Below are 45,272 nucleotides of genomic sequence, written 5' to 3'. Positions count from 1 at the left end.
TTTTGCAGTCGAGGTATCTTTTTTTACATTTGCACAATCTTACGATAGCTTCTAGAAGTAATCATGAAAATCAGCACATAGGCGATGAGGAAGATAGCGCAGATAGACAAGGTCACAGTCAACATCATAGTCGTATCTATTACACCAATCACTTTTAAAATCAGACTAAGCATATGGTAGGCAAAGGCTAGATGTATGAAGGCAAAGAGCAAAGGAAGGAAGAAAACAGTTAAAACCTGTTTGTTGATGGTTTGCTTGATTTGCTTTTGATCTAAACCGACTTTCTGCAAGATAATAAAGCGTTCACGGTCTTCATAGCCTTCAGAAATTTGTTTGTAGTAGATGACAAGAACGGTTCCGACCATAAAGATAATGGATAGGAAAATACCGATAAAGAAGACACCACCAAAGAGGGCACTCATCTGAGCACTAGCATCTGATAAATTACTACCATAAACATAGCTACCTTCCGTGTTTAATTGAGCATTAAATTGATCGAGGTATTTATCATATTCTTCAGCGACCTTGAGTTGTTCTTCTTCACTGGCATTTACATTTATGCCACCGTAAAACTGATTATAGATAGCCGAATCTGGGAATTGATCCAAAAAGGCTTGTAAATCAGGTACAACAAGGTAATTGTAATCAGCAGTCAAAATATTAAACTGATTTGGGACATGGTTGACAATGAAATCTTTATTAAATTCTTCTTTTACAGAAAATTGATGATCATTCAGAGTTAGAGTTTTCTGTTCTTTAACTCCCTCATTCTTTGCAAAGAGTCCGACCTCATTTCCTGATAGAGACAGTTTTTGACCAGTCATATTTTCATAATCTTTTTGGTCAAATACCATGAAAACTGTTGTGGGTTGGACACGATTTTGTCCTTTTTCAAAAAGGGTTAACTTATTTCCTTCTTGGGCCGCAACACCAAAGTAAGTGTAACGAATCACTTCTTTTTCTTTAATCTTATAACCTTTGTCACTTGCAAACTGGCTCAAGAGTTTGTCCAAATCTTCTTTTTCAACATTTTGTCCTGAAACCCCAAAATCATGAGGATTTAGAACTTTTTTAAAGCTTTCTGAAGCATTAAAAATACTAGTAGCTGCTGACATGGTTACCAAGACCATTGTTGACAAGATAGCAATAGTTGCTAGCCCAACCGCATTTTTCTTCATACGGAAAATCAAATTAGACACTGAGATAAGGTTATTTGGTTGGTAATAGTATTGTTTGTTTTTCTTTAAAATTTGTAGGAAAACGGTAATCCCTGCATTAAACAAGAGATAGGTTCCAATTATAACCAGCAAAACAGCTAAGAAGAAGGTTGTTAAGGCTGTAAGAGGATCTTTTACAGTAAGGGCAAGATAGTAGCCAATCCCTAAACTAATGGAACCAAGAATAGTTTGGAGAGGAAGGAAGCGACCTTTTTTCTCACCACTAGCTTTTTCACGAGAAAGCTGGAGGGCATTCATACGGGCGATTCGAAGGGCATTCAGGAACATGAGACCTAGGAAAATCAAACCAAAGACAACAAGCACTGTAATGACAACTTTCATCTGGAAGGTAGCGACCAGCTCAACCTTCAATTTCATCAGTTTGAGTAGGAAAGCAAAAATTAACTTGTCAAACAAGGCTCCAATACCGATACCTGCTCCAACAGTTAGAATCCCAAATACCACTAACTCCTTAAAGGTCATACTGATTAGATGACGCTTCTCCAAGCCCAACATGCCATAAATTCCTAGTTCCTTAGAACGGTTTTTCATGACAAAACTATTGGCATAGAGGACGATAATGGCTGACGCGAGGGTGACGACAAACATACCAAATCCAAGTGTAGCTTGAATGGTTGTCCCTCCACGTATTTCAGCAATCTTGGGATTGAAGGTTAGGGAGTAAAAGAGATAGGTGACGGTGACTGCCAAGAGAACAGCCAGCGCAAAAGGATAGTAGAGTTTGCGGTTTTTAATCAAGTTCGATACCGCTAACTTATTGGTTAATCGAAACATACTAATTCACCTCGCTTGCCATGACAGTCAAGGTATCAGAAATTTCTTGGAACATCTGACGTTCTGTCTTATCTCCACGGTAGATTTGATTGTAAAGAATGCCGTCTTTGATAAAGAGTACACGTTTAGCTCTGCTAGCTGCTGCTGTTGAGTGGGTTACCATAAGAATGGTTTGGCCGCGCTCATTGATTTCATCAAAGACATCAAGTAAGGCTGCAGATGACTTGGAATCAAGGGCTCCTGTTGGCTCATCCGCAAGGAGAATTTCAGGTTCTGTGATGATGGCACGAGCTACTGCTACACGCTGCTTCTGACCACCTGAAATTTCATAAGGGTACTTCTCTTGCAATTGGTTGATACCTAGATTCTCAGCAGTCACCACCAATTTCTTCATCATTTCCGTAATGGGTCTTCTTGACAAGACAAGTGGAAGCAAGATATTGTCCTTAACAGACAAGGTATCTAGCAAGTTAAAGTCTTGGAATACGAAGCCCAACTTTTCACGACGGAAGCTAGAAGCCTGTGAATTTTTAATAGTTGCTGTATCAGTTCCATTCAGGTAAACCTGACCACGGGTTGGTTTGTCCAGCATAGCTAGGATATTGAGAAGAGTTGATTTACCAGAACCAGACTCACCCATGATGGCAACGTAGTCACCCTTTTCGACGATAAAGTGAATATCCTTGAGGGCCTCTACTTGGTTGCCCTGAAAACGAGTTTTATAAATTTTTTGAACGTGTTTTACATCTAAAAGTGTCATGAGAATCTCCTTTCTTAATATCCCATCAAATGAAATGTTGCTTGCATCATAGCGCATCCCAGCTGAACGCGCTCGATATCTTTGTGGCTTGGTTTTCTTGTTTTCTTATGTAAGATTTGTTTCATGATGTTACTCCTTTGTTCTTTATGAGTCTAGTTTACATCAAAAAAAGACCGCTTGCCATAACCTAACCTTACAAAATAGACTTTAATCTTACATTTTTGTAAGATTGGGGGGAATGTAGGCAAAATTACTTATAAAATGATTTGATTTCCTATTTTTAAAATTGTAAAATATAAGTGTGAAAAGGCTTACTTTGGAAAGGAGGAATCGGAACTATCATTTGAGTAAGCTTACCTAGGGTAACACACCATTAAATTGAACACTTACAAATCGTACTACCTATAAGGAAAGAAGGTGCGCTTTAATGAAACATAAAGAACATATACTCATCGGAATTCTCTATCTCCTCTCTCCATTCATCGGTCAGCTCTTAGTTGAAAAAACACACTTTATCGGTACAGAATTTACAGCTACTGCTTATGCTATTTGCTGGCTATCAGTTGTTATCAGCATCCACCATTTTTCAAAAAATGTATTGTCTCAGCATGAAAAATCAGATTAGAAATCTAAGTTTAAAATATTATTTTTAATTTGTATATGAGGCTGAGAAAATCTTATTAAAAGTAAAAAAGCTTTAAATCAAGCAGTTTAGACTATTGATTTAAAGCTTTTTGCTTATTCCAAATCTTCTGTAAAACCTCACCAAAACCAGCCTTCATTATCGTCAATGGCTTGGGCTTCTTTGCGTTTGCGTGGGCCTGTTCCGTACATTTCTGCTTCGATTTCTTCCTTGGTTGGCATGATAGAAGCTAGGATGATATAGATAATCACGCCAAGTCCAAAGTTTGCGACTGTGAAAATGGCAAACAGAAAACGAACAAGGGTAACATCAAAGTTCCACTTGTCTGACAGACCTGCCAGAACTCCTGAAATCATGCGATTTCGTCTCATTTTATAAAATTTACTGTTCATGATATTTCCTCTTTCTGCTAGGTTAGACATAGTATATCACGTGTAGACTAGGCTTTCATCAGTCCTCAGGCTGATTTACTAGTAGCAATTTACCTCTACAAAGTCCACAGCGATAGCGTTTGGTATTAATCCTACGCTTGCGCTGATACCTTTGCTGGCAGGATTGGCAACGATAGAGTTTGATTGCCTTGGAGTTGCTATTGGACAAGGTTGGCACAAAGCGTAATCCATCCACTGCTTTCAACAGTTCCTTAAAAGCTCGATCCTTGTGTTGATAGCCCTTCCCTTGAAAATAGAGGTGATAATGACAGAGTTCATGTCGGACAATTTTTCTAAAAACATCCAGACCCAGTTCCTGATAAACCTTAGGATTAAAATCCAAATGCCCATCTTTGGGGAAAAATCGCCCACCTGTCGAACATAGACGCCTATTCCACTGGACATGATGGATAAAAGGTCTGCTGAAGTCTTCTAGTGAAACCTGCTTAACGTAATCAGTCAGTTTCATTTGGAGCGAGTAGCGACAGATTGACTTTTTCACGTTCAGTATCGATTTTCTTAACCCAAACTGTTACCAAATCTCCGACGGCTACCACTTGGCTAGGATGTTTGATAAACTTGCGACTCATGTGGGAAATATGGATCAAACCGTCCTCATGAATTCCGATATCAACAAAAGCACCGAAGTCAACGACATTACGCACCACACCTTCCAGCTTCTGGCCGACTTTTAAGTCTTTAATATCCAAGACATCTTGACGGAGAACTGGAGCATCAAAAGAGTCACGGAAATCTCGACCTGGTTTGAGAAGATCTGCAATGATATCTTTAAGAGTTTCTGGACCAAGGTCTAGCTCTTGCGCCATATCTTTGACTGAAAGCGACTTGAGTTTGCTTTGGGCTTCTTCATTCAAGTCCTTGATGTCTAAGCGTTTGAAGAGTTCCTTAACGGCAGTGTAATTTTCTGGGTGAACCCCTGTATTGTCAAGGATATTACTACTTTCAGGTATACGAAGGAAACCAGCTGCCTGTTCAAAGGCCTTGGCCCCCAGACGCGGAACTTTCTTGATTTGAGCGCGTGAAGTGATTTTTCCCTCTTCCTCACGATATTTGACAATATTTTCAGAGATAGTTTTATTGAGTCCAGCTACATGGGAGAGAAGTGCTGGGCTGGCTGTATTGACATTGACACCGACTTGGTTTACCACTGTATCCACGACAAAGTCCAGACTTTCAGATAATTTTTTCTGGCTAACATCATGTTGGTACTGCCCTACCCCAATAGATTTGGGGTCAATTTTAACTAATTCAGCAAGAGGATCTTGCAAGCGACGGGCAATAGAGATGGCAGAGCGCTTTTCAACGGTTAATTCTGGAAATTCCTGACGAGCAAGCTCACTGGCAGAATAGACCGAAGCACCACTTTCATTGACGATAACATAGCTGACTTCAGGGAACTCTTTCAGAACTTCCGCCACAAAGGCTTCACTTTCACGACTGGCTGTTCCATTTCCGATGGCAATAATTTCCACGCCGTATTGACCAATCAAATCTGCCAAATCTTTCTTGGCTTCTTCGATTTGACGAGCTGATGCTGGTTTGACAGGATAAATGACCTGAGTTGTCAGCATTTTTCCTGTTGTATCCACGACAGCTAGCTTGGCACCTGTACGAAAGGCTGGGTCAAATCCAAGAACCACGCGCCCTTTCAATGGAGCAACCAAAAGGAGATTGCGTAGGTTGTCAGAAAAGAGTTGGATAGCTCCTTCTTCTGCCTTTTCAGTCAATTCTGTCCGAATACGGCGCTCGATAGCTGGCAAGACTTTTTCTTAACAGATTGCTGAACCACGTCATCAATATAAGTATTTTTACCTTGAAGCGAGCTGAAAAGAAAGCAAGAATACGGTCCGTCGCATGTTCAAAACCGACCTTCAAGACACCTAGCTTCTCCCCACGATTGAGGGCTAAGGTACGATAACCCTGCATATTTCCAACCGTCTCTGAAAAATCATAATAAATCTGAAAAACCTGCTTTTCATCAGGACTTTCATCCTTGACTTGCGAAGTGAGTTTAGAGTGTCTCAGCACCTCCTGATAAGTCATGGAACGCAAGGTCACATCTTCCGATAAAGCTTCGACCAAGATATCAACTGCACCAGCCAAGGCTTCCTTACCAGTCGCAAATCCTTCACAGACGAACTTTTCAGCTTCCTTCTCTAAGTCAGTTACATTCTGCAAAATCAAGCGAGCAAGTGGAAAGAGCCCTGCTTCACGAGCAATGGTTGCCTTGGTACGACGCTTTTCCTTGTATGGAAGATAGAGTTCTTCTACATCTGCTAATTTTTCGGCAGCTAAGATTGCCTCTTCCAACTCCTTGGTCAGCTTGCCTTGTTCTTGAATCTTAGCCAAAACAGCTTCCTTACGGTCGTTGAGATTGGTCAGACTTTTATCCAAGTCGATAATGGCCTTAATTGCCACCTCATCCAAACTACCAGTCATGTCCTTGCGATAACGCGCGATAAAGGGGATTGTCGCCCCTTCAGCAGTCAAACTTAGAACGGTATCAATTTGCTTTAACGTCACTCCCAAATCCTGGGAGATTTTTTCATATTTTTTATCCATGAATCTATTATACCACAAGCTAATATTATTCAATTTATCTCCTACAATATTTAACAACAAGATGTGGGGAATAGATTTATATTCTATAGCGCAATAACTTGTACTTAGAGAGCATTGCCGCCTTTTTTAACTAATCCATGATATCAAAAGTATTTAATGGATCTGACATAATAGCCAGTTCTGGAAGATGTTCCTGACCTGGAATAACACATTGACTTTTTTAATTTTTATAATTAATTCCTTTCGTTTCACTCAAGGCACAAAACAGAATGAAAAAGTGCTGTGCTCTTTATTTTGTTTTATCATAATAGTGAGAAAGCCTATCACTACTATAAATCATGGGGAGGTGAATAAGTGAGTGGTATAGTCACTACCTCGCATTTTTATAGGTGTCATTCTTTCCATCAAGCACAACTGACTGTGACTAGGAGCACGTAAACTTATAATTGAATAAGTGACTCGTTTGTGAAAGGAAAGGATAGCCAAGGGATAGGAAGACTCAAATTTGGTGAAGGGAGACCCTCGTGTTAAAAATTATTTATCCTAATTGTTGTGGTGAAGAATAGGATTTAGATTTTTGTTTCTAATCGATCAAAATGCGTGGTGTTTTTGAAAGATAAAAAATCGCAAGCCTAAGCCTGCGGTGGGGATAATCTTTTTTGAAATTTTTAAACAAAAAAGGAGCATTTAAGCTCCCTCCTTTGAAATAACGGACACTTGGCTGGTCGGTGTACCCAGCATCTCAGATACCTTTTTCAAGGTGCGGCAGGAACCTTTCTGCCCTCAAATGTCTTTTGTTAACATTATTCTAGCACTATCTACTTTTTTTGTCAAATTTTCTCAATCTACCAGACTTAATACGACTTTGTAACTTGTAATCTTGTAAACGATACATGGTCGGAACATAAGAGAAATCACCACTTTTATGTAACTTGATGGCAACAAGAACATTATTATCAAATCTTTTTACATATTCAAAACTGACATCTTTCTCTCGTGGATTGATGCCGACGAAATCTGGGTTCCTTAGTATGAGTTCCAGGTCTTCAATATGATGAATCAAATCATTGTGATGGCGTTTTATCATATGGCTTCTTAAACCTTCTTTGTTAACTTTGATATCACTAGCTTCAAGAACAATATTAAAAATATCTTTTACTTCGTCAGTAACCTAACCGATTTTTTCATGATCCATCATTTCCTCCGTTATTCCACAACTATTATATCACAATCATAGTGTATATCAGGATATATCAGGTAATATCAAGCTCTATTATTCGTTAGATACTCAATTTTAACTTTTCCCTTTTCCTTAAAATAATAGTATAATAGAGGTAGAATTTAGAATCGAGGTACACCTATGGCTGTAAAATTTACAAAAACGGACGACTTGGACAAGATGTTTGAAGAGTTTGCTAAACTCCCAGATTTGAAGCAAGTTACTTTCCCTGATGACAAAGAGAAAAAAGCCAAAGCAGAAAAGAAAAACTAGATGACTGCTTTCCAACAACTCCCATCTAGCGTGCTTCAGACTGGGGCTATTTTTCTCTCTATAATCATTGAAGCCCTACCCTTCGTTCTGATAGGAAGTATTGTTTCAGGACTGATTGAGGTTTATATCACACCTGAAAAGGTTTATCATTTTCTCCCTCGAAATCGTTGGGGGAGAATCTTTTTTGGCACCTTCGTAGGGATTCTTTTTCCCTCTTGTGAATGTGGAATCGTCCCCATTATCAATCGTTTTCTGGAAAAAAAGGTTCCCAGTTACACGGCTGTTCCCTTTCTTGTGACAGCACCTGTTATCAATCCCATTGTTCTCTTTGCGACCTATTCTGCCTTTGGCAACTCCTTCCATGTCGCCCTGTTACGAGCTCTTGGTTCCATTCTTGTAGCTGTGATACTTGGGATTTTTCTAGGATTCTTCTGGCAAGAACCGATTCAAAAAGAAAATCGGTTGGCTTGTCATGAGCATGATTTTTCTCATTTGAGCTCTGCAAAAAAGGTTTTTCAGGTTTTTGTGCAGGCCATTGATGAGTTTTTTGATACCGGACGTTATTTGGTATTTGGCTGTCTCTTTGCCTCTGTTATACAGGTTTATGTTCCGACTCGGATTCTGACCTCTATCAGTGCGACTCCCCTTTTTGCCATCCTGCTCTTGATGCTTTTGGCCTTTCTTCTCTCTCTCTGCAGTGAGGCGGATGCCTTTATCGGAGCTTCTCTTCTCTCAAGTTTCGGCTTAGCACCAGTTTTGGCCTTTCTCGTCATTGGCCCAATGCTGGATATCAAAAATATTCTCATGATGAAAAATTACTTGAAGGCACGATTTATCAGTCACTTCATTACGATTGTGACACTCGTTGTCTTAGTGTATTCTCTCTTGATTGGAGTCATCCTATGATTCGATTTTTAGTTTTAGCTGGCTATTTTGAACTGACTATTTACCTCCATCTGTCGGGCAAATTAAACCAGTACATCAACATGCACTATTCCTATCTGGCCTATATTTCCATGGTACTTTCCTTTATTTTGGCAATTGTTCAACTGTATATCTGGATGAGGCAAGTCAAAACCCACAGTCATCTGAACAGCCGATTAGCGAAGGTTACTAGTATTTCTCTTCTGGCTATTCCACTTGTCATCGGCTTAACTTTCCCAACTGTTAGCTTGGATTCTCAGACCGTTTCTGCCAAAGGCTATCATTTCCCCCTATCGGAAGGCACGGATCAAGCCATTCAGACCAGTGAAGGGACGACAAGCCAATATTTGAAACCAGATACCAGTTCTTATTTTTCAAAATCAGCCTATGAAAAGGAAATGCGAACTGCGGCGGATAAATACTTGTCCCAAGATAGCATTCAGATCACCAACGAAAACTATATGGAAGTCATGGAAGCCATATACGACTATCCAGATGAATTTGAGGGCAAGACAGTCCAGTTCACAGGTTTTGTCTACAATGACCCCAGTCATGCCAATAGCCAATTCCTGTTCCGCTTCGGCATTATTCACTGTATCGCAGATTCTGGTGTCTATGGATTGCTGACCAAGGGAAATACCCGTCAATACGAGAACAACACCTGGATAACAGCCAAAGGAAAACTGGTCAATTACTACCATAAAGAACTCAAACAAAACCTCCCAACATTGGAAATCGACAGCTTTACCAAAGTAGATAAACCAGAGAATCCCTATGTTTATCGCGTGTTTTAAAAGAATAAAAAGACAAAACGAACAAGTTCTCTTCTGAATGACAGAAAAAGAGCCTGTTCGTTTTTTGTTTATATGAGATGTAGGAAGACGCCAAAAATTCTCACTCATCAATAAAAAGAGACAATATTCGTTTCTGCATTACAGATTTCTAATATTGTCTCTTTATTTATACTTACAAGAATTGAATAGTTGAGCTTAACTTTTTCCATTAATTCTAGACGAATGTTCAGAGACCCATTTGGCGTAGGTGGTTAAGTTTTCATCTGTTAAGGATTCTACTGCGATAGTCACGCACATATTTACCGCTTCTTCAACCGAAACAGTAAAACGATAGCCATTTAATTGCAGAAATTTTACTAAAACAAAGAAAGCAGTTCGTTTATTAGAATTGGCAAAAACATGCTTCTTTATCAATTGGACAAATAGTATCGTTGCTTTGTCAAAAATTGTTGGATAAAGAGGCTTCCCAAAGACAAATTGTTCTGGTAAATTAACAATCATATTTAAAGCCGAAGGACTAACTGTTTGAATTTTCTCATTTGGAGAAAACTGTTGAATTGCTAAAGCATTTATTTTTTCAATTTACTTTTCTGTCAATTATACTGTTATTTTCCCACCAAAGCTTTGAAAACATCGTCGTATCTGTCAAAGATTTTATCTAAATTTAAGTCAAAGGCATCATCAGATATATAAGAAACTTGCTGATCCAATTCTTCAGGAGTAAAGATAATTTCACCACTTGGTAACAATTTCGCTTCGTATTTAACACCACTTGGAATATTAAATTCACTTGGAATCGTAATGGTGATTGAATTTCCTTGTTTTCTTGTTTTTACGACCATCTGATTTTCTCCTTTTCTGTATTAAAATAAATAATTGCGGTAATTACAATGGCAGGATAATTCGCTCTCGTAACAATCTCTATCAGAGCAAATAAATATTATGGTTTTGAAAAGTTATTAATGCTGCTATTTTAAATCTTATAACATTTTTAGTAATATAAGTAGCTCAATGAGTATAAGAGAACCACTCATTAATTAGACTAGCGATTTCTTTAGGTGCTTCAGTATAAACTTCATGGCTAACGTTTTCTAGAAAAATAGTATCAAAATAAGTTGGCAATTCTTTTAAGGCTTCCTCTCTCCATGTGGCTTCATTAGGATAGCGAGGACTGATAAACAAGGTCTCTCCCACTTCTCTCTTAAAAGCTTGTATTTTCCTCCGTAGGCGGAGTATCGCTTCTATATTTTCATAATTTATAGCTAACTCATATCTATTATACTCAACATTCCAGTGATAGGACTGCCTTACAGCTTTCTCCATATTTTCTGACCAATGCTTTGCTTCAGATTTCTCTTTAGAAATCTGAAGAGCTAAGTCCGAAACAACTTGAGATTTGATATAATTTTTAGTTTCCTCTAACTCTGTATCCAAAGGTAAAATCCTATCTAAATCTAGATAGCCACCATCCAAAAGAATCAATTTCTTTACTTCTTCAAATTCCGATGCAAGATAACGAGCCAAATCCCCTCCAAGAGAATGGCCTATCAGACAGATAGATTCTTTCTCAACAATCTTATTTTTAAACCATACTTTCAATTCTGTTTCATCTCGAAGATGCTTTTCATACGGATTTAGAAAACAGACCTGCGAATCTAGTTCTTGAAAAAAATCCTTGCTATGATAGACATTGCTTCCCAAACCGCCAATAAAATATTTTTTCATTCTCTACTTAATACTGTGCTTATTCATCTTTTGTTCAAAGATAGTCGTGATAATCTGACGTAATTCTTCGCGTTCTTTTTCTGGAATTTCACCACTTGTTTGAGCTGCAGCGTAGAGTTCAGGATATTCAATTGAAATGCGTTTAATCGTACGTGTCGTAGCATGTTTTCTGACAAAAAACGGGATTCGCTTAATCAAGTCTTGTGGTACTAGCGCAAGAATCTTCTCAGCAGTTTCCTTGTCACTAATCTTAGACGTCGTAAGTCCCTTCTTAATCATTTCCTGTTCTTTTTCTGTAAAATCTTTTAATTCCATTCGATCAGTCCTCCTATTTTCTTTACCTTAAATTATATACCAATTGTAGCAAGACGACAAATAGTCTGTTTGTAAAATCTTCTCTATACTACAACTTTCCTGTCGCTCATAATTGCTCTTTAATGAAAAATCACAAATCTTTTTGGAGAGATGACAAGCTGATTTTCCAATTCTTGGCAATTGCTTGCTAGTGCTACTGCTTCCTTCTCTAAAAGATAATCTTCTTTGGACTGGTTAAAAATCGCTTTGAGGACCTGTCCATCGTAATTCCATTGCAAGGTTAGTACATCAGATTTGATTTCTTGGAGACTATACTTGCCATGCGAAATAGTTGCTGACACATGTTTCCGAATCTTGATTAGCTTCTTCATAAAGTTCAGCATCTCATTATCACTTGATACGCGTTCCCAAGGCATACAACGACGACAATCTGGGTCTGGTCCTCCAGTTAAGGATAACTCTGTTCCGTAATAGATGCAGGGTGTCCCTTTTTGTAAAAAGAGAAAGGCTAGGGCTGATTTGACCAGTTGAACATCCTCATTGGCCGTAGCCAAAATGCGCTCCGTATCATGCGAATCTAAGAGATTAAACATTACTTCTGAAATCTGCTGCTTGTAATACATAGACTGGCCATTGATTTCATCGATGAACTGGTCCGTCTTCTTAATACCACGCAAGAAATAGTCCTTGATACTATCAGATAAAGGATAATTCATGACGGCATGGAATTCATCTCCATTTAGCCAAGGCTGAGACGTATGCCAAACTTCTCCAAGGATATAAAGATCAGGTTTTTTAGCTAGAACTGCCTTGCGAAAATCCTTCCAAAACTGATGGTCAATCTCATTAGCCACATCCAAACGCCAAGCATCGATATCAAACTCTTCAATCCAATAAGTCGCAACCTTTAAAAGATAATCCTTGACCTCTGGATTGGCTGTATTTAGCTTAGGCATATAGTCCTCGAAACCAAAAGCATAATAAGGCAACTCTCTCTTGTTGGCTAGTTTTTCAGTCTTCACTGGGAATTGTTGAATATGGAACCAATCTTTATAAGCAGATTGTTCACCATTTTTGACAACATCTTGCCATTGAGTAGATTGCGAACCAATATGGTTAAATACCGCATCCAGCATGATTTTCATGCCACGCTGATGAGCTTGCTCGATCAACTCCCGAAAGGTCTCTTTATCCCCAAAATGACGGTCAATTTCAAAGTAATCCGTTGTATTGTACTTGTGATTGCTCGTAGATTCAAAGATAGGACAGAGATAAAGACCAGTAATGCCCAAGTCTTGCAAGTAATCCAGATGGTCAATAATCCCTTGTAAATCACCACCAAAGAAATCATCACTCTTAGGTGTGACAGATGAATCCCAGTCTAAAGTCCCTTCTGAGTTTAATTGAGCATTTCCATTGGCAAACCGCTCAGGAAATATCTGATACCATACCGTATCTGAAACCCAGTCAGGAACCAGGCATGCATCAATCTCATGTATATAAGGCAACTTAAATCCATTTCCAATAGCATGAAGATTTTCTAGAGAATTTTCCACGCAGCCTTTATCGCCGTACAAAATGCTTTGACCTTCTGTATCCTTGAGTTCAAAGAGATACTGGATACGTGCAAAGTCAACGGACACTTCAACCTGCCAATAGTCAAATAAGGCATCAGAAGTTATCTTGGCCATTTTCTTTGTATCTTGATAAAACTCCTCCATAAAGATAAAAGGATCCCCATAATGTAAGTTGATGCTTTCAATATCCCCTTTCTTAGTTCGAATCCGAATATGAAGCTTCTTATCCTTATAAAGATAGGCAAACTCCGACTCAGGCCTATGGTAAATGGCACTTAATTCCATCAATTTGTCTCCTTGAGTTCCAATTTAAATTTTACGCAAACGTTTTCAAAATTAATAAATCCAGTATACTATTTTTGTAAATTATTTGCAAGGAATGTCTGTTCTTAAAGGAACTATCTTTTAAAGTATACAAAAAGCCTTAAAAAAGGCTTTCTCTATATACTAATCCTCTTTCGGTTTTGAAAACACTTCTACTCGCTGAGCTAGGACTTTGATTTCTACAGGTAGGTTATCCGATTTATCGCCGTCAACATCTGACTCCAATTCACTATCTGAAGAGATCTTAATATTACGCGCTTTGATATACTCGATATTATCATTTGCAACAACATCCCCTTTTAGTAAATCAGGAATAACGGATAATTTGGAGAATAGAGACGCATCTTTCAGAATCAAAATGTTGGCATAGCCGTCCTTGTTTTCTTCAAAGATCTTTTTGTCAGCGAAGTAATTTGTCAAGAGAACCAAAACATGGCTAGCTTCACCAACATAATTTCCATTTTCTGTCTCAACCTTAATGTTAAAGACCTGATCCGTCATGACAGACTTCATGGTATTTACAGCATAGGCTAAAATACCGAATTTTGTCTTGTCCTCGATTTCAACATTGTGAATCGCTTCAGGAAGAGAACCAATACTAAAGATATAACCAAAATAATTGTCATTCGCTTTTCCGATATCAATCTTATTGGTTAAGTTGAAATCCAGTTCATCAATCGCGCTATCGATGTCTTGATTGATTTCCAACAGTTTTGTAATGAGGTTTCCCGTCCCACCAGGGATAATCCCTAACTTAGGAATGTAGTCTCTCTCAGCAATACCCGAAATGACTTCGTTGACAGTCCCGTCTCCACCAAACACAACCACTGCATCGTACTTTTCACGAGAAGCTTCTTCAGCAAAATGTGTTGCATCCAGCGCTTTTTCAGTAATTTTGGTTTCAACATATTCAAAGTATTCTTTGGCTTTATTCTCCAGCTTTTCTTTGTAATCCAAGGCCTTTTCCCCACCAGAGGTAGGGTTGATAATTACCATTGCTTTTTTCATTAATTTCTCCTTAATATTCGATAGAAATGGTTATATTTCATCATACGCATCTAACTATACCCTCATTATACAATGAAAATATAGAAAAGAGAAATATGACGTACTAGATATTAATACGCTTTTATTCTATTTTCCCATCGCATAACTACATCCTTTAAGGGTTCATCCAAGTAAGAAATGGCCTTATCCTTTATCCAATCAGGAATACCATAAGCTGCCTCTGCAATGCTACCAGTGATTGCTGCGAGTGTATCACTGTCGCCACCAATTGAGATGGCGTTTCTACTTACCATACTCTTTTATTTTATCAGCATATTCAGTCAAAAGATTCTTTGAATAAATTTTTTCAGCTTTTGAATTTCTAACTTCTTTCCAAAGAATAGAAGCTACTTTTAACTTGTTTGAGTAGTTAAGACTATTTTCATCTGCACAGAAATTCTTTAGAAATTGGTTCCATTGACAAATCGAATGATCATACTTGGCATAATCTGAATTTCCATAATAAACTTTTAGCATATCTTGGATTGTAAAACTAAAATCATTTTCTCTTTTTACTTTTCTCCAAGCAGTCGCCATATCAGCAGTAAATTTAAAGGGTGAAACATCTGTTAAAGTTGAGAAATATTCTCTAAAGTGTGTATTAAAGGAGAATCCACATTCAAGTAAGAGCGTATTTAAGGTAAGGACTTCTACTTGTTTCTTTTTCCTTTTTATTGATGATTTTTTAATCAAATTACCCTTAAAGTACTGCTCAATAATATGATTGAGTTCTTGTTTGGTACCTCTATATTCTAATCCTAATGACTTACATAGTTGTGAAAGTTCATCACGATACCAGTAGTATTTATTAAACTCATCAAATGATGTGACTTTATTGAACTCAGGTCTGCTTTCTGTCAATATTTTACCTCCTTCCTCAAAGACAATTTATGTTGTCATCTCAAAATAAAGGAGTTTTAGTTTCTTTATTTTGAGGATTAGCAACGTTTCACTAACAAGCTTACACATTCAACGGTTCGGACTTACCGTATCATCCATGAAAAAGCAGTCCTTACGAAATAAAGGAAAATCCTTCGTTTTGATATTGTTCCATTCGTAAACAGAACCGACAATATCTCCAATAATTGCTCCTAGCATAAGATACCTCCTTGTGACATATCAGATTTATTACACATTCTCAATGGTTAACACTTTAAAAATGGCACCACCAAATCAATCCACTCATAAGGCAAGTAAGCTGATAAATAGCCGTGGTTATAGCCCTTTGCTTCATACAAAATTGTATTTGAATGTAGCTGATGAAATAATTTCGCTGATTCTTTCACGCAGTTCAATTCTTTTTCACCATAGATATACAGAACCTGAGCCTTGCTAGCAGAAATTATATCTTTCAGCTTGTAACGCCCCATATAATTTTTGTAAATGGTCACCAATGTTTTGACAGGCGTCCTTGGCAAATCCTCCAAATAATAAGCTTTTATTTCCTCTGGATAAGTCAGTTTAGGATAGAGTTTGTTCATCATGCTTAACTGAAGTTTGCAGGAGAATTTATTGAACATCAACTTACCAAATAGAGACACTAGAAAGATGCTGATTTTAGCTAACCTTGGTTGAGGAATACAGAGGCTTCCGTCTATGATGACCTTCTCAGCAATTTCACTGTCTAAAGACAAAAGCTCCATGGCAATTTGACCACCAAGTGAAACACCACCGATTGCAAACAATTTCCCACCACAGTTTGCTTTGATATAGTCTAGAATCTCCAAAGCCGAATCTTCAGTAGAAACATAATCAAGTTGATATTCCTCGCCGTGGCCATTCAAAGTGGGTAGAAAAATACGGTATTCTTTTGACAGAATTCGTGCTTGACGAAGATAATTCCACCAAGAACTGCCACCACCGTGTATTAGTAAGATAGGAGGTAAATTCTTATCCCCAAATTCATGGAATTTCATGTTTAAACTCCTTATCTTCATAGATTTAAATAACTACCAAGAATATCTGAATTTGAGTAATTTCCACCGAGTAAATACCTCCCCAATTCAAAAATCACCCCAGAATAAAACAATATATTTTCATCATACTCCATTTCAATAATTGCATTGTCCTCAACTTTAATATAATTAGCACCATCGAATTTCACCTTATCATAAAGTGATGTGAAATTCTTTATTTCATTGATTACAGTTTCACCTTTATTTTGATATCTCGCAGATAATTGAGAATGGTTAGCACCTTTACAAACAATTATATTCATTGGGTATAAATAATGATTTTGTATATTTGAACTAAAAAGAACACCATCAAATACATTATCATCGTTTATACCTATAAAATTATCGAGTATTCTTTCTCCATTCCAAGGGTTTAGTAAAATAGGTAATTTATTAATACCTATCTTCATGTGTACTTTTTCCATATAAATCGTTTTCCTATTTAATAATAAGTAACTTTCAATTTTCGAATAAATTTCTTCGATTAATGAATTATCTTGTGCATCATGCTCCTTCTCAATAGCTTGCAAAGCTTCATCATAGTTTAGATGTTCAACTATGATTTCGATGAAAATTTTTGCGCATTGTACTGGATCATACCCTAAACGATTATTATTTACTAGATTTAAGTATTTTTGAAACCTATCTATCGTTATTTTGTTCTTATCTGTTTCCGTTTCACAACTGATATTTTTTTTTCTTTTTCTTTAAAAATCCAAACATTTCTAATCTCCTCAGTATTTGCGTTTATGTTTTTTATTATTTTACCATTAATATAAAAATCCCCTATAAACTCAAATTTATCAAACTTCTTTTTTAATATTATACTAATATAGTATACTATATTTCATACACTTTCTTTAGATAAATATTTATTGTTGTATTCATTTTTCCGATACGCAAACGACATCTACAAATACATTTACATCTATGTGCCTTTTTAGGACTTTTTTAACGTCAAAATTGCCTTTATCTACAAATACAAAATGCTTGTAAAATAGCTTAAAATCAAGGATTTTCACCCTCTTGTTCGTTGTAGCAACACTACACACTCCACATGATGCGTTTGAGGAAACAAATCAACTGGCTGGACTTTCTTCAATTCATATCCTAACTCTTGGTAGAGTTTGATATCACGCGACATGGTTGCGACATTACATGATATATAGGCGATGCGGTCTGCTCCTGTTTGGCTACTTGCTTTGATAAAGCTATCAGTGAGTCCTTTTCTCGGTGGATCCACTAGGATAAGGCTTGGTTGTATTCCATCTTTAAGCCAATTTTTCATAGCATTTTCAGCTGTGTCACAGACATAGTGGGCGTTTGAAATATTGTTTAGTTGGGCATTCTTCTTACTATTCTCAACCGCTTCTGGAATTACCTCAACACCATAAACTTCTTTAACATGTTTCGCAACAGAAAGACCAATCGTTCCGATACCAGAGTAGGCATCAATAACCACATCATCTTCTTTTAACTCCGCAAAGTCAATGGCTGTCTGATAAAGTTTCTCTGCCATTTCAGTATTGACTTGGTAAAAAGCAGGTCCAGCGATTTGGTAGTCATTTCCCAACATCTGGTCAGTGATAAAGTCTTGTCCATAAAGGGTGAGCCATTCCTTACCAAAAATCGCATTGGTGTTTTGGTCGTTGATATTTTGCATAACAGACACAATCTCTGGGAAATGCTTGATTAGTTGTTCAATCAATTGTTCCACACGGAAAATCTTCGGACGAGTTGTAACCAAGATAACCATGATTTGTCCTGAATAGTGTCCGCGACGCACCACAAGGTTTCGAATCAATCCAGCTTGTTCCTTTTCATCATAAGGTTTCAAATCATAACGGCGGAGCAAGTCGCGTAGGAACACTACTACCTCGTCAATCACAGGATCTTGGATAAAGAAATCTTCCAGTGGCATGAGGTCGTGGGAATTCTTACGGAAAAATCCAGTTTCCAAGACACCATTAACACGACGAACAGGGACCTGTGCCTTGTTGCGGTACTTGACTGGATTTTCCATACCAAGTGTTTCAGCAACCTCTACATCAGCAATCCCAGCAATCTTGTATAGACTGTCCTTGACTTGCTTGGTTTTAAACTTGAGCTGTTCTGGATAGACAAGATGTCCTAAATCAGCAATTCCTGAACGCAGATAAGCCAAATCTAGATCTTGATTACGGTGTGGTGATTGGACAAGGTATTCCTCAACCTTTCCAAAACCAATCTTTTTATTGACCTTGAGGATACGCATGAGAATTTTTTCACTCGGTAAAGCATTCTCTATAAAAAAGACCAAACCATCCACCTTGGCAACTCCTGCCCCTTCATGGGTCAAGTCAACAATTTCAACTTCTACAATATCATTTTTCTTTAACATTCTCTTCTCTTTCTATTGGCCGACAAAAAAGACGGCAACGTTACGGTTACCATCTATTATACCATGAAATTTCTTAAGAACCAAAACTCTTAAAGAAGTTGACTATGGCTTGCCAGAGGGAGCTTAAGAAGTTACCGCCGTCTTCTAGCGCCTTATCAGCATCAAAGTTAAGGTTGATATTTTTAAAACTGTTGCCAGCTTGTGAAACAATACTTTGTTTCAGGTCATTTAGGGTTTTAGTGAAATCTGCATTGCTTAGGATATCACTTTTTGAGAGATTTAAAGCAAAATTGATGATGATATTGATCTGGTTTCCTGTTATAACCTGATCGAGTTTGTAATTTTTCAAGGTATCTTCAACAATTTTGCGGACATCTTCCTCTGTCAGATTTCCCTTGCTTTCTTTCGCTTTGGCGAGTCCTGACTTGATATCGGCTAGGGCAACGTTTAATTTATTAGCATCATACCCTGACTTGTCCTTGTTTTCAGCATTGATATCGGATAAAGCCTTCAACTCTTCTTGAGCCAAGTCTTTATTGGCTTGTGGCACCTTGGCTCCATTAGCTTCCAGCGAATAGTAAATCCCGGCTAAGGCACTCTCACCTGTAACTGGAATGGGTGCTGCTACAGTGATTTTGGCGTGTTCCACACCCAAGGTTACGGCTGCATTTCGGTACATATCCTGAGTCACTTTGGTGATGTTTTCTGGTGTTTCAATCTTGACCTCAAGTGGCGACTTGTCACCTAGTTTTTGAATCTTGGCTGATGAATACAGTTGTAAGCTAGAGTCATTTGCCACATTCATAATCTTAGAATAGACATCAGGTGTCATGGTCTTGAGTTCTTTGGTGTCTGTTGAGGCATTGTAGCCCAGTTTTTTAAGGGTTTGATTTTTTTGATCTTCAGACAATGATGAACCTAGGACATATTCAGGTTGGACATAGGTTTCATCGATAACTTTTTGAACATCTGTTGCTGCATGGGCGCTATTCATAGCTGTTACTGCCCACAAAACTGCAGCACTTGTCAGAAAGATTTTCTTTCTCATGGGGGATACCCTCCTTTACATATCTAGAGTAATATAAGTAACTTAAAGAAAACTTATAACAAAAACACCTGGACTAGCCAGATGTCGAAAAGAGATTGAAACATTTGATAATGTAAAGATTAAGTTGCACCTGTCTAGAATAATAATAGTTTCCTCCATTTACATAGAGTTCAGCACCGTGGAAGATAGAAATGGGGTGAATATAACTATAAGTCTTTCCAGTGGTATTGCCAAGCAAGGGAGCAACAGTCTCACGAGAATACTGTTTAGCCAGTGCCAAGGTGTTTTCCTTGCCATTTTGGGCGATAAAATCGATATAGGCAGGTCCAAAATTATAGGCTTGAACAGCTGTCCAGACATCAACACCCTTCTTCTGAGCCAGATAGAGATTATCTGTCAGAGTTTGAACACCTTGCCGAATGCTAGAGGCATTATCATTGATAGTGTTGGTGAAACCACTAGCAGACTCACTAGACTGCATAACATCGCTTTCTTTTCCTTTTGTTTCGGTATAAATCATAGCGAGCACAAGCTCTTCGTTTGCTGGGGTGTCTTTTTCACTCAAGATTTCTCGCACCATGGGTTGATAGGTCATGACTTGCTTGACATCTTGGTGAACACGGTAAGCTTTATATCCAGCAAAAAGGAAGACTGCTAGTACAAGCACTCTTCGAATTCGTTTAAACATTATTTACTTTGGATATCCTCGATATTTTTGATTAAGATAGAGTAGGTTCCATTATCATTTTGGATAAACTCAACAGACTCGGCGTCTTGATAGACGTTATTGGGAACGATGAGCTCAATTCCATTTGACAAGGAGAGTTTTTGATTTTCAAATTTTTTAAGCTGACGACTGGCATCAATTTCATCAAATTGAACTGGTTCTGGTACAGCTTCCTTGACTTGGTCAATAAAGCTTAGACGAGCTGTCAGATTGTTGTTAAAAAGGTCATTGGCCAATTTTTCAGGTGACAACTCATTGCTTTCTTCTAAGTTGTTGAAAATCGCTGATTTGACCTTGGATTGAAATTGAAAATCATCTGTGTTAAAAGATTCAGCAATTCTCTGGGCTGTCTTTTCCAGTTCCTTGATGGATTTCTTGGGTGAAATCTTAGGGGCGACGGCAAGAAGATTTTCTGAAAAATAGTTCAAGAAAGTCCCATTGTACTTGATTCGTTTTTCAATCAGATGGTACTTGCGGCTCTGAAGATTGACTACCAAGGCCTCGTCAGCCCCTGTTCCAAATCCAGGCAGGTTATTCTGAGTCAACTTGATTGGATTATCAACTTCTCCTCCAAGGTGAGTCAAGGTCTCCCGCAGGGCAATTCTCAAGAAAGCGAAATGTTCTACACCTTCTTTAGAAAATTGCACAAAAATCAAGTCATTGGTCTTGAGATTTTCTGAAATGCTGAACTCCTCTTTCCAGAGATTAGCCAGCGTTACTGATGTCTCCAACAAATCGTCTGTGATGTGATTGAAGAAGGGATTTTCTTCTTCGAAAATCCCAGTCTTGGCTTCATCTGAATACACACGTTCAATTTTTTTACGCAGGTATTCTTCGATTTTTGGAGTAATATTGAGAAGCTTATCCGCTAGGAACAGCTCGGTATCAGCCGGACTGAACTGGTGAATAATGGCTTTCTTAATATAAATGTCCATAAAAGTTTTAGTCCTCGTATAATGGGAAGGCGTCTGTCAACACTTTGACTTCACTTCTCACTTCTTCTAAGACAGCTTCATTTTCTGCATTTTTAAGGGTTTTAATGATGAGTTCAGCTACTTTGCTACTTTCTTCTTCACCAAATCCACGTGCAGTAATGGCTGCAGATCCGATACGAATCCCACTTGTCTTGAATGGTGACAAGGTTTCGTAAGGAATTGAGTTTTTATTTAGGGTAATATTGACTTCATCCAGCAAGTTTTGAGCAACTTTTCCGTTTTCTACAACCTTAGTAACATCCACTAGGAAGAGGTGGTTTTCAGTCCCCCCAGAAATGATACGGAAATCAGGGTCTTGCAAGAAGACATCTGCCATAGCCTTGCTGTTCTTGATGACATTAGCAGCATATTCCTTGAAGGCTGGATCTAATACTTCTTTGAAAGAAACAGCTTTAGCTGCCACAACATGCTCCAAAGGACCGCCCTGAATACCAGGGAAAATAGCTGAATTGATCTTCTTAGCTAGATCTTCATCATTGGTCAAAATCAAACCACCACGTGGTCCACGAAGGGTTTTGTGGGTCGTTGTTGTAGTGATATGAGCGTATGGCACTGGGCTTGGGTGAAGACCAGCTGCAACCAAACCAGCGATATGGGCCATATCCACCATAAGCTTAGCCCCAACAGCATCTGCGATTTCACGGAATTTTGAAAAGTCGATAATTTGAGAATAGGCTGAAGCACCTGCTACGATCAATTTTGGTTTTACTTCTTGGGCTTGTTTCAAGATAGCATCAAAATCCAAGAGTTCCGTTTCAGGGTCAACACTATAAGAAACAAAGTTGTAGGTTTGACCAGAGAAGCTGACAGGAGCTCCGTGGGTCAAGTGCCCACCTGCTGCCAAATCCATCCCCATAACGGTATCACCTGGCTCAATTAAGGCCATGTAAGACGCACAGTTGGCTTGGCTTCCTGAGTGAGGTTGGACATTAGCGAATTTAGCGCCGAAAATTTCTTTTGCACGTTCAATAGCTAGACTTTCTACCACGTCTACCACATCCGTTCCACCATAATAACGGCGGCCTGGGTAGCCTTCGGCGTATTTATTCGTCAAGATAGACCCTTGAGCTGCCATAACAGCCTTGGAAACTACGTTTTCCGAAGCAATCAACTCAATGTTGTTTTGTTGGCGTTCTTCTTCTTTGGCAATAGCATTCCAGAGATCAGCATCATATGCTTTAAAATCATCTTTATCAAAAATCATAGGTCTTCTCCTTTATTGTGTGACTAGTCCATTAGTTTGATTTTACAATAAGAAAATAAACTAAAAGATGCGAATAAACCGTTTCTGCATTTTATCACAAGTATAACCAACTTTTTCATAAAATGCATGAGCTCCCAGACGATGATCGGCTGAGTTTAAGCGGATAAACCCGTAACCACGTCTTTTTGCTTCTTCTTCCAACCCTTGTAATAAGCTTTTACCAATACCTTTACCTTGCGCTCGAGGTGAAACTGCTAAGGCTAAAATATTAAATCCTGCTTTAGAATAAAGTGATTCATAGACCTCAGCGTGGACATATCCAAGCAAGGCATGACTAGCTTCATCCTCATAAGCAAGTAGGAAATGATGTGAATCCTGAGATAATCTAGCTAGTTGACTAGCTGTGTCCTCTGGACTAAAAGAATAACCCAAAGCATATTGGTTGATCTCACATATAGCTTTCACATCAGTTTCTCTTAAATCTCTTAGCATTTCATGCCTCCTCAAAAGAAATCTCTGGCAACCTAGCAAGTATATCTTCTCGCTTAATGGCCCCTTGGCGTAAGATTTTCACCTTATCTCCAGACAAGTCCAAAATAGTTGAATCCTGTCCAGTTAGAAAAGCATCGTCTTCCAGCCCCAAAACCTCTTGGTCAAAATCCTTCAGAATTTGATCAAAGGTCACTCCACTTGCCTGACCTGAGATATTGGCAGACGGTCCAATCAAGGGTCCCGTCTCTCGAATCAAATCAAGCGTGATGGGATGACTGGGTATCCGAAATCCAACAGTCGCGAGGCCAGAATTGACCCAATAGGGAACTCGGTCATTAGCTTCGAGAATAATGGTCAAAGGACCTGGCAAAAAGGTCTCTACAAGTTTTTGTAGATAAGTTGGCTGATTCTTTGAAAAGTGCAAGATGTCCTCGAGAGAATCGATATTGAGATTGAGTGCCTTGTCTCTAGGACGACGTTTGAGTTGGTAAACATGGTCAACTGCCTTTTCATCTAAGGCCTTAGCAAAAAGACCATAAACAGTCTCTGTAGGCAGAACAACAGCTCCACCCTTTTCCAACTCTTGCCTAATCCTGTCCATCATCAACCACAACCATCCTATCTTGACCAAATTGATCCTTAAGCGTTCTTACACGTTTTTCAGGAAGATGCTTCCTAAAAAGGTCAGGAACACTTTGACCTTGCTTGTATCCAATTTCAAGGTAAATCTTACCACCATCTTTGAGATAGTCTTTTGCATCTTCCGCAATTCTACGGTAAATAGCTAGGCCATCCTCATCTGCAAAGAGAGCTAGATGAGGCTCCGAATGCAAAACATTCAAGCCGACCTCTGACTCATCTTCACGAGAGATATAGGGTGGATTGGAAACAATTATATCATATTTTTCAGAAATTTCTGTAAAACAGTCAGATTTTTTTAAAAATATTTGAAGATTTTGATTTTTAGCATTTTCGTTAGCTAAATCTAAAGCATCTTGGGAAATATCTGCTGCTGTCACTGACCAATCTGGTCTATTTTTTGCTAGAGCGAGAGCAATAGCTCCACTACCTGTCCCGATATCTAGGACCTTAAGATTTTCTTCAGAATTTTCAGCCAGGATAAGCTCGACTAATTCCTCTGTCTCTGGACGGGGAATCAAAACCCGCTCAACAACTTTTAACTGCATTCCATAAAAATCTGCCTGTCCGATAATATACTGTGCTGGTTTATGATCTACTAACTGTTGAAAAATTCCTTTTACAAATTGTTTTTCTTCCTCTGTTACCTCTTTCTGGAGGGCAAAAACAAAATCTGTGAAAGGAAGATTTTTCAGGCCACGATAGACAAAAGAGAGGCTTTCAGCTTCCTCTCCTTGTCTTATCAACTCTTCTTCAAAATCTGAAAATAATTGAGCTAATATCATTATTTATTTAATTCTTCTAATTTTTGTGTTTGGTCATAGAGCACCAAAGCATCCACAACCTCATCCAATTTACCAGACAAAATAGTATCTAGTTTTTGGAGAGTCAAGCCGATACGGTGGTCTGTGACACGGTTTTGTGGGAAGTTATAAGTACGAATACGTTCTGAACGGTCACCAGTACCGATTGTTGATTTACGCTCAGCGTCTTGTTCATCCTGAGCAATTTGTGCAAAGTGGTCAGCAACACGCGCACGGATGATTTTCATGGCTTTCTCACGGTTTTTCTGCTGAGTACGTTCTTCCTGCATCTCAACCTTGATATTGGTTGGCAAGTGAACGATACGAACGGCAGTCGCAACCTTATTGACATTCTGTCCACCAGCACCAGAGGCGTGATAGATGTCAACACGAAGGTCTTTTGGATCAATATCGTATTCTACTTCTTCGACTTCAGGCATGACAAGAACTGTTGCTGTCGAAGTATGAACACGACCTTGGCTTTCTGTCACAGGGACACGTTGCACACGGTGGGCACCTGATTCGTACTTGAGTTTAGAGTATACAGACTGACCAGAAACCATAGCAACCACTTCTTTAAAACCGCCGACACCATTCATAGAGGCTTCCATAACTTCAAAGCGCCAGCCTTGGGCTTCCGCATACTTTTGGTACATGGTTAGAAGGTCACCCGCAAAAAGTGCTGCTTCGTCTCCACCAGCAGCGCCACGGATTTCAAGGATAATATTCTTGTCATCATTTGGATCCTTTGGAAGGAGCAAGATTTTCAGTTTTTCTTCGTATTCTTCTTTTTTAGCCTTGGCATCTTTGAGCTCTTGCTTGGCCATTTCTTCCAAGTCCGCATCTCCGCCTGATTCCTTAATCATTTCTTCAGCGTCAACGATGTTTTGAAGGACTTGTTTGTATTCTCGGTAAGCCGTCACTGTATCACGGCTTGAAGCCTCTTCTTTTGAGAGCTCCATGAAACGCTTGGTGTCCGAAACCACATCAGGGTCACTCAGCAATTCTCCTAATTCTTCATAACGGTCTTCTACAGCTTGTAGTTGATCATAGATGTTCATTTTTTCTCCTTATTTCTCAATTGTTAAATCATAGATTGCTACTACTTCGTTCTCGGATATTTCCCCAGTTTCTTTAAATCCATAACTGAGGTAACAAGATCTTGCATGTTCATTTTCTGGTTCATAAGACAACCAAAGTTTATTGCTTAAACCTGCTGGCGCTGTCCGAACATAGTCTAGTACTTTATCCATAATTGGTTTAAAATATCCTTGATTTTGAAAATTCTTATCAATCATAAAACGAAATAGTAAATAATTTCCACTACTAATTCCGATCTTTTTATCATAAGCTATCATCACAAAACCTATAATTGCATCATTATCATAAACTGCCAATGGAGCTACAAAATCTCCATTTTTAGTGTAGACATATGCTTCAGCTAAACTAATTGCGTTGGTTGCAATGAATTGTTTTTGATATTCCTTGACATCCAAATTCAAAACATCAAAATAATTTTCCATTGTAACATCTCTTAGTTCAATTGTCATAGTTTTGCTCCTTGTTAGAGGTTATCATTGGCGCAAAATAATGTTTACGGCAAACCGAGATATAGGTTTCATTACCGCCAATCTGGATCTGTTCTCCATCGTAAACGGGCAGTCCATCCTGTGTTCGCAAAACCATAGTCGCCTTTTTCTTGCAATACTGACAGATGGTCTTGATTTCGTCAATCTTGTCTGCTAAAAGCAAGAGATATTTGGAACCCTCGAACAGTTCATTGCGAAAGTCATTTTTCAAGCCAAAAGCCATGACAGGTATGTCTAACTCATCAACAACACGAGCTAGGTCGTAAACATGGTGACGCTTGAGAAACTGGGCTTCATCGACCAAAACACAGTAAGGCTTTTCTGGTAGGTCTCGGATATAGCCAAAGATATCCGTCGTCTCCTCAATCGCAAGAGCAGGGCGTTTCATACCGATTCGACTCGACACATAGCCAACACCGTCACGTGTATCCAGAGCTGAAGTCATAATCACAACACCTTTTCCTTGCTCCTCATAGTTATAGGCCACCTTGAGAATCTCAATAGTCTTACCAGAGTTCATGGTCCCATAACGATAATACAACTGTGCCATGTTTCTTGCTTCACGTCCATTTCTAAATTTTTGCTACATTCTAGTATATCATAATTTTCTGAAGCTTTAAACGGCAAAATGTGGTAAAATAGAAGAAATCAAAAACTAGTGGAGGAAGCTATTATGCCATTTGTACGCATCGATTTATTTGAAGGACGCACGCTCGAGCAAAAGAAAGCTCTTGCTAAGGAAGTAACAGAAGCTGTTGTTCGCAACACTGGAGCCCCTCAATCTGCTGTCCATGTCATCATCAACGACATGCCAGAAGGAACTTACTTCCCTCAAGGTGAAATGCGCACCAAATAAGCTAGCTTAAGCAGAAATGCTTAGGCTTTTTCAATCTCCAAGTAGCATCCATTGAAGAAATAGTCCAAATTTGTTACAATTTGAAAGGATACTTGGAAAAATTTCCAAGAAAAGAGCTATTAATTAAAGGAAATATTATGATTACACGTGAATTTGATACCATCGCTGCTATCTCTACTCCACTAGGTGAAGGGGCTATTGGTATTGTCCGCCTGAGCGGAACAGAAAGTTTTGCTATTGCGCAAAAGATTTTTAAAGGAAACGACTTGAGTCAGGTTGCTAGCCATACCCTTAACTACGGTCACATCGTTGACCCTCAGACAGGAAAAGTCATGGACGAGGTTATTGTTGGGGCTATGAAGTCTCCAAAAACCTTCACTCGTGAGGATATTATCGAGATTAACACCCACGGTGGGATTGCGGTGACCAATGAAATTCTCCAACTAGCTATTCGTGAAGGAGCTCGGTTGGCAGAACCTGGTGAATTTACCAAACGTGCCTTTCTAAATGGTCGCGTAGACTTGACTCAGGCTGAAGCCGTTATGGACATCATCCGTGCCAAGACTGACAAGGCCATGAACATTGCGGTCAAACAACTAGATGGTTCCCTTTCTGATCTTATCAATAATACCCGTCAAGAAATCCTCAATACACTTGCCCAAGTTGAGGTCAATATCGACTATCCTGAGTATGACGATATTGAGGAAGCGACTACTGCTGTGGTCCGAGAGAAGACTATGGAGTTTGAGCAATTGCTAACTAATCTCCTTAGGACAGCCCGTCGCGGTAAAATCCTTCGGGAAGGAATTTCCACAGCCATCATCGGACGCCCCAACGTTGGGAAATCCAGCCTCCTCAACAACCTCTTGCGTGAGGACAAGGCTATCGTTACAGACATTGCTGGTACGACACGTGATGTCATTGAAGAATACGTCAACATCAACGGTGTCCCTCTCAAACTGATTGATACAGCTGGTATTCGTGAAACGGATGATATCGTTGAACAAATTGGAGTTGAGCGTTCGAAAAAAGCTCTTAAGGAAGCTGACTTGGTTCTGCTAGTACTAAACGCTAGCGAGTCATTAACCACCCAAGACCGACAACTTCTTGAGATTAGCCAAGATACAAACCGTATTATTCTTCTTAATAAAACCGACCTGCCTGAAGCGATTGAAACTTCGGAACTACCTGAAGACGTTATTCGTATTTCAGTCCTTAAAAACCAAAACATCGATAAGATTGAAGAGAGAATCAACAACCTCTTCTTTGAAAATGCTGGTTTGGTTGAGCAAGACGCTACTTACTTGTCTAACGCCCGTCACATTTCCTTAATTGAAAAGGCTGTTGAAAGCCTTCAAGCTGTTAATGAAGGTCTTGAACTGGGAATGCCAGTTGATTTGCTTCAAGTTGATTTGACTCGTACTTGGGAAATACTCGGAGAAATCACTGGAGACGCTGCTCCAGATGAACTCATCACCCAACTCTTTAGCCAATTCTGTTTAGGAAAATAAGAAAAATCCATGATCCTTCATTCGGTCATGGATTTTATTGTCTTCATTAATAATCTGGTCTTAAAACCCCAGTTACAGTTGCCTTAGTCGCTTCGTAATCGCCATCTACAACAACTTTGATAATGCGTTTGGCATCTTCTTCTGGTGCTGGAACAAGAGGTAGACGAGTTGGTCCAGCTTCAAATCCCATATAGTTGAGAACGGCCTTGACAGGAGCAGGACTTGGATATGAGAAGAGGGCATTAACCTTAGGAATGAATTTACGTTGAATAGCTGCAGCTTTCTTCATATCGCTTTCTGCAATGGCAGTAAACATCTCGTGCATTTCATCCCCATTTGTATGAGAGGCAACAGAAATAACCCCATCCGCACCAAGGTTCATGGCATGGAAAGCATCTCCATCCTCACCAGTATAGACCAAGAACTCTTCTGGTTTGTGCTCAATCAAGTAAGCCATATTTGCTAAACTAGTACATTCTTTTACGCCAATGATATTTGGATGGTCAGCCAAGCGAAGCATGGTTTCTGGAGTCAATTCAACAACCACACGACCTGGAATATTATAGATAATAATTGGTAAGTCAGAAGCATCTGCAATGGCTTTAAAGTGCTGATACATCCCTTCTTGAGAAGGCTTGTTATAGTAAGGAACAATAGCAAGTCCAGCAGCAAAACCACCAAATTCTGCTACTTCTTTGACAAACTCGATAGAGTCGCGCGTATCATTGGTACCTACACCCGCAATCAAAGGAACGCGTCCATTGACAATCTTTTGTACAGCCGCAAATAACTCCAACTCCTCATCGTGGGTCAAGGTCGGACTCTCAGCAGTCGTTCCAGCTAGAAGAATGCCGTCTGTATGATGAGCCAACAAATGCTCAATCAAGGCTGGAATAGCATCAAAGTTGATGGAACCATCCTCGTGGAAGGGAGTAATAAAGGCTGTGATGATTTTACACTCTTTTAAATCTTGATAAGACATGAAAACACCTCTCTATTTCAAAGAAGGAGTTCATCTGAACTCCTAAACGATATGACTATTTTAATTCAAATTTCAATTCGGCAGTTGGACGAACCAAGCCACGTTCATGAAGAGTTTCAGCAATCTGAACTGAGTTCCAAGCAGCACCTTTGAGAAGATTATCTGAAACAACCCACATGTGAATTCCTTTTTCAGCATCCAAGTCTTTACGGATACGACCAACAAAGGTATCACGTGACCCAACTGCATTGATGGCTTGAGGATAGATTTGATGAGCTACATCATCTTCAAGAACAGCACCTGGGAAGGCTGCGATAGCTGCTTTGACTTCTTCGATTGGAGCCACTTCTTTTGTTTCGATGTAAACAGACTCAGAGTGAGCTGACAAGACTGGAATACGCACACATGTTGCAGATACTGCAATGCTATCATCTTCCATGATTTTCTTAGTTTCCTTGGTCATCTTCATCTCTTCGTATGTGTAATCATTGTCAGTGAAGACATCAATTTGTGGAAGAGCGTTAAAGGCGATAGGATAGTGTTTCTTGTCACCACCTGAAGGCAAAATTTCCGCATGTAAATCACGTGGGGCTACACCATCATTTAAGACTTCACGAAGTTCACGTTGTGTCTCAAGAATTGCTCCCATACCAGCACCTGAAACTGCTTGGTAAGTTGAAACAATGATACGGTCCAAGCCCCATTTTTGGCGAACTGGCTCAAGAGCCACCATCATTTGAATTGTTGAACAGTTAGGGCAAGCAATAATCCCGTTGTGGACATCAAGTGCATGAGCATTGACCTCTGGAACAACCAAAGGAACATCTGGATTTTGACGGAAGTAAGATGTATTATCTACTACTACCGCTCCAGCTTTAACTGCGTATGGTGCATACTTAGCTGATGTAGAACCACCTGCTGAAAAGAGAGCAATATCAACTCCTTCAAAAGCTGTTTCAGTCGTTTCTTCAATCGTAATATCTTGATCTTTAAACTTCAAAGTCTTGCCTGCTGAACGTGCAGAAGCAAGTAAACGAATTTTATCGATTGGAAGTGTTGATTCTTCCAACATTTTTATCATCTGAGCTCCGACAGCACCTGTCGCGCCGACTACAGCAACTGTATATCCCATAAATAACCTCTTTCGGAATTTTCTAAAAATTTCTATAATAGAAGTATTATACTACTTTTTCCATGAATTGCAAAGCTTTTTCATCATTTTTTGAAAAATAAAAATCCCCAGTCGCTAGACCAAGGACTAAGAGGCATCTTCATGTGATGAGCAGGTTCACACAACTCATCAAGGTCCGCTCCTGCGTTATGACCTCCTTATGCTCAATAGTAGTCCGAAGACTACCTATCGACTCATCGCATCTACTATTCTACTAGATAGAGTCACTTTTGTCAACAGCCAAAACTCTTTATACTCTTCGAAAATCTCTTCAAACTTCGTCAACGTCGCCTTACCGTATGTATGGTTACTGACTTCGTCAGTTTCATCTACAACCTCAAAAACATGTTTTGAGCTGACTTCGTCAGTCTTATCTACAACCTCAAAACAGTGCTTTGAGCAACCTGCGGCTAGCTTCCTAGTTTGCTCTTTGATTTTCATTGAGTATTAGTTTTATTTACACAGGTGCATAAGAAATATCTTTGAAAAATTTGGGGCATACATAACAAAAAACCTTGTAAATCAAGGGTTTTCTTGTCTATATCATGCTAATTGCCGGGATTGAACCGGCGACCTCATCCTTACCATGGATGCGCTCTGCCAACTGAGCTAAATCAGCTTACTTAAAAAGTATACTATAATCAGAAAAACTTGTCAAGTTTTCTTAGAAATTTTCCATAAGAAAAAGCCAGGTAAAGGCTACCTAGCTTGTCCTGTTCTATTTGCTTAAATCGATTCGACGACCAATTTTACCGATAATAATCGCTCCAATAATCAATGAGGCAAATTCACCGATCCCTGTTGTGAACCAAGTAAGGAAAAATGGTAATTGCGCTACGATATTCAACTCTGCAGCGATGGTAAACATGGAAATTGAAAAGAGGATTGAAAAAAAGAAATGATCTTTTCGAATTAATCCGTTAAAGAGGTAATCCTTGCTGTATTTTGCAAAAAGCCAAACACCTAGACTAAGGAACACTAGGGTTGAACCACCACCAACAAAGACATCTAGCAGTCCGAAGCTAAAGAAATTAGCAATCATACAACCGATGGTAACTCCGATGATGTACTTGGGATTGTAAAAAGCCATAAAGTTCATCATTTCTGAAATACGGAACTGATAAGCACCATAGCTAATGGCATTTAGAGGTGGTGTGACAGTTAAAACGACATAGATAGCAGCAACGATTGCAATATCTGCAACATCACGAATAGTTAATTTTTTCATCTTTTCTCCTTTGGCGGTTGCCCGCGTGTAATATGCTTGGTGAAAGAAGCTAAGCACCAAGGGTTGCTTTATTCAACCTTACTAGTATAGCATAATAGCCTTCTTTATGCTATACTTAACACATGAAAATTCGTATTCAAAAAATTTTTAACAATGAAATCTTAACCTATCTCTTTTTTGGCCTTGCAACAACTCTAGTTTCGATTCTCTCACGACTAGTCATTTATCAACTAAGTCATCAGGAACTCCTTGCTACTGCCCTAGCAAATATTATTGGTATCCTATTTGCCTTTATCACAAATGATACGATTGTATTTAAGCAAGCAAGGAAGAGTCGACTTATCCGTTTAGTGAAATTTTCTCTTGCCCGCCTTTCTACTTTTCTATTAGATTTGCTCTTTACTTTTCTGTTTGTGACTCAATTCCCTCATATCATAGGGCAATTCGTAAATGAAAATCTTGATAAAGTAAATGCAATCGAAACACTCCTTGCACAATTATTGATAATTATTCTTAATTACATTTTAAGCAAGGTCTATGTTTTTAATAAATAAAACTTCTGAGCATCTATCTTGCAAGCTTTTCTTAATTAATATATAATAATAGTAAAAATTTTTGAAAGGATATTATGAAAATGTTAAAAGATCTTAAAGCATTTTTGCTTCGTGGTAATGTTGTTGACCTTGCTGTCGGTGTGATCATTGCCTCTGCTTTTGGTGCTATCGTTACTTCATTTGTTAATGATATCATCACTCCACTTCTATTGAACCCAGCCTTGGAAGCTGCGAAAGTACAAAATATCGCTGAGCTTGTATGGAATGGTGTTACATATGGTAAATTCTTGAGTGCTATTATCAACTTTCTTGTAGTTGGTACTGTGCTATTCTTTGTGATTAAAGCAATGGAAAAAGCTCAAAGCCTTACTAAAAAAGAAGAAGCTGCTGAAGAAGTTCCAGCTGGTCCAACTGAGTTGGAAGTACTTCAAGAAATCAAAGCTCTCCTTGAGAAAAAATAAGCGATTAAAAGGATCTAGCGCAAAGCTAAATCCTTTTTCTTTACTCTTTCGGCAACTTGCCTGCTTTTTCTAGCATCTTCTTGATAAGATAAGGCATCTTGACATTCTCCCGACCTTTTTTCTCAATCAGTTTTTTCACAAATTCAGGCATTTGTAAATCTTCAGATTCAGCCAAAATGTTTTTCGTCTCATCTGAAGGAACTAACTCATCAAAGGTTTCTTCTTCTGGGAGAAATTCCTTAAACTCCTGGTGTTCATTAGCTCTAACTGTATTGACTAAGGCATCAATTAAACGAGAATCCGTATTGGGCATTGGTGGACGATGGTAGTTGACACCCAATTCCTGACACAAGTCATAACATTCCACATCATTATCAAACAAGACTTCAATATGCTCACTAATGAAGCTGATAGGAACAAAAATATAATGGTCTGGATGTTCTGTCTGTTCTCTGAGATACTCCAAAACATCTGGCTTAATCCATGGAATCCCAATATCACTCTCACTCTGCCAAGTATTGGTATATTGTTCTGAACTCAAGCCTAGTTTTTCAGCTACTAGCTTGCTATTTTCGAAAATTTGATCGATATAGGGATCACCAAAATCCAAGGCAAAAATGGGCACACTGTGGGCTGAAAAGATGACTTTAAAGCTATCCTGCTTTACTTCATCTTTTAAAATCTTAGCAATTTCATCTGCCCAATAGTTTAAGAGCGCTTCTTCCTGATACCAGTCCTTAATGACCAAAAATTGAATTTGTTTGCTTTCTAAAAATTTCTCATAGCCCATGACAGAGTAGAACGAATAATGGGGCTCCAAAATCAAGCAAATACACTGCTCAATTCCGTCTGCTTCCATCTGACCAATTACATCTGGAATAAAGGGTCTAGAAAACTTATTAGCAAAATAAACACTGTATTCATTCCCCAGCCTGGCTTCTACCAAGGCAACCTCTTCTCGAGTAATTTTTTGCAGAGGCGTGCCCCCAATTCGTACATAATTATCGTAGAGAGTTTGAATCTCGTAGTCTTGAGGTCTCACTCCACGACGAATATTTGTGAAAAAATCAGCCACACCTTCAAAGGTAATCTCTTCTGGCGAACCGAAAGTCATCATTAAAATTGCTTTTTTCATAATCGCTTCCTTGTGATATTTTTATCAAGTTTATTTTATCATTAATTCGTTGATAAGTAAACGCCAAGATAGTGATATTCTCACTCTTCTGTTTTTTGTTTTTCTCTTCTTTCTATGATACAATGGAAAAAATGAATTCAAAAGGAGTTTTTTATGACTTATCCAAATCTCTTGGAACGCTTCTTAACCTACGTTAAGATCAACACGCGCTCTGATGAACACTCTACTACTACTCCAAGTACACAGAGTCAGGTTGACTTCGCAACAAATGTCCTAATTCCTGAAATGAAACGTGTTGGACTGCAAAACGTCTACTACCTTCCAAATGGTTTTGCGATTGGTACCTTACCAGCCAATGATCCATCGTTAACACGTAAAATTGGTTTCATCTCCCACATGGATACTGCTGATTTTAATGCCGAAGGAGTCAATCCACAGGTAATTGAAAACTACGATGGTGGTGTGATTGAACTTGGAAACTCTGGTTTTAAATTAGATCCAGCTGACTTCAAGAGTCTTGAAAAATATCCAGGACAAACGCTCATTACAACCGATGGAACAACCTTGCTGGGCGCTGATGACAAATCAGGGATTGCTGAAATTATGACTGCTATTGAATATCTGACTGCCCATCCTGAAATCAAACACTGTGAGATTCGTGTTGGTTTTGGTCCAGATGAAGAAATCGGTGTTGGTGCTAATAAATTTGATGCAGAAGATTTTGATGTTGATTTTGCCTACACTGTTGATGGAGGACCACTAGGTGAACTTCAATACGAGACCTTCTCAGCAGCTGGTGCTGAATTGCATTTCCAAGGTCGTAATGTCCACCCTGGTACTGCCAAAGGTCAGATGGTTAATGCTCTTCAGCTAGCAATTGATTTTCATAATCAACTTCCAGAAAAGGACAGACCTGAGTTGACGGATGGTTACCAAGGCTTCTATCATCTTATGGATGTGACAGGTAGCGTTGAGGAGGCAAGTGCTAGCTACATCATTCGCGATTTTGAAAAAGATGCCTTTGAAGCTCGTAAAACAACTATGCAGTCTATCGCTGATAAGATGAATCAAGAACTTGGTAGCGACCGTGTCACTCTCAACTTGACAGACCAGTACTACAATATGAAAGAAGTCATTGAAAAAGATATGACTCCAATTACCATTGCTAAAGCCGTTATGGAAGATCTAGGTATCACTCCTATTATCGAACCAATCCGTGGAGGGACAGACGGCTCTAAGATTTCCTTTATGGGAATCCCAACTCCCAATATCTTTGCGGGTGGTGAAAACATGCACGGACGTTTTGAATACGTCAGCCTTCAGACTATGGAACGTGCAGTTGATACCATCATTGGTATCGTAGCTTATAAAGGCTAAAAAGACGAGGTAGCTCAGCTACTTCGCCTTTCTTTTTATTCTGCTGGTTTTTCTTAGCTTCCAGTACTTGTTGTAGATTCTGTTGTTACCTTTTCTGAAGCTGGTTCAGCAGGTTTAGAATCTCTTGCGTTGCTCGGTTTGTTTTCGTCGCTAGCAGTTTCACTGTTAGATTCTGCAGTTGCGTTTGGTTGGTTCTCAGCACTGGTGTTATCACCATTTGCTTCAGCATTTCTTGCTGGACTTGTTTCTTCACTTGCGCTAGCTTTTGACTGGATTTCTTGATTCAAGACTAGAATAGCTTTTGTCAATTCAAGTAAAGCTGCTTTGTCTTTACTATTAGCAGAAAGTTGATCTAGTAATGCATCCACCTTATCAAAGTCCTCATCAGAACCCTTATTGTTTTCTAAATATGCGTGAAGCGACATGAGAATATCGTAGAGTTTTTGATAGAGTACAAGTGTCTGAGGATCTTGTTCAGCATTTTCCTTTTCTTGTTGAAGGGCGCTAGCGATACGAGTCAAGACATCTTTTACCTGACTGTTTACTTCATCCAAGTCTGCATCAGCCTTGTTTGTGGCAGCTTTGAGATTTTCTACTTCTTCTGCCAAGGATTGTCTGATTCCTTCTTCTTGGATTTGCTCTAAGAGTTGAGTTGCCTTGCTCAAGAGACTTTCTACTTGTTCCTTGCTGACATGATTCATATGCTCTTCAGGCATAAAGTCTCCGTACAATTCTTTCAAGAAGCCATAAATAGCTGTCTTGGCACTTTGATTATCAACTTTTTCAGTATCTAGAACTGTCTGACTTGATTTCGCAGTAGTTGGCTGAGCTTTCAAAGCTTCTTCCACTTCTTGTTTTGCCTGATAGATACTTGGGAATAATTTGTTCAATTCTGCTGCCTTAAGGAAGGATTGGGATTGATACAAGGTCCAAGTCAACTGAGCAACTTTGTTTCGAAGTTCATCACTCAAACGACCGTCATTTACGTGTTGGTAGAAATACTTGATGTATTCCACTGTTGTAACCCCTGTTCGATCATTAAAGTCTTGAAGAGCTTGAAGTTGTGATTCAACCACTGCTAAAGCAGCCTCATCTTTTGCCAACTTAGCTTCTTGGAGTCGAACGAGAAGGTCTTTCTTAGGAAGCCCATAAGAGTCTGTATCAAGAGTATTGATTTTATCAATCAAAGCCTGATATTTCTTATCTAGAGCGCTTGTTTCAACAGGTTTGACACTTTCATCAATATGGATATATTGCTTATCAAAGAGATCAAGTGTTGCAAGATAACCTGCTGTAGAGTTAGTTGCCAGTTTCTTCATGTTTTCAGTAAACTGTCCTAAGGCTAACTCAATCTGTCTTTGTTCGATAGGCTTGTCTTTGTAGATACTTCTGCTATCAGCTAGAAGTTGATCTACTTTCTCCAAGACTGCCTTCTCATCAAAAGCTCCAGGTTGATAATTGGATTGTAGGGCTGGAATCTTGTTTTTCAAAGCTACTTCATAGCCCTTGGTTTGAACCTTGATGTAGTGATTGTGGTCACCATGAGGAATCACAAAACTACCATTTTCTACCTGTAAGCTATACGGAGACACGCCATCTCTCAAAGCAGTGGTATAGAGTTCGTTTAGGAAATCAAGTTCTGGATTGCCAGTTTGGAGTGGCAAACGAACATGTTCCTTACGAACAGCATATGGGTGGATATGAGTTGGATCGTAGGCTTGGTCTGGATTTCCAAAGACAAAGAATCCGTTTGAAATCCTAATCGCTTCAAGTGGAACTCCGTATGTTTTAGAAATATAAGCAATTTTTTCTTCATCACTAGCATCTCTGGAGAAAGACTCTACCGTTTTAGCAAGAGGTTTTACAGGCTCTGCATCATGATGTGTTTTCAAATGATCCTGAGCTGCCTTAATTTGTTCAGCTGTCAAATCCTTTTTGAAGAAGTAATGATTGTGGTCACCGTGTGACATGACAAAACCTTGCTCATCCTCACTGATGACGCGATTGACATCAAAATCATGGCCGTGTTCTGCATGGTGATGATCATGTGCATCTTCATCATGATCATCATCGTCATCATGTGCTGGACTTGGTGTTACTGGCGTTTTACCTCTCAAATGATCTTGAGCTGCCTTGATTTGTTCTGGTGTCAAATACTTCTTGAAGAAGTAATGATTGTGGTCGCCATGGATCATGATAAATCCTGATTCATCTTCCGCAATAATCCGATTAGCATCAAAGCCGTGCCCATCTTCTTCATGTTCCTCATGTAAAACACCAGGATTGACTGGAAGAGATGGCGAAGGTGTTGTTAGACCATTATTTGGAAGAGTAGGTTGACCAATTTGATTAGACTTAGGAATGTAATGGAAATGATCACCATGTCTGACGATATAAGCTGTAGCTGTTTCTTCGACAATATCTTGAGGATTAAAGATATAACCATCAAATGTTGAAGAGATAGCCTTATTTGTAAGCAAGGAAGGATGATTCAAAGTAGATGGACTGCTTGAAATACTTCCAAGACTAGACACTACTTCATGAGGTTTTTCATTTGTAGAAACTGTAGAACCAGTTCCGCCTATAGGCACCATTCTGGCAATCTTTTCTTCTAAAGCAGAGAGCTTGCTGTAAGGAATAAAGTGATAATGGTCGCCATGCGGAATCGCAACTCCATTTGGTGTACGACTGATAATCTTAGCAGGGTCAAAGACTAAGCCATCTGATTCACTGTAACGTTGGTCACTAGGCGAATCATAGAGTTCTTTCAATAGACTTTGGAGATTTTCAATTTTGCTTTCTGGCTTTCTAATTAATCCTTGAACTGTAGATTGAGTATTATTCTCACTAGCTGTTGAAGAATAACTTAGCTGACTTGGTTGCGTATTTTTGCCAGCTAAATGAGCTTTAACAGCAGCTAACTCACTAGCAGACAAATCACTTTTTGGAATATAGTGGTAGTGACCTCCGTGAGGAACGATATAAGCATCACCAGTATCTTCGATAATATCAGCTGGATTAAAGACATAACCATCATCTGTCGTATAGCGTCCCTGAGACCTTGCTACAGCAACATCAGCGCTGACCTTCTCATTATCTTTGACATGTTCTTGTTTTTGACGATTGATTTCATCCTTGGTTCGAACATTATCAGCATGAGCTGCATCTTTCAGGTAGACATAATATTTTCCATCGACCTTGATGATATAGCCACCCTTGACCTCATTGATAATATCAGCGTCTTTAAGTTGATAATTAGCATCCTTCATCAGAAGTTCTTCACTGAAAATCGCATCATAAGGAACTTTCCCATTATAGTAATGATAGTGATCACCGTGTGACGTTACATAGCCCTGATCTGTAATTTTAATGACAATTTGCTCAGACTGAATTCCTTCTTTTTGACTGACCTGATCTGGTGTCAGGTTTTCAGTTTTCTGACTTGACTGACTGCCATCCACATAAGAGACACGATTATTGTCCTTATTTTCCTGCGAGCGATGCTGGTTCAGTGCATAGGCACAAAGACTCAAGGATACGATAACAACTGATCCAGCTGCTATATATTTTTTACTGAATTTCATAAATCCCTCATTTCAATAAATGATAAAGCTATTTCTTAACTTCTTTTCTAGGTTAAACAGTTTTTCCTAAACTGGTTATTTAACCATTTAATTAACCAGTAAATAGTTTACCTTTTTTAAGTTTATCTGTCAAGATTTTTTAGTGAAAGAGAATCAAATTATTACTTTAAGAATCTTTTTTCATTTTTTAGCAAGAAATTTCATCTTTTTATTAACAAATAAAAGGACATTATTCTATCCAATAATAGAACAATATCCTTTCAACTAGATGCTCATTAGTCAAAATATTTTAAGGTTTTATTTGCTTAAGAGTTTTAATATCATAGGTTACTAAATCCCCATTCTTATTATAAAACTGAACTCCTTCTGATGAAAAAATAAGATATTTAGAATCAATTTGAGCTATTTGTGCTATTTGATTTATATGATTTTTTAAAGTATCCTTATCTAATCCATAATCTGGTATATCATCATAATCATCTTCTTTATTTTCTGTATGTGATTTTTCTTCTTCACCAACTTTTTCGACTAAAGGATTGCTGCTAGTCGCATCTGCCTCATTTTGAGATTTATTATCCTTTGGTTGTTCATCAACTTTGTTTGAATCCGTTGCATCTTTCTTTGTTTCCGATTTCTTATCTGAAGAAACTAGATGTGAATTAGAAGAAGCATTTGTTGTTTCTTTTTCTTCATTTCTTTTAGCTATCAACTCTTGAGCTTGTTTCCACTCTTTCTCTGATAAATCAGACTGATTGATACTTCTCAATGAATCACCGCTAGCTTTTGGAATACTGAAAGATTTATCTGCCCAAATATAAGTTCCCTTTGCCAATACATCCTGAGGATCAAAAATATATCCATCAGGAGTTGCAAACTTGCCTTCTTTAAGTGCTTTCTGAACTTCTTCCGCAGAATGGATAATTTGCCAATTCTGCATTCCAGGACGTTTTTCAAGAGGAGTTACATTAGCAATAACAGATCCAGCATCATCATGACCTGGTTTTGACCAAACTTCAGGACGCACATCAGGATGTTGCATTACATATTTTATAGTTGCAATTTGATCACTACTTAACCAAGAATAAGGTACGACGTGAATGTGATCGATATGCGGAATAATGAAGGAAGTTCCAGTATCATACGTAGTATTAGCTGCATGCATAGGCAAGCTAGATACATCAACAGCTAATCTTGGTTTAATTTCTGTTTCTACAATATCATAACGATAATTATCTTTATCTTTAAGCATTAGTTCCTGCTCAGAAAAAGCTATTTGAGTAAGATCTAGTTCTTCACGTGAATAAAAATAATCTTTACCACCTTCATTAATTATATAACCAACTTTACTATTTCTAGAAATTCTATTAGTTACTTTTTTATAATCAAACTTTGGTCTTTCCTTCTCATCTGAGTGAACTGAAGAAACAATGTCGTCTGGATTTTTACCAGTTTCTTGAATCCATTTAGCAACTTCATCCAATTCGAATTGTTCTAATTCACCATACCCCATATAATGGAAATGATCTCCGTGTTTGGCAATAACACCTGATTTATCAACAGAATCGATGGAATCTTTGGTAAATATGTATCCATCACTCGTATCATAAGGTTTACCATCTAAACCTTTTCCATAAGCTTTGATTGGTTGTCCTAAGAACTTATGAACTACTTCTTTTGATACTAAAGGTTTAATATCTGTACCAATTTGATTTAATCCATTTTGCCCTTTTAACGGAATCATTCTTGCAATCTTCTGCTCTAAATCAGACATTTGTGAATAAGGGATAAAGTGATAATGATCCCCGTGAGGCACTGCCACACCGTTAGCTGTACGTTTGATGATCTGTGCTGGATCAAAGACTAGACCATCCGATTCCACATGGCGTTCTGACAAAGGTTTGGCATACAATTCACTTAAAAGTGTTGGAATGTCTTCCCCTTGATTTTGATGATAAGTTGGTGTGACAGTCAGATTTGGAGTCTCTATCAAACTTGGTTGGGCTGGATTTGCATTATGACTAGAACTTGAAGAAGGACGAGCCCCTTGCTTCCCATTCCAATAGGCTTGGGCGGCAGCTAATTCTCCTGCTGACAAATCACTCTTAGGTATATAGTGGAAATGATTGCCATGCGGTACAACAAAAGCGTCACCTGTATCTTCAATCACATCTGTCGGACTAAAGACATACCCATCATCCGTTGTATAGGCGCCTCCAGTTCCTCTATTCGGTGCCGGCGTATTGAGATTAAAGTTTGGTTTAATCGGTGAACTTGGTGTTGAACTTGGTTTATCTGTACTGCTTGGTTTCGTATTGTCAGAATGACTTTGAACTGGCTGACCTCCAATTGGTAGATTTCGAGCCAATTTTTCTTCCAAAGCAGACATTTGTGAATAAGGAATGAAATGGAAATGATCCCCGTGAGGAACAGCCACACCATTGGCTGTACGTTTTGTAATCTGTGCTGGGTCAAATACCAATCCATCAGACTCCACATGACGTTGGCTAAGTGGCAAAGCATACAATTCTTGAAGGAGACTAGCTAAATCCTCACTTTGACTCTCCGGAGCTGTTTCAGGATTTTGAGGAGGCTCAGCTTGACTCGTTCTCACACTAGATCTTGTTTCTCCCCTGCTTGAACGATATTCAACGGTACTTAATTGGCCACCTTTTCCAGATAGGAAGGCTTGGGCAGCAGCTAATTCACTGGCAGACAAGTCACTCTTAGGAATATAGTGGAAGTGATTACCATGAGGAACGATATAGGCATCACCTGTATCTTCTATAATATCAGAGGCATTAAAGATATAACCATCATCCGTTGTATAGCGACCCTGAGCTCTGGCAGCGACTACCGCTTTATCGCTAGAACCACCTCCGTGATTACTACTGTGTTCCTGCTTCTGACGTTTAATCTCTTCTTTTGTCCGAATATTGTCCGCATGAGCCGCATCTTTAAGGTAAACATAGTATTTCCCGTCTACCTTAATCACATAGCCACCCTTGATTTCATTGACAATGTCTGAATCCTTCAACTGATAATTCGGATCTTTCATGAGGAGTTCTTCACTGATGATAGCGTCATAAGGAACCTTACCATTATAGTAATGATAATGGTCTCCATGAGAGGTTACATAACCTTGATCCGTAATCTTTATAACGATTTGCTCGGCATTTATACCTTCCTTTTTACTGACTTCATCTGGTGTCAAGTTCTCTGCCTTTTGACCAGCCTGATCACCGTCTATATAAGCAACTCGATTAGAATCTTTCTTAACTTGACCAGCTTGGTACCGTCCAAGTTCATAGGAACAAACACTTAGGACAAGGACTACCACTGAACCTGCTACATATTTTTTATTGATTTTCATTCTTTTCTCACTTTAATTCTTCTGCTAGAACACTCATATTTTCTTCAAGATTTTCTAGGTAAGTTTTGTCATTTTGTGGGTCTGCTTCTAAAGGATTCAGAGTTTTAAGACCCACACCTGTTGATTTGACAAGAGTTTCCGCTACTTTTGAAGAAGCGTTACTTTCTGTAAAAATCGTCTTAACCTTATAGGTTTTAACAAATTCCTGAATTTCTGTAAGTTGTCGTGGACTTGGTTCTTGTTCAGGAGAGATACCAGCGATTCCAAGTTGATTTAATCCAAATCTCTTAGCAAGATAAGAAAAGGCTGTATGCTGTGTTACAAAAGTTTTCTGACTCGCTTTTTCAAATTTAGGCTGGAATTTCTTAGTCAATTCTTGAGCTTTTTTCATAAAGGCTTGCGCATTTTTTTGATAAGTTTCTTTGTGTTCACTATCAACCTCTGAAAGTTTATCAGCGATAATTTGCGCTTCTTCTCCAGCTTTTTCTGGATTTAGCCATGTGTGAGGATCATAAAGCGTTTTTTCATCAACTCCATCACCTGCTTCCACATCTTCTAGACCAGGAACACGTTCCAATGTCATTCCTTCAGAAGCCTCTAAAACCTTAACTTTAGATTTTTTTAGATTGGGATCTAAACTTCCTGCCCAAGATTCTAGCGTATGAGAATGATAAACAAAGACATCTGCATCATAGATGGCTGCAATATCATTTGCCGAAGGTTCAAAGGAGTGAATCCCACTACTTGACTGAATCATTCGAACATCATTCAAGTCACCAGATACTTCCTTTACCATAGCGTAGATAGGATAGAAACTGGTCACAATTTTCATCCCTTTCCCTGTCTGGCTTTCCTTTTGACCACAAGCACCTAAACACAAAAGAAAGACACTTAACAATACTAAAAATAAACTTTGTTTCTTCATGGATAACCCCTTAACTGTTTAATTAACTGGTAAACATTCTACTCCTAAAAATTTAATCTGTCAAGCTATTTTTAGAAAAAAATTGAAATTTCTTTCACATATAAAAATCTGCTGAATTTCAACAACTCAACAGACTTTCACTTTATTCTTCTATAGTGGAATATTTATAGCCATAAGTAAAGTAAATAATACTTCCTATCAACAAAGCAACGAGAAAAGCAAACCAGGTTTCCATATTATACTGCAACATAAATGATAGACAAATGATGATTGATAAAATTGGTAATAATGGTACCAGTGGTGTTTTAAATTCTCCTGCTCTGGGCATCCCCATTTCTCTCCGTAAGCGAATCAAACCATAAGCCAGCATGATCAGGTAAGACAAGGTACAAATATTTAAGAAGGCTGCGATACTAGCAAGAGGGAACATTCCTGCTGCTACTGCTGAAGCTAGACCTGTCAAGATAGTAGCATTTTTGGGTACCTTGCTAGTCTTCGTTAGTTCTTTAAAGGCAGCAGGCATTAACCCGTCACGTGCTAAACTGTAAATCATACGCGATAGGGCATAGATCATCGAAATACAAACTGTAATCAAGGTCAAGATAGCCACTAATGACACATAGTTGGCTGCCCAACTAATCCCAACACTACGAAGGGCAAAGGCAACGGCATCATCGACATTTAGATGACTATAGTGAACCACACCAGTCAAGACAAGCGTCACCAAGGCATAAAGAATGGTTACGATAGAAAGCGATAAGACAATCCCTCTAGGAATATTTTTTTGAGGAGTCTTGACCTCATCTACAGCCATAGAGATGGATTCAAATCCCAAAAAACCGAAGAACATCAAAGACGCACCAGCCATAATACCAGTACTAGCGCCATAGATTTGTCCAAAACCATAAGGAGCAAAATTACTCCAGTTATCAAGTTTGATATGCCAAATTCCTACTAAAACAAAGAGAGCTAAAGCGGAAAATTTCAAAATGACTAGAATCGAATTAAAGCGTAAGGCTGCCTTGGCATTTAGTAAAACAAGCGAAGTCACCAGAACCAAGACAAGAATAGGCAATAAATCAACAAATGTCCCTGCTTGAGGATTAAAGGTACCATTTAAAGCCTGAGGAAGGGCTATCCCATATTGAGAGAGCAACCCTTTAAAATAAGCTGCCCAACCCGAAGCCACACCCGATATAGCTGTCATGAATTCCATCATGGTTAACCAGCCAGCCAACCAAGCTGGAAATTCTCCTAAAATAGCATAGAGATAACTGTAGGCACCACCTGTAGCAGGTACTCGTGAAGCAAATTCTGCAAAAAAGAGGGCTGATAATCCCACACACAAGGCAGAAATAACGATTGAAATCACTAGAGCTGGACCAGCAAGCGTTGCAGCTGCAGTACCTGTGATTGTAAAGACACCTGTCCCTACCATGGCTCCGATACCCAGCAAAATCAGATCCCATAACTTCAAATGCCTGTGCATCTCCGTTTTATCCAAACTTACATTCTTTGTTCTAAATATATTCATCTTTGACTCCAAAATAAACTGATGATTCTATTTTACCATAAATATAGGATATTTGTGAATATTTATAAAATGTTTTTCTAAAAAAATCTGACTACGGCAACTTCTCAAAGTAACTTCCACTTACC

At 38.7% G+C, this 45,272-nt stretch carries 44 protein-coding genes, 1 tRNA gene, 2 pseudogenes and 1 riboswitch; of the genes and pseudogenes, 9 read left to right on the top strand and 38 right to left on the bottom strand.

Features of this window, described 5'->3' with window-relative positions:
* Positions 1-23: 23 nt before the first annotated feature.
* Both SMIDD28_RS03700 and SMIDD28_RS03695 read right to left on the bottom strand, forming a co-directional pair.
* On the bottom strand, positions 24-2,012 hold the full coding sequence (locus SMIDD28_RS03700) for an ABC transporter permease (protein WP_061424805.1): 1,989 nt from the start codon (positions 2,010-2,012) through the stop codon (positions 24-26).
* Between the two features lies 1 nt (position 2,013).
* The gene (locus tag SMIDD28_RS03695; RefSeq protein WP_061424803.1) at positions 2,014-2,772 is read right to left on the bottom strand and encodes an ABC transporter ATP-binding protein; all 759 of its coding nucleotides are present in this window, start codon (positions 2,770-2,772) and stop codon (positions 2,014-2,016) included.
* A gap of 427 nt (positions 2,773-3,199) precedes the next feature.
* Here SMIDD28_RS03695 and SMIDD28_RS03690 point away from each other — a divergent pair, with 427 nt between their 5' ends.
* Positions 3,200-3,397: a hypothetical protein gene (locus SMIDD28_RS03690; RefSeq protein WP_061424802.1), complete on the top strand. Its 198-nt coding sequence runs from the start codon at positions 3,200-3,202 to the stop codon at positions 3,395-3,397.
* Positions 3,398-3,534: 137 nt separating this feature from the next.
* On the opposite strand, the gene SMIDD28_RS03685 is transcribed toward SMIDD28_RS03690, so the two are convergent.
* The 4 genes and pseudogenes from SMIDD28_RS03685 to SMIDD28_RS03670 all read right to left on the bottom strand — a co-directional run bounded on the left by SMIDD28_RS03685 (position 3,535) and on the right by SMIDD28_RS03670 (position 7,516).
* On the bottom strand, positions 3,535-3,807 hold the full coding sequence (locus tag SMIDD28_RS03685) for a PspC domain-containing protein (protein WP_001085044.1): 273 nt from the start codon (positions 3,805-3,807) through the stop codon (positions 3,535-3,537).
* Positions 3,808-3,865: 58 nt separating this feature from the next.
* The gene (locus SMIDD28_RS03680; RefSeq protein ID WP_061424801.1) at positions 3,866-4,315 is read right to left on the bottom strand and encodes a SprT family protein; all 450 of its coding nucleotides are present in this window, start codon (positions 4,313-4,315) and stop codon (positions 3,866-3,868) included.
* Positions 4,302-6,429, bottom strand: a pseudogene (locus SMIDD28_RS03675) (Tex family protein). The gene SMIDD28_RS03680 and the pseudogene SMIDD28_RS03675 overlap by 14 nt, the downstream one beginning before the upstream one ends.
* Before the next feature lie 814 nt (positions 6,430-7,243).
* Positions 7,244-7,516 (bottom strand): PBECR3 domain-containing polyvalent protein, encoded by a 273-nt coding sequence (locus tag SMIDD28_RS03670; protein WP_416069020.1) that lies wholly within the window; start codon positions 7,514-7,516, stop codon positions 7,244-7,246.
* 273 nt (positions 7,517-7,789) lie between these two features.
* Between SMIDD28_RS03670 and SMIDD28_RS12395 the strand changes: the two genes are divergently transcribed.
* Genes SMIDD28_RS12395 through SMIDD28_RS03655 form a run of 3 tightly spaced genes read left to right on the top strand, consistent with a single transcriptional unit; the run spans position 7,790 to position 9,639 of the window.
* Entirely contained in the window at positions 7,790-7,921 is a 132-nt protein-coding gene (locus SMIDD28_RS12395) for an SPJ_0845 family protein (protein ID WP_004234728.1), read from the top strand.
* Positions 7,922-8,827: a permease gene (locus SMIDD28_RS03660; protein WP_061424800.1), complete on the top strand. Its 906-nt coding sequence runs from the start codon at positions 7,922-7,924 to the stop codon at positions 8,825-8,827. It abuts the gene before it with no gap.
* Positions 8,824-9,639 (top strand): TIGR03943 family putative permease subunit, encoded by an 816-nt coding sequence (locus SMIDD28_RS03655; RefSeq protein WP_061424798.1) that lies wholly within the window; start codon positions 8,824-8,826, stop codon positions 9,637-9,639. Before SMIDD28_RS03660 ends, SMIDD28_RS03655 begins: the two co-directional genes overlap by 4 nt.
* A gap of 195 nt (positions 9,640-9,834) precedes the next feature.
* Here SMIDD28_RS03655 and SMIDD28_RS03650 read toward each other — a convergent pair whose 3' ends face one another.
* The 22 genes and pseudogenes from SMIDD28_RS03650 to SMIDD28_RS03550 form a co-directional block, all read right to left on the bottom strand.
* Positions 9,835-10,221: a type II toxin-antitoxin system death-on-curing family toxin gene (locus SMIDD28_RS03650; RefSeq protein ID WP_231075154.1), complete on the bottom strand. Its 387-nt coding sequence runs from the start codon at positions 10,219-10,221 to the stop codon at positions 9,835-9,837.
* A gap of 23 nt (positions 10,222-10,244) precedes the next feature.
* Entirely contained in the window at positions 10,245-10,481 is a 237-nt protein-coding gene (locus tag SMIDD28_RS03645; protein ID WP_061424796.1) for a hypothetical protein, read from the bottom strand.
* A 166-nt stretch (positions 10,482-10,647) separates the two neighbouring features.
* The gene (locus tag SMIDD28_RS03640) at positions 10,648-11,364 is read right to left on the bottom strand and encodes an alpha/beta hydrolase (RefSeq protein ID WP_061424794.1); all 717 of its coding nucleotides are present in this window, start codon (positions 11,362-11,364) and stop codon (positions 10,648-10,650) included.
* A gap of 3 nt (positions 11,365-11,367) precedes the next feature.
* Positions 11,368-11,679 (bottom strand): hypothetical protein, encoded by a 312-nt coding sequence (locus tag SMIDD28_RS03635; protein WP_061424793.1) that lies wholly within the window; start codon positions 11,677-11,679, stop codon positions 11,368-11,370.
* Between the two features lie 119 nt (positions 11,680-11,798).
* Positions 11,799-13,541 (bottom strand): glycoside hydrolase family 13 protein, encoded by a 1,743-nt coding sequence (locus SMIDD28_RS03630; protein WP_061424792.1) that lies wholly within the window; start codon positions 13,539-13,541, stop codon positions 11,799-11,801.
* A gap of 162 nt (positions 13,542-13,703) precedes the next feature.
* On the bottom strand, positions 13,704-14,588 hold the full coding sequence (locus SMIDD28_RS03625) for a diacylglycerol/lipid kinase family protein (protein ID WP_061424790.1): 885 nt from the start codon (positions 14,586-14,588) through the stop codon (positions 13,704-13,706).
* A gap of 110 nt (positions 14,589-14,698) precedes the next feature.
* Positions 14,699-14,872: pseudogene (locus SMIDD28_RS03620) on the bottom strand (ADP-ribosylglycohydrolase family protein); the annotation flags it as partial.
* Positions 14,871-15,488 (bottom strand): SAP domain-containing protein, encoded by a 618-nt coding sequence (locus SMIDD28_RS03615; RefSeq protein ID WP_000140410.1) that lies wholly within the window; start codon positions 15,486-15,488, stop codon positions 14,871-14,873. The gene SMIDD28_RS03615 and the pseudogene SMIDD28_RS03620, both read right to left, overlap by 2 nt.
* A 108-nt stretch (positions 15,489-15,596) precedes the next feature.
* On the bottom strand, positions 15,597-15,725 hold the full coding sequence (locus SMIDD28_RS10995; RefSeq protein ID WP_000900004.1) for a hypothetical protein: 129 nt from the start codon (positions 15,723-15,725) through the stop codon (positions 15,597-15,599).
* A gap of 47 nt (positions 15,726-15,772) precedes the next feature.
* Entirely contained in the window at positions 15,773-16,543 is a 771-nt protein-coding gene (locus SMIDD28_RS03610; RefSeq protein ID WP_061424788.1) for an alpha/beta hydrolase, read from the bottom strand.
* A 17-nt stretch (positions 16,544-16,560) separates the two neighbouring features.
* Complete coding sequence (locus SMIDD28_RS03605; RefSeq protein WP_322108907.1) at positions 16,561-17,271, bottom strand: DUF6710 family protein; 711 nt, start codon at positions 17,269-17,271, stop codon at positions 16,561-16,563.
* A gap of 329 nt (positions 17,272-17,600) precedes the next feature.
* Positions 17,601-18,962: a 23S rRNA (uracil(1939)-C(5))-methyltransferase RlmD gene (gene rlmD / locus SMIDD28_RS03600; protein ID WP_061424785.1), complete on the bottom strand. Its 1,362-nt coding sequence runs from the start codon at positions 18,960-18,962 to the stop codon at positions 17,601-17,603.
* 73 nt (positions 18,963-19,035) lie between these two features.
* Positions 19,036-20,010: a DUF1002 domain-containing protein gene (locus tag SMIDD28_RS03595; protein WP_061424783.1), complete on the bottom strand. Its 975-nt coding sequence runs from the start codon at positions 20,008-20,010 to the stop codon at positions 19,036-19,038.
* Between the two features lie 73 nt (positions 20,011-20,083).
* The gene (gene pmp23, locus SMIDD28_RS03590) at positions 20,084-20,698 is read right to left on the bottom strand and encodes a cell wall hydrolase Pmp23 (protein ID WP_061424774.1); all 615 of its coding nucleotides are present in this window, start codon (positions 20,696-20,698) and stop codon (positions 20,084-20,086) included.
* Complete coding sequence (locus SMIDD28_RS03585) at positions 20,698-21,672, bottom strand: nucleoid-associated protein (RefSeq protein WP_061424772.1); 975 nt, start codon at positions 21,670-21,672, stop codon at positions 20,698-20,700. The genes pmp23 and SMIDD28_RS03585 overlap by 1 nt, the downstream gene beginning before the upstream one ends.
* Before the next feature lie 7 nt (positions 21,673-21,679).
* Positions 21,680-22,936, bottom strand: a complete 1,257-nt coding sequence (glyA, locus tag SMIDD28_RS03580; RefSeq protein WP_061424770.1) for a serine hydroxymethyltransferase — start codon at positions 22,934-22,936, stop codon at positions 21,680-21,682.
* 60 nt (positions 22,937-22,996) lie between these two features.
* A complete protein-coding gene (locus SMIDD28_RS03575) occupies positions 22,997-23,428 on the bottom strand; it encodes a GNAT family N-acetyltransferase (protein WP_061424768.1) in 432 nt (143 codons plus the stop codon).
* Between the two features lies 1 nt (position 23,429).
* Positions 23,430-24,032: an L-threonylcarbamoyladenylate synthase gene (locus SMIDD28_RS03570; RefSeq protein ID WP_061424766.1), complete on the bottom strand. Its 603-nt coding sequence runs from the start codon at positions 24,030-24,032 to the stop codon at positions 23,430-23,432.
* Entirely contained in the window at positions 24,016-24,852 is an 837-nt protein-coding gene (gene prmC, locus SMIDD28_RS03565; protein WP_061424763.1) for a peptide chain release factor N(5)-glutamine methyltransferase, read from the bottom strand. The genes SMIDD28_RS03570 and prmC overlap by 17 nt, the downstream gene beginning before the upstream one ends.
* Positions 24,852-25,931, bottom strand: coding sequence for a peptide chain release factor 1 (gene prfA / locus SMIDD28_RS03560; RefSeq protein WP_061424761.1), 1,080 nt, complete (start codon positions 25,929-25,931; stop codon positions 24,852-24,854). The genes prmC and prfA overlap by 1 nt, the downstream gene beginning before the upstream one ends.
* A 9-nt stretch (positions 25,932-25,940) precedes the next feature.
* Positions 25,941-26,420, bottom strand: a complete 480-nt coding sequence (locus SMIDD28_RS03555; protein WP_033688835.1) for a GNAT family N-acetyltransferase — start codon at positions 26,418-26,420, stop codon at positions 25,941-25,943.
* Positions 26,410-27,009, bottom strand: coding sequence for a thymidine kinase (locus SMIDD28_RS03550; RefSeq protein ID WP_000068144.1), 600 nt, complete (start codon positions 27,007-27,009; stop codon positions 26,410-26,412). Before SMIDD28_RS03550 ends, SMIDD28_RS03555 begins: the two co-directional genes overlap by 11 nt.
* A gap of 123 nt (positions 27,010-27,132) precedes the next feature.
* On the opposite strand from SMIDD28_RS03550, the gene SMIDD28_RS03545 reads away from it, so the two are divergent.
* Positions 27,133-27,315, top strand: coding sequence for a 4-oxalocrotonate tautomerase (locus SMIDD28_RS03545; RefSeq protein WP_001117401.1), 183 nt, complete (start codon positions 27,133-27,135; stop codon positions 27,313-27,315).
* Between the two features lie 137 nt (positions 27,316-27,452).
* The gene (gene mnmE / locus SMIDD28_RS03540) at positions 27,453-28,826 is read left to right on the top strand and encodes a tRNA uridine-5-carboxymethylaminomethyl(34) synthesis GTPase MnmE (RefSeq protein ID WP_061424760.1); all 1,374 of its coding nucleotides are present in this window, start codon (positions 27,453-27,455) and stop codon (positions 28,824-28,826) included.
* Between the two features lie 46 nt (positions 28,827-28,872).
* Here the strand turns inward: mnmE and dapA are convergent, their stop codons facing one another.
* The 5 genes from dapA to SMIDD28_RS03515 all read right to left on the bottom strand — a co-directional run bounded on the left by dapA (position 28,873) and on the right by SMIDD28_RS03515 (position 32,207).
* Positions 28,873-29,808, bottom strand: coding sequence for a 4-hydroxy-tetrahydrodipicolinate synthase (gene dapA, locus SMIDD28_RS03535; RefSeq protein ID WP_000121608.1), 936 nt, complete (start codon positions 29,806-29,808; stop codon positions 28,873-28,875).
* Between the two features lie 55 nt (positions 29,809-29,863).
* The gene (locus tag SMIDD28_RS03530; RefSeq protein ID WP_061424758.1) at positions 29,864-30,940 is read right to left on the bottom strand and encodes an aspartate-semialdehyde dehydrogenase; all 1,077 of its coding nucleotides are present in this window, start codon (positions 30,938-30,940) and stop codon (positions 29,864-29,866) included.
* Positions 30,941-31,165: 225 nt separating this feature from the next.
* Positions 31,166-31,420, bottom strand: coding sequence for a hypothetical protein (locus SMIDD28_RS12085; protein WP_000693057.1), 255 nt, complete (start codon positions 31,418-31,420; stop codon positions 31,166-31,168).
* A gap of 105 nt (positions 31,421-31,525) precedes the next feature.
* Positions 31,526-31,598, bottom strand: a tRNA-Thr gene (locus tag SMIDD28_RS03520).
* A 99-nt stretch (positions 31,599-31,697) separates the two neighbouring features.
* Positions 31,698-32,207: a QueT transporter family protein gene (locus tag SMIDD28_RS03515; protein ID WP_000737072.1), complete on the bottom strand. Its 510-nt coding sequence runs from the start codon at positions 32,205-32,207 to the stop codon at positions 31,698-31,700.
* A riboswitch (PreQ1 riboswitch) is annotated at positions 32,205-32,301 on the bottom strand. It overlaps the preceding gene by 3 nt.
* A gap of 28 nt (positions 32,302-32,329) precedes the next feature.
* Here SMIDD28_RS03515 and SMIDD28_RS03510 point away from each other — a divergent pair.
* Together SMIDD28_RS03510 and mscL are read left to right on the top strand one after the other, a co-directional pair.
* On the top strand, positions 32,330-32,761 hold the full coding sequence (locus SMIDD28_RS03510; RefSeq protein ID WP_061424756.1) for a GtrA family protein: 432 nt from the start codon (positions 32,330-32,332) through the stop codon (positions 32,759-32,761).
* A gap of 80 nt (positions 32,762-32,841) precedes the next feature.
* Positions 32,842-33,222 carry a large conductance mechanosensitive channel protein MscL gene (gene mscL / locus SMIDD28_RS03505; protein WP_061424754.1) on the top strand — a complete coding sequence of 127 codons (381 nt, stop codon included), beginning with the start codon at positions 32,842-32,844 and terminating at the stop codon, positions 33,220-33,222.
* 40 nt (positions 33,223-33,262) lie between these two features.
* On the opposite strand, the gene hemH is transcribed toward mscL, so the two are convergent.
* The gene (hemH, locus tag SMIDD28_RS03500; RefSeq protein WP_061424748.1) at positions 33,263-34,357 is read right to left on the bottom strand and encodes a ferrochelatase; all 1,095 of its coding nucleotides are present in this window, start codon (positions 34,355-34,357) and stop codon (positions 33,263-33,265) included.
* 153 nt (positions 34,358-34,510) lie between these two features.
* Between hemH and pepT the strand changes: the two genes are divergently transcribed.
* Positions 34,511-35,734 (top strand): peptidase T, encoded by a 1,224-nt coding sequence (pepT, locus tag SMIDD28_RS03495; RefSeq protein WP_061424744.1) that lies wholly within the window; start codon positions 34,511-34,513, stop codon positions 35,732-35,734.
* A 53-nt stretch (positions 35,735-35,787) separates the two neighbouring features.
* Here pepT and SMIDD28_RS03490 read toward each other — a convergent pair whose 3' ends face one another.
* The 4 genes from SMIDD28_RS03490 to SMIDD28_RS03475 all read right to left on the bottom strand — a co-directional run bounded on the left by SMIDD28_RS03490 (position 35,788) and on the right by SMIDD28_RS03475 (position 45,147).
* Positions 35,788-39,318 carry a pneumococcal-type histidine triad protein gene (locus SMIDD28_RS03490; RefSeq protein WP_061424742.1) on the bottom strand — a complete coding sequence of 1,177 codons (3,531 nt, stop codon included), beginning with the start codon at positions 39,316-39,318 and terminating at the stop codon, positions 35,788-35,790.
* Between the two features lie 289 nt (positions 39,319-39,607).
* On the bottom strand, positions 39,608-42,688 hold the full coding sequence (locus SMIDD28_RS03485; protein WP_061424741.1) for a pneumococcal-type histidine triad protein: 3,081 nt from the start codon (positions 42,686-42,688) through the stop codon (positions 39,608-39,610).
* 7 nt (positions 42,689-42,695) lie between these two features.
* Positions 42,696-43,613 (bottom strand): zinc-binding lipoprotein AdcAII, encoded by a 918-nt coding sequence (gene adcAII, locus SMIDD28_RS03480; RefSeq protein WP_061424739.1) that lies wholly within the window; start codon positions 43,611-43,613, stop codon positions 42,696-42,698.
* Between the two features lie 142 nt (positions 43,614-43,755).
* Positions 43,756-45,147: an APC family permease gene (locus SMIDD28_RS03475; RefSeq protein WP_061424738.1), complete on the bottom strand. Its 1,392-nt coding sequence runs from the start codon at positions 45,145-45,147 to the stop codon at positions 43,756-43,758.
* Positions 45,148-45,272 lie beyond the last annotated feature (125 nt).

The organism is Streptococcus mitis, from assembly GCF_001579045.1.
GTDB classification, from domain to species: Bacteria; Bacillota; Bacilli; order Lactobacillales; family Streptococcaceae; genus Streptococcus; species Streptococcus mitis_D.
The sequence above is the reverse complement of the archived record's forward strand: the minus strand, read 5'-3'. Positions and strand labels throughout refer to the sequence as shown.

What these genes read in the sequence shown, in the direction of transcription:
- SMIDD28_RS03700 (WP_061424805.1), bottom strand. Translation starts at nt 2,012, where the DNA reads ATGTTTCGATTAACCAATAAGTTAGCGGTATCGAACTTGATTAAAAAC.
- SMIDD28_RS03695 (WP_061424803.1), bottom strand. Translation starts at nt 2,772, where the DNA reads ATGACACTTTTAGATGTAAAACACGTTCAAAAAATTTATAAAACTCGT.
- SMIDD28_RS03690 (WP_061424802.1), top strand. Translation starts at nt 3,200, where the DNA reads ATGAAACATAAAGAACATATACTCATCGGAATTCTCTATCTCCTCTCT.
- SMIDD28_RS03685 (WP_001085044.1), bottom strand. Translation starts at nt 3,807, where the DNA reads ATGAACAGTAAATTTTATAAAATGAGACGAAATCGCATGATTTCAGGA.
- SMIDD28_RS03680 (WP_061424801.1), bottom strand. Translation starts at nt 4,315, where the DNA reads ATGAAACTGACTGATTACGTTAAGCAGGTTTCACTAGAAGACTTCAGC.
- SMIDD28_RS03670 (WP_416069020.1), bottom strand. Translation starts at nt 7,516, where the DNA reads ATGATAAAACGCCATCACAATGATTTGATTCATCATATTGAAGACCTG.
- SMIDD28_RS12395 (WP_004234728.1), top strand. Translation starts at nt 7,790, where the DNA reads ATGGCTGTAAAATTTACAAAAACGGACGACTTGGACAAGATGTTTGAA.
- SMIDD28_RS03660 (WP_061424800.1), top strand. Translation starts at nt 7,922, where the DNA reads ATGACTGCTTTCCAACAACTCCCATCTAGCGTGCTTCAGACTGGGGCT.
- SMIDD28_RS03655 (WP_061424798.1), top strand. Translation starts at nt 8,824, where the DNA reads ATGATTCGATTTTTAGTTTTAGCTGGCTATTTTGAACTGACTATTTAC.
- SMIDD28_RS03645 (WP_061424796.1), bottom strand. Translation starts at nt 10,481, where the DNA reads ATGGTCGTAAAAACAAGAAAACAAGGAAATTCAATCACCATTACGATT.
- SMIDD28_RS03640 (WP_061424794.1), bottom strand. Translation starts at nt 11,364, where the DNA reads ATGAAAAAATATTTTATTGGCGGTTTGGGAAGCAATGTCTATCATAGC.
- SMIDD28_RS03635 (WP_061424793.1), bottom strand. Translation starts at nt 11,679, where the DNA reads ATGGAATTAAAAGATTTTACAGAAAAAGAACAGGAAATGATTAAGAAG.
- SMIDD28_RS03630 (WP_061424792.1), bottom strand. Translation starts at nt 13,541, where the DNA reads ATGGAATTAAGTGCCATTTACCATAGGCCTGAGTCGGAGTTTGCCTAT.
- SMIDD28_RS03625 (WP_061424790.1), bottom strand. Translation starts at nt 14,588, where the DNA reads ATGAAAAAAGCAATGGTAATTATCAACCCTACCTCTGGTGGGGAAAAG.
- SMIDD28_RS10995 (WP_000900004.1), bottom strand. Translation starts at nt 15,725, where the DNA reads ATGCTAGGAGCAATTATTGGAGATATTGTCGGTTCTGTTTACGAATGG.
- SMIDD28_RS03610 (WP_061424788.1), bottom strand. Translation starts at nt 16,543, where the DNA reads ATGAAATTCCATGAATTTGGGGATAAGAATTTACCTCCTATCTTACTA.
- rlmD (WP_061424785.1), bottom strand. Translation starts at nt 18,962, where the DNA reads ATGTTAAAGAAAAATGATATTGTAGAAGTTGAAATTGTTGACTTGACC.
- SMIDD28_RS03595 (WP_061424783.1), bottom strand. Translation starts at nt 20,010, where the DNA reads ATGAGAAAGAAAATCTTTCTGACAAGTGCTGCAGTTTTGTGGGCAGTA.
- pmp23 (WP_061424774.1), bottom strand. Translation starts at nt 20,698, where the DNA reads ATGTTTAAACGAATTCGAAGAGTGCTTGTACTAGCAGTCTTCCTTTTT.
- SMIDD28_RS03585 (WP_061424772.1), bottom strand. Translation starts at nt 21,672, where the DNA reads ATGGACATTTATATTAAGAAAGCCATTATTCACCAGTTCAGTCCGGCT.
- glyA (WP_061424770.1), bottom strand. Translation starts at nt 22,936, where the DNA reads ATGATTTTTGATAAAGATGATTTTAAAGCATATGATGCTGATCTCTGG.
- SMIDD28_RS03575 (WP_061424768.1), bottom strand. Translation starts at nt 23,428, where the DNA reads ATGCTAAGAGATTTAAGAGAAACTGATGTGAAAGCTATATGTGAGATC.
- SMIDD28_RS03570 (WP_061424766.1), bottom strand. Translation starts at nt 24,032, where the DNA reads ATGATGGACAGGATTAGGCAAGAGTTGGAAAAGGGTGGAGCTGTTGTT.
- prmC (WP_061424763.1), bottom strand. Translation starts at nt 24,852, where the DNA reads ATGATATTAGCTCAATTATTTTCAGATTTTGAAGAAGAGTTGATAAGA.
- prfA (WP_061424761.1), bottom strand. Translation starts at nt 25,931, where the DNA reads ATGAACATCTATGATCAACTACAAGCTGTAGAAGACCGTTATGAAGAA.
- SMIDD28_RS03555 (WP_033688835.1), bottom strand. Translation starts at nt 26,420, where the DNA reads ATGACAATTGAACTAAGAGATGTTACAATGGAAAATTATTTTGATGTT.
- SMIDD28_RS03550 (WP_000068144.1), bottom strand. Translation starts at nt 27,009, where the DNA reads ATGGCACAGTTGTATTATCGTTATGGGACCATGAACTCTGGTAAGACT.
- SMIDD28_RS03545 (WP_001117401.1), top strand. Translation starts at nt 27,133, where the DNA reads ATGCCATTTGTACGCATCGATTTATTTGAAGGACGCACGCTCGAGCAA.
- mnmE (WP_061424760.1), top strand. Translation starts at nt 27,453, where the DNA reads ATGATTACACGTGAATTTGATACCATCGCTGCTATCTCTACTCCACTA.
- dapA (WP_000121608.1), bottom strand. Translation starts at nt 29,808, where the DNA reads ATGTCTTATCAAGATTTAAAAGAGTGTAAAATCATCACAGCCTTTATT.
- SMIDD28_RS03530 (WP_061424758.1), bottom strand. Translation starts at nt 30,940, where the DNA reads ATGGGATATACAGTTGCTGTAGTCGGCGCGACAGGTGCTGTCGGAGCT.
- SMIDD28_RS12085 (WP_000693057.1), bottom strand. Translation starts at nt 31,420, where the DNA reads ATGAAAATCAAAGAGCAAACTAGGAAGCTAGCCGCAGGTTGCTCAAAG.
- SMIDD28_RS03515 (WP_000737072.1), bottom strand. Translation starts at nt 32,207, where the DNA reads ATGAAAAAATTAACTATTCGTGATGTTGCAGATATTGCAATCGTTGCT.
- SMIDD28_RS03510 (WP_061424756.1), top strand. Translation starts at nt 32,330, where the DNA reads ATGAAAATTCGTATTCAAAAAATTTTTAACAATGAAATCTTAACCTAT.
- mscL (WP_061424754.1), top strand. Translation starts at nt 32,842, where the DNA reads ATGTTAAAAGATCTTAAAGCATTTTTGCTTCGTGGTAATGTTGTTGAC.
- hemH (WP_061424748.1), bottom strand. Translation starts at nt 34,357, where the DNA reads ATGAAAAAAGCAATTTTAATGATGACTTTCGGTTCGCCAGAAGAGATT.
- pepT (WP_061424744.1), top strand. Translation starts at nt 34,511, where the DNA reads ATGACTTATCCAAATCTCTTGGAACGCTTCTTAACCTACGTTAAGATC.
- SMIDD28_RS03490 (WP_061424742.1), bottom strand. Translation starts at nt 39,318, where the DNA reads ATGAAATTCAGTAAAAAATATATAGCAGCTGGATCAGTTGTTATCGTA.
- SMIDD28_RS03485 (WP_061424741.1), bottom strand. Translation starts at nt 42,688, where the DNA reads ATGAAAATCAATAAAAAATATGTAGCAGGTTCAGTGGTAGTCCTTGTC.
- adcAII (WP_061424739.1), bottom strand. Translation starts at nt 43,613, where the DNA reads ATGAAGAAACAAAGTTTATTTTTAGTATTGTTAAGTGTCTTTCTTTTG.
- SMIDD28_RS03475 (WP_061424738.1), bottom strand. Translation starts at nt 45,147, where the DNA reads ATGAATATATTTAGAACAAAGAATGTAAGTTTGGATAAAACGGAGATG.